Origin of the sequence: Pseudonocardia acidicola, assembly GCF_012911935.1 — a bacterium.
GTDB classification, from domain to species: domain Bacteria; phylum Actinomycetota; class Actinomycetes; order Mycobacteriales; family Pseudonocardiaceae; genus Pseudonocardia; species Pseudonocardia acidicola.
Window position 1 is genome coordinate 1 of record NZ_JAAXLA010000031.1, and the last position, 57671, is coordinate 57671.

51 protein-coding genes are annotated in these 57671 nt (G+C 73.7%); 17 read left to right on the top strand and 34 right to left on the bottom strand.

The features are described from left to right. Both HF526_RS17360 and HF526_RS17365 read right to left on the bottom strand, forming a co-directional pair. Positions 1–1284, bottom strand: a 1284-nt coding sequence (locus HF526_RS17360) for a thymidine phosphorylase (protein ID WP_169382511.1), incomplete at its 3' end; no start/stop codon positions are given. A gap of 57 nt (positions 1285–1341) precedes the next feature. Continuing rightward, positions 1342–1731 carry a cytidine deaminase gene (locus HF526_RS17365; RefSeq protein ID WP_169382512.1) on the bottom strand — a complete coding sequence of 130 codons (390 nt, stop codon included), beginning with the start codon at positions 1729–1731 and terminating at the stop codon, positions 1342–1344. Positions 1732–1929: 198 nt separating this feature from the next. Between HF526_RS17365 and HF526_RS17370 the strand changes: the two genes are divergently transcribed. After that, on the top strand, positions 1930–2385 hold the full coding sequence (locus HF526_RS17370) for an SRPBCC family protein (protein WP_169382513.1): 456 nt from the start codon (positions 1930–1932) through the stop codon (positions 2383–2385). A 40-nt stretch (positions 2386–2425) separates the two neighbouring features. Further along, entirely contained in the window at positions 2426–3637 is a 1212-nt protein-coding gene (locus tag HF526_RS17375) for a serine hydrolase (RefSeq protein ID WP_169382514.1), read from the top strand. 26 nt (positions 3638–3663) lie between these two features. On the opposite strand, the gene yhjD is transcribed toward HF526_RS17375, so the two are convergent. The 4 genes from yhjD to HF526_RS17395 all read right to left on the bottom strand — a co-directional run bounded on the left by yhjD (position 3664) and on the right by HF526_RS17395 (position 9360). Continuing rightward, entirely contained in the window at positions 3664–4737 is a 1074-nt protein-coding gene (gene yhjD, locus HF526_RS17380) for an inner membrane protein YhjD (RefSeq protein ID WP_169382515.1), read from the bottom strand. A gap of 11 nt (positions 4738–4748) precedes the next feature. Further along, a complete protein-coding gene (gene trpS / locus HF526_RS17385; protein WP_169382516.1) occupies positions 4749–5810 on the bottom strand; it encodes a tryptophan--tRNA ligase in 1062 nt (353 codons plus the stop codon). Positions 5811–6040: 230 nt separating this feature from the next. Further along, positions 6041–6223, bottom strand: a complete 183-nt coding sequence (locus tag HF526_RS17390; protein WP_169382510.1) for a hypothetical protein — start codon at positions 6221–6223, stop codon at positions 6041–6043. Positions 6224–6765: 542 nt separating this feature from the next. Continuing rightward, positions 6766–9360: a bifunctional FO biosynthesis protein CofGH gene (locus HF526_RS17395; RefSeq protein WP_169382517.1), complete on the bottom strand. Its 2595-nt coding sequence runs from the start codon at positions 9358–9360 to the stop codon at positions 6766–6768. A 155-nt stretch (positions 9361–9515) separates the two neighbouring features. On the opposite strand from HF526_RS17395, the gene HF526_RS17400 reads away from it, so the two are divergent. Continuing rightward, a complete protein-coding gene (locus tag HF526_RS17400; RefSeq protein WP_169382518.1) occupies positions 9516–10412 on the top strand; it encodes a CE1 family esterase in 897 nt (298 codons plus the stop codon). A gap of 21 nt (positions 10413–10433) precedes the next feature. Here the strand turns inward: HF526_RS17400 and HF526_RS17405 are convergent, their stop codons facing one another. The 4 genes from HF526_RS17405 to HF526_RS35460 are packed head-to-tail and all read right to left on the bottom strand — an operon-like array spanning position 10434 to position 13117. Further along, positions 10434–10937: a YbaK/EbsC family protein gene (locus HF526_RS17405; protein ID WP_420821631.1), complete on the bottom strand. Its 504-nt coding sequence runs from the start codon at positions 10935–10937 to the stop codon at positions 10434–10436. A gap of 55 nt (positions 10938–10992) precedes the next feature. Further along, positions 10993–11895 carry a serine/threonine-protein kinase gene (locus HF526_RS17410; RefSeq protein WP_169382519.1) on the bottom strand — a complete coding sequence of 301 codons (903 nt, stop codon included), beginning with the start codon at positions 11893–11895 and terminating at the stop codon, positions 10993–10995. Next, positions 11892–12734, bottom strand: a complete 843-nt coding sequence (locus HF526_RS17415; protein ID WP_169382520.1) for an exodeoxyribonuclease III — start codon at positions 12732–12734, stop codon at positions 11892–11894. Before HF526_RS17415 ends, HF526_RS17410 begins: the two co-directional genes overlap by 4 nt. A gap of 44 nt (positions 12735–12778) precedes the next feature. Further along, positions 12779–13117 (bottom strand): SH3 domain-containing protein, encoded by a 339-nt coding sequence (locus tag HF526_RS35460; protein ID WP_169382521.1) that lies wholly within the window; start codon positions 13115–13117, stop codon positions 12779–12781. A gap of 222 nt (positions 13118–13339) precedes the next feature. Here HF526_RS35460 and HF526_RS17425 point away from each other — a divergent pair, with 222 nt between their 5' ends. After that, the gene (locus HF526_RS17425) at positions 13340–15568 is read left to right on the top strand and encodes an NADP-dependent isocitrate dehydrogenase (protein ID WP_169382522.1); all 2229 of its coding nucleotides are present in this window, start codon (positions 13340–13342) and stop codon (positions 15566–15568) included. 14 nt (positions 15569–15582) lie between these two features. Here the strand turns inward: HF526_RS17425 and HF526_RS17430 are convergent, their stop codons facing one another. Further along, positions 15583–16200, bottom strand: coding sequence for a carboxymuconolactone decarboxylase family protein (locus tag HF526_RS17430; protein ID WP_169382523.1), 618 nt, complete (start codon positions 16198–16200; stop codon positions 15583–15585). Between the two features lie 127 nt (positions 16201–16327). Here HF526_RS17430 and HF526_RS17435 point away from each other — a divergent pair, with 127 nt between their 5' ends. After that, the gene (locus tag HF526_RS17435) at positions 16328–17554 is read left to right on the top strand and encodes a CaiB/BaiF CoA transferase family protein (RefSeq protein ID WP_169382524.1); all 1227 of its coding nucleotides are present in this window, start codon (positions 16328–16330) and stop codon (positions 17552–17554) included. A 29-nt stretch (positions 17555–17583) separates the two neighbouring features. On the opposite strand, the gene HF526_RS17440 is transcribed toward HF526_RS17435, so the two are convergent. From HF526_RS17440 to HF526_RS17455, 4 genes are all read right to left on the bottom strand, one after another. Then, on the bottom strand, positions 17584–18243 hold the full coding sequence (locus tag HF526_RS17440; protein ID WP_169382525.1) for a TetR/AcrR family transcriptional regulator: 660 nt from the start codon (positions 18241–18243) through the stop codon (positions 17584–17586). A gap of 68 nt (positions 18244–18311) precedes the next feature. Next, entirely contained in the window at positions 18312–18620 is a 309-nt protein-coding gene (locus HF526_RS17445; RefSeq protein ID WP_169382526.1) for a DUF3017 domain-containing protein, read from the bottom strand. A gap of 28 nt (positions 18621–18648) precedes the next feature. Continuing rightward, complete coding sequence (locus HF526_RS17450) at positions 18649–19503, bottom strand: bifunctional methylenetetrahydrofolate dehydrogenase/methenyltetrahydrofolate cyclohydrolase (protein WP_169382527.1); 855 nt, start codon at positions 19501–19503, stop codon at positions 18649–18651. Between the two features lie 61 nt (positions 19504–19564). Then, positions 19565–20131 carry a pentapeptide repeat-containing protein gene (locus tag HF526_RS17455; protein ID WP_169382569.1) on the bottom strand — a complete coding sequence of 189 codons (567 nt, stop codon included), beginning with the start codon at positions 20129–20131 and terminating at the stop codon, positions 19565–19567. Positions 20132–20329: 198 nt separating this feature from the next. Here HF526_RS17455 and HF526_RS17460 point away from each other — a divergent pair, with 198 nt between their 5' ends. Next, positions 20330–20968 (top strand): acetate uptake transporter family protein, encoded by a 639-nt coding sequence (locus HF526_RS17460; protein WP_169382528.1) that lies wholly within the window; start codon positions 20330–20332, stop codon positions 20966–20968. A gap of 61 nt (positions 20969–21029) precedes the next feature. On the opposite strand, the gene HF526_RS17465 is transcribed toward HF526_RS17460, so the two are convergent. The 3 genes from HF526_RS17465 to HF526_RS17475 form a co-directional block, all read right to left on the bottom strand. Then, positions 21030–24371 carry an error-prone DNA polymerase gene (locus HF526_RS17465; protein ID WP_169382529.1) on the bottom strand — a complete coding sequence of 1114 codons (3342 nt, stop codon included), beginning with the start codon at positions 24369–24371 and terminating at the stop codon, positions 21030–21032. Positions 24372–24437: 66 nt separating this feature from the next. After that, entirely contained in the window at positions 24438–26288 is a 1851-nt protein-coding gene (locus tag HF526_RS17470) for a DNA polymerase Y family protein (protein ID WP_338051540.1), read from the bottom strand. Next, positions 26285–27073, bottom strand: coding sequence for a hypothetical protein (locus HF526_RS17475; protein WP_211177382.1), 789 nt, complete (start codon positions 27071–27073; stop codon positions 26285–26287). Before HF526_RS17475 ends, HF526_RS17470 begins: the two co-directional genes overlap by 4 nt. Positions 27074–27792: 719 nt before the next feature. Here HF526_RS17475 and HF526_RS17480 point away from each other — a divergent pair. Beyond that, complete coding sequence (locus HF526_RS17480) at positions 27793–29649, top strand: ABC transporter transmembrane domain-containing protein (RefSeq protein WP_169382530.1); 1857 nt, start codon at positions 27793–27795, stop codon at positions 29647–29649. Between the two features lie 198 nt (positions 29650–29847). Here HF526_RS17480 and purH read toward each other — a convergent pair whose 3' ends face one another. The 7 genes from purH to HF526_RS17515 form a co-directional block, all read right to left on the bottom strand. Next, entirely contained in the window at positions 29848–31413 is a 1566-nt protein-coding gene (purH, locus tag HF526_RS17485; RefSeq protein ID WP_169382531.1) for a bifunctional phosphoribosylaminoimidazolecarboxamide formyltransferase/IMP cyclohydrolase, read from the bottom strand. Then, the gene (gene purN, locus HF526_RS17490) at positions 31410–32057 is read right to left on the bottom strand and encodes a phosphoribosylglycinamide formyltransferase (protein ID WP_420821632.1); all 648 of its coding nucleotides are present in this window, start codon (positions 32055–32057) and stop codon (positions 31410–31412) included. The genes purH and purN overlap by 4 nt, the downstream gene beginning before the upstream one ends. 97 nt (positions 32058–32154) lie before the next feature. After that, positions 32155–33930 (bottom strand): cell division protein PerM, encoded by a 1776-nt coding sequence (locus HF526_RS17495; RefSeq protein WP_169382533.1) that lies wholly within the window; start codon positions 33928–33930, stop codon positions 32155–32157. 75 nt (positions 33931–34005) lie between these two features. Further along, on the bottom strand, positions 34006–34998 hold the full coding sequence (locus HF526_RS17500; protein WP_169382534.1) for a DUF5336 domain-containing protein: 993 nt from the start codon (positions 34996–34998) through the stop codon (positions 34006–34008). A 215-nt stretch (positions 34999–35213) separates the two neighbouring features. Continuing rightward, the gene (gene sucD, locus HF526_RS17505; RefSeq protein WP_169382535.1) at positions 35214–36101 is read right to left on the bottom strand and encodes a succinate--CoA ligase subunit alpha; all 888 of its coding nucleotides are present in this window, start codon (positions 36099–36101) and stop codon (positions 35214–35216) included. A gap of 2 nt (positions 36102–36103) precedes the next feature. After that, positions 36104–37273, bottom strand: coding sequence for an ADP-forming succinate--CoA ligase subunit beta (gene sucC / locus HF526_RS17510; RefSeq protein ID WP_169382536.1), 1170 nt, complete (start codon positions 37271–37273; stop codon positions 36104–36106). A gap of 177 nt (positions 37274–37450) precedes the next feature. Beyond that, complete coding sequence (locus HF526_RS17515) at positions 37451–37840, bottom strand: methylmalonyl-CoA mutase (protein ID WP_169382537.1); 390 nt, start codon at positions 37838–37840, stop codon at positions 37451–37453. Positions 37841–37926: 86 nt separating this feature from the next. Between HF526_RS17515 and HF526_RS17520 the strand changes: the two genes are divergently transcribed. Both HF526_RS17520 and HF526_RS17525 read left to right on the top strand, forming a co-directional pair. Next, the gene (locus HF526_RS17520; RefSeq protein ID WP_169382538.1) at positions 37927–38883 is read left to right on the top strand and encodes an esterase/lipase family protein; all 957 of its coding nucleotides are present in this window, start codon (positions 37927–37929) and stop codon (positions 38881–38883) included. Between the two features lie 201 nt (positions 38884–39084). Beyond that, the gene (locus HF526_RS17525) at positions 39085–39984 is read left to right on the top strand and encodes a M23 family metallopeptidase (protein ID WP_239028799.1); all 900 of its coding nucleotides are present in this window, start codon (positions 39085–39087) and stop codon (positions 39982–39984) included. Between the two features lie 12 nt (positions 39985–39996). Here the strand turns inward: HF526_RS17525 and pcrA are convergent, their stop codons facing one another. Continuing rightward, positions 39997–42348 (bottom strand): DNA helicase PcrA, encoded by a 2352-nt coding sequence (gene pcrA, locus HF526_RS17530; RefSeq protein WP_169382539.1) that lies wholly within the window; start codon positions 42346–42348, stop codon positions 39997–39999. A gap of 218 nt (positions 42349–42566) precedes the next feature. On the opposite strand from pcrA, the gene HF526_RS17535 reads away from it, so the two are divergent. From HF526_RS17535 to HF526_RS17550, 4 genes are all read left to right on the top strand, one after another. Beyond that, on the top strand, positions 42567–42881 hold the full coding sequence (locus tag HF526_RS17535; protein WP_169382540.1) for a chorismate mutase: 315 nt from the start codon (positions 42567–42569) through the stop codon (positions 42879–42881). Between the two features lie 52 nt (positions 42882–42933). After that, entirely contained in the window at positions 42934–43254 is a 321-nt protein-coding gene (locus HF526_RS17540) for a hypothetical protein (protein WP_169382541.1), read from the top strand. A 62-nt stretch (positions 43255–43316) separates the two neighbouring features. Continuing rightward, the gene (locus tag HF526_RS17545) at positions 43317–44060 is read left to right on the top strand and encodes a PIG-L deacetylase family protein (RefSeq protein WP_338051541.1); all 744 of its coding nucleotides are present in this window, start codon (positions 43317–43319) and stop codon (positions 44058–44060) included. Positions 44061–44195: 135 nt separating this feature from the next. Next, positions 44196–45263, top strand: coding sequence for a hypothetical protein (locus HF526_RS17550; protein ID WP_169382542.1), 1068 nt, complete (start codon positions 44196–44198; stop codon positions 45261–45263). Positions 45264–45294: 31 nt separating this feature from the next. Here HF526_RS17550 and HF526_RS17555 read toward each other — a convergent pair whose 3' ends face one another. Further along, positions 45295–45981 carry a response regulator gene (locus tag HF526_RS17555; RefSeq protein WP_169382543.1) on the bottom strand — a complete coding sequence of 229 codons (687 nt, stop codon included), beginning with the start codon at positions 45979–45981 and terminating at the stop codon, positions 45295–45297. Beyond that, a complete protein-coding gene (locus tag HF526_RS17560) occupies positions 45978–47348 on the bottom strand; it encodes a PspC domain-containing protein (RefSeq protein ID WP_169382544.1) in 1371 nt (456 codons plus the stop codon). Before HF526_RS17560 ends, HF526_RS17555 begins: the two co-directional genes overlap by 4 nt. A gap of 109 nt (positions 47349–47457) precedes the next feature. On the opposite strand from HF526_RS17560, the gene HF526_RS17565 reads away from it, so the two are divergent. After that, positions 47458–48813, top strand: a complete 1356-nt coding sequence (locus tag HF526_RS17565; RefSeq protein ID WP_169382545.1) for a PspC domain-containing protein — start codon at positions 47458–47460, stop codon at positions 48811–48813. Beyond that, positions 48806–49054, top strand: a complete 249-nt coding sequence (locus tag HF526_RS17570; RefSeq protein ID WP_169382546.1) for a hypothetical protein — start codon at positions 48806–48808, stop codon at positions 49052–49054. Before HF526_RS17565 ends, HF526_RS17570 begins: the two co-directional genes overlap by 8 nt. 166 nt (positions 49055–49220) lie before the next feature. Here HF526_RS17570 and HF526_RS17575 read toward each other — a convergent pair whose 3' ends face one another. Then, complete coding sequence (locus HF526_RS17575) at positions 49221–50153, bottom strand: methylenetetrahydrofolate reductase (protein WP_338051542.1); 933 nt, start codon at positions 50151–50153, stop codon at positions 49221–49223. Positions 50154–50186: 33 nt separating this feature from the next. Continuing rightward, positions 50187–51737, bottom strand: a complete 1551-nt coding sequence (guaA, locus tag HF526_RS17580) for a glutamine-hydrolyzing GMP synthase (protein WP_169382547.1) — start codon at positions 51735–51737, stop codon at positions 50187–50189. Positions 51738–51924: 187 nt separating this feature from the next. On the opposite strand from guaA, the gene HF526_RS17585 reads away from it, so the two are divergent. Then, entirely contained in the window at positions 51925–52374 is a 450-nt protein-coding gene (locus HF526_RS17585; protein WP_169382548.1) for a DUF5666 domain-containing protein, read from the top strand. A 188-nt stretch (positions 52375–52562) separates the two neighbouring features. Here HF526_RS17585 and HF526_RS17590 read toward each other — a convergent pair whose 3' ends face one another. Both HF526_RS17590 and guaB read right to left on the bottom strand, forming a co-directional pair. Further along, on the bottom strand, positions 52563–53690 hold the full coding sequence (locus HF526_RS17590; RefSeq protein ID WP_169382549.1) for a GuaB3 family IMP dehydrogenase-related protein: 1128 nt from the start codon (positions 53688–53690) through the stop codon (positions 52563–52565). A 32-nt stretch (positions 53691–53722) separates the two neighbouring features. Continuing rightward, the gene (gene guaB, locus HF526_RS17595) at positions 53723–55228 is read right to left on the bottom strand and encodes an IMP dehydrogenase (protein ID WP_169382550.1); all 1506 of its coding nucleotides are present in this window, start codon (positions 55226–55228) and stop codon (positions 53723–53725) included. 214 nt (positions 55229–55442) lie between these two features. Between guaB and HF526_RS17600 the strand changes: the two genes are divergently transcribed. Then, entirely contained in the window at positions 55443–55820 is a 378-nt protein-coding gene (locus HF526_RS17600; protein WP_338051543.1) for a DUF5319 domain-containing protein, read from the top strand. Positions 55821–55906: 86 nt separating this feature from the next. Here the strand turns inward: HF526_RS17600 and HF526_RS17605 are convergent, their stop codons facing one another. Next, positions 55907–56953: an anti-sigma-D factor RsdA gene (locus tag HF526_RS17605; protein ID WP_169382551.1), complete on the bottom strand. Its 1047-nt coding sequence runs from the start codon at positions 56951–56953 to the stop codon at positions 55907–55909. Further along, positions 56954–57526, bottom strand: a complete 573-nt coding sequence (locus HF526_RS17610) for a sigma-70 family RNA polymerase sigma factor (protein WP_169382552.1) — start codon at positions 57524–57526, stop codon at positions 56954–56956. Between the last annotated feature and the right edge of the window lie 145 nt (positions 57527–57671).

The window sequence follows — 57671 nt, forward strand, 5'->3', positions numbered from 1 at the left end:
CCCTGACGCGGTCAGGATGAGCGGGGGGCGGGCGGCCGGGAGGCCGTCGGGGTCGTCCACCCGCAGGGCGTCCACGAGGGCGGCGCGGGCTCCCGGGATCGCGTCGGGGATGTCGGTGTGCAGTTCCAGCAGTGGCTGACCTGCCGTCACGGCCTCGCCGACGCCGACCAGCAGCCGCACGCCCGCCGCGGCCTGCACCGCGTCCTCCTTACGGGCCCGGCCGGCCCCGAGCCGCCACGCCGCGATGCCGACCGCCAGCGCGTCGCACCGCATCAGCACCCCGGAGCGCTCGGCGGGCACCGGCTCGACGTGCTTCGCCACCGGTAGTGGCGCGGACGGGTCGCCACCCTGAGCGGCGATCATCCGCTCCCACACCGGATACGCCGCTCCCGACGCCAGCACCCCGGCCGGGTCCACCTCGGAGAGCCCGGCCAGCGCCAGCATCTCCCGGGCGAGCGCGACGGTCAGTTCCACGACGTCGGCCGGGCCGCCCCCGCGCAGCACCTCGACCGCCTCCGCGACCTCCAGCGCGTTGCCCACCGCGCGCCCGAGCGGCACGGACATGTCGGTGAGCAGTGCCGTCGTCGCCAGCCCGTGCGCGGCGCCGATCTCGACCATCGTGCGGGCCAGTTCCGCGGCCCGGTCGCGCGTCTTCATGAACGCGCCGGAGCCGGCCTTGACGTCCAGCACCAGTCCGTCGGTGCCCTCGGCGATCTTCTTGCTCATGATCGAGCTAGCGATGAGCGGGATCGACTCCACGGTGCCGGTGACGTCGCGCAGCGCGTAGAGCTTGCGGTCGGCCGGCGCGAGGGTCGGCGTGGTCGCGCAGATGGCCGCCCCCACGTCGGCGAGCTGTGCGGCGATCTCCTCCACCGACAGTGCGGCGCGCCAGCCCGGGATGGACTCCAGCTTGTCCAGCGTCCCGCCGGTGTACCCGAGCCCGCGCCCGGACAGCTGCGGCACCGCCGCCCCGCATGCGGCCACCAGGGGCGCCAGCGGCAGCGTGATCTTGTCGCCGACGCCGCCGGTGGAGTGCTTGTCGACCAGTGGGCGGCCGACGTCGGGCAGCGACAACGTCTCGCCGGAGTCGATCATCGCCTGGGTCCACCGGGCGATCTCAGCGGTGTCCATGCCGTTGAGCAGGATCGCCATCGCGAGCGCCGCCATCTGCTCGTCGGCGACGTCGCCGCGGGCGTAGGCGGCGAGCACCCAGTCGATCTGCTCGTCGGTCAGCCGGCCGCCGTCCCGCTTGGCGGTGATCACCTCGACGGCGCTCGGGGCCATGCGTCCTCCTTCGTCCGCGTCGTGCGCGGCAATGGTCGCCGGAACGGCGTTATCCGCTCACGGGAGGTCTTCGGGCCCGAAGGCGTCCGGGAGGACGTCGGAGAGCGGGAGGATCCCGCGCGGGGTGTCCAGCAGGCAGCCGGGGCCACCGAACTCGTAGAGGATCTGCCGGCAGCGTCCGCACGGCATGAGCAGCTCGCCGGTCCCGGAGCGGCAGGCGACGGCGACGAACCGGCCGCCGCCGCTGAGCCGCAGCTGGCCCGCCATCGTGCACTCGGCGCACAGCCCGAGCCCGTAGGACGCGTTCTCCACGTTGCAGCCGGACACCACGCGCCCGTCATCACACACCGCGGCCGCTCCCACTTGCAGCCGCGAGTACGGCGCGTACGCCGACCCGGCCGCCGAGACCGCGGCCGCCCGCAACGCCGGCCAGTCGAGATCAGTCACCCTCGCCCCTTCGTAGTCCAGGCCGATCGCCGCGGCTGGTCGCAATCATCGCGACACCACCGCCGGTGCCGGCAGCGTGCCGGTCCGCAGGGCCCGCCGGCGTGTACCCGGCTCCGCTGAGTGATCACCCGGTCACCGAACGCGGATGGCGCGCAGGCAGGATGCGCTCGACAGCACGCGACAGCAAGGGAGATCGGCGTGGACGAGGCGAGCGTGACCATCGGGGTGCCGCCGGAGACCGTGTGGAATCTGGTCACCGACATCACGCGGATGGGCGAGTGGAGCCCGGAGAACACCGGCGGGAAGTGGACCGGGGGCGCGACCGGCCCGGCGGCCGGCGCGCGGTTCGTGGGGTCGAACGCGCACGGCTTCATCCGGTGGCGGACGCACTGCCGCGTCGTGGAGTGCGACCGGCCGGAGCGGTTCTCCTTCACCGTCGCGGAGAACGGGATGACCTGGGGCTGGCGGCTGGAGCCGGACGGTGACGGCACCAAGCTCACCCAGTGGCGCGACCGCACCACCCCGCCCAACGTCCTGGTGCGCGCGCTGGTCGCGACCGGGCTGCTCGGCAAGGACCGCGAACAGATGATGGTCGACGGCATGCGGCAGACCCTGGAGGCGATCAAGCGGCACGCCGAGGGCGCCCGCGTCTGAGGGGTCCCCAGGGAGCGGTCGGCGGCGTAATTTCGACAGCGTGTCCGGCCCGCGAGGTCTGCTCCGGCGTGCGGTGACGACCGCGGCGCTCGTGCTGCTGGCGCTGGCCGCGGCCGGCCCCGGCACCGCCGCCGCGGCACCCTCCTGTCCCGGGCAGGCGGCACCACCTCCGCCGGCCGCGCGGGAGGAGGTCGTGCCCGGGGCCGTACCCCCGCCGCCGCTGCCCGTACCGCCGGATCCGGTCGGTGGGCCGCTGCTCGGGGCCTGCGGGGACGTCCTGCCCCCCGGCGCACCGCCGCCCCCGGCCGTGACCGCGGCCGGGTGGGTGGTCGCCGATCCGGACACCGGGGCCGTGCTGGCCGCGCACGACCCGCACGGGCGGCAACGGCCGGCGTCGACCCTCAAGATCCTGACCACCCTGGTGGTGCTGCAGCGGCTCGGCCTGGACACCCCCGTCGCCGCCACCGCGGAGGACACCCGCATCGACGGCAGCAAGGCGGGCATCGGACCCGGCGGCAGCTACACCGTTCGGCAACTGCTGACGGGGCTGCTGCTCAACTCCGGCAACGACACCGCGAACGCGCTGGCCCGCGCACTCGGCGGGGTGCCGACGACGCTGGCCGCGATGAGCGAGACGGCGGCCCGGCTCGGCGCGCTCGACACCCGCCCGGCCACGCCGTCCGGGCTTGACGGTCCGGGCACGTCCTGCTCCGCCTACGACCTGGCGCTGTTCTTCCGGGCCGCGCTGCGGGACCCGACGTTCACCGAGCTCATCGGCACCCGGCAGGCGGACTTCCCCGGCTATCCCGGGCGTCCCGGATTCCGGATCTCCAGCGACAATCCGCTGCTGCGGAGCTACCCCGGCGCCATCGGCGGCAAGACCGGCTACACCGACGCGGCGCGGCACACGTTCGTCGGCGCGGCCCAGCGAGGTGGGCGGCGGCTGGTGGTGGCGATGGTGCGCGGAGAGCAACGACCGGTGGCGATGTGGAAGCAGGCCGCGGCGCTGCTCGACTACGGGTTCGCGCTGCCGGTCAGCGCGCCGCGCGTCGGCATGCTGGTGGACCCCGCACCCCGGTCCTTCGGTGCCGCGCCGACCACGCCCCCGGCGGCTGTGGTGGTGCAGCAACCACTCCTGGTGACCGGGGGCGCCCCGGTCGTCTCGGTCGCCGACGGGTTGCTCGCCGGGATGGTGGCGCTGGCCGTGGCCGGCGGGCTCGTGGCGCTCATCCAGCGGCGGGCGCGGAGCTGAGGCCGCGGAGCGTCCGGCGGCGGCGCCTACGACTGCTTGCGGCCACCCCACAGCCGCACGCCCAGGACCCCGGTCAGGACGCCGGCGCCGACCAGCCCGACCGCCGCGCCCGCACCCGGGCCGGAGTGCACCGTCACCTCCGGGCAGATCATCGCCGGCCCCGGAACCGGGGCCGGCTCCTCCTGCTCGTTCTCCTTCGCCGTCGCCGCCCACGCCGTCACGAACAGCAGGAACCGGGACGCGAAGAACGCGAAGATCAACAGACCGAGGATCGAACCGAACGCCGCGCCGGCCGGCGACTTCGTCACCGCGCCCAGGTAGAACGTCATGACCTGCTTGAGGATCTCGAAGCCGACCGCACCCAGCAGGGCGGCCTTGGCCGCGCTGCGCAGCGTCACCGGCTCGCGGGGCAGCCGGGCGATGACCCACAGGAAGACCAGCCAGTTCGCGGCGATGCCCAGCAGGAGACCGAACAGCGCGAGCATCGCCCGGGCCCAGCCCTGGTCGGCCAGTCCGACGAGCCGCAGGACCGTCGCGCCGAGCCCGCTGCCGATCGCGGTGATCCCGAACGACACCACGAGCGCAAGCCCCAGGCCGATGAGCGCGAGCAGGTCGAAGATCAGCTTCTTCACCGCGTTCGGCGGCTCGCTGCGCTGACCCCACTGCTCGGACAGTGCTTCCCGCAGATTGCTCATCCAGCCGATCCCCGAGTACAGCGCACCGAGCAGACCGAACGCGCCGACCGCACCCGCCTGGCTGATGGCCGTCTCGATGATGCCGTTCAGGGTCGTGCCCAGTTCACCGGGCACCGCACCGGTGATGGCGTGCTGCAACTCGGTGACCAGCTCGGGGCGCGACTGCAGCACGAACCCGGCCACCGCGAACGCGATCATCAGCAGCGGCACCAACGACAGCACGCTGAAGTAGGTGATCGCCGCCGCGTAGTGGTCGCCGTGGCTCTCGGTGTAGCGCTGGCCGGCCCGGACGACATGGTCCAACCAGGAGTAGCGGTCCCGTAGCTGCTCGAGCTTGGACTTGTTCTCGGCCGGCTCGGCCCCGTCCCGCGCGGGGGCCTCGACCGCGGTCGTCGGAGCAGCCATGGGGTGTCACCTCATGTCGTCGGCGGCAGGAACCCGATCCTCTCGTGAACGGCCTTCAGCGTCGAACCGGCAACCTCACCCGCACGGGTGGCACCGCGGGCAAGTACCCGATCGAGTTCGGCCGGGTCGTCCAGATAGTCGCGCACCCGCCGGCGCAGCGGGGAGACGAAATCGCTCACCACCTCGGCCAGATCCTTCTTCAGATCGCCGTAGCCCCGGCCTGCGTACTCGGCCTCCAGCTCGGAGATCTTCTTCCCGCTCAGCGCCGAGTAGATGGTGAGCAGGTTGGAGATGCCGGGCTTGGCCTCGACGTCGTAGCGGATCTCGCGTTCGGTGTCGGTGACCGCGGAGCGGATCTTCTTGGCCGAGACCTTCGGGTCGTCGAGCAGCTCCACGATCCCCGCGGGGCTGGACGCCGACTTGCTCATCTTCGCCGACGGCTCCTGCAGGTCCTGGATCTTCGCGGCGCCCGCCGGGATGTACGGCTCGGGGACGACGAAGGTCTTCCCGAACCGGGAGTTGAACCGCTGCGCGAGGTCGCGGGTCAGCTCGAGGTGCTGGCGCTGGTCCTCGCCGACGGGGACCCGGTCGGCCTGGTAGAGCAGGATGTCCGCGGCCTGCAGGACCGGGTAGGTGAACAGGCCGACAGTGGCGCGGTCGGTGCCCTGCTTGGAGGACTTGTCCTTGAACTGGGTCATCCGGCTGGCCTCACCGAACCCGGTCAGGCAACCCAGCACCCACGCCAGCTGGGCGTGCTCGGGCACGTGCGACTGGACGAACACCGTGCACCGGTCCGGGTCCAGGCCGAGCGCGAGCAGCTGGGCGGCGGCGTTGCGGGTGCGCGCCGCGAGCGTCTTCGGATCGTGCTCGACGGTGATCGCGTGCAGGTCCGGAATGAAGTAGAACGCGTCGTGGTCGTCCTGCAGGGCCACCCATTGCCGGATCGCGCCGAGGTAGTTGCCGAGGTGGAACGAGTCCGCGGTCGGCTGGATTCCGGAGAGCACCCGCAAGCGGCGGGCTGGCTCGATACTCGGCCCCGACAGGCGGGCCTCGGTGGCGTCGGTCCCGGTCATGGGCCCATTCTCCCAGCCTCGTCGAACGAGTTCCCGGGCACGGGCGGCGGCCCTGCTCACAGGGCGTCGCCGGCCATCCGGTGCGCTCCGGCCGTGCCACACTCCCCCAGCTCAGCGGCCTGGCGTGCTGACGGCCGCGGCACCGGGGCTCGTCGAGCGGATGCCGCCGGCGGAGTCCATGACCGCCATGGCGGAGCGGGCCGCCGCGGCTCGTCGCTCCCGTTCGACGATCAGTCCTCCCGCGCGGGCCCCGCCGGGGTCTCGTCGGCACTCGCCGCGTCCGGCGCCCGGTGCACCTGCACCACGCCGTTGTCGAGGTCGATGGGCCCGAGCCGCCACTGCTCGCCGTCGCCGGACTCTCCGGCCTCGTCACGGATCTTCGGCCCGGGGAACAGCTCACCGAGAACGCCCATGCGTCCACGGTACGGCTCCCTACGCCGGCCGGCTGCACGCTCACCGCGACGATCGAGGGCAATGACGATCTTCCGGGGCGTGATCGACCGCCGATGGCATCGCGCCGGTCGATCATCGGGGTAGGCGGTGTCGGGTCCGGACATCGGTTACGACAGCGAGGGGCCGCGCCACGGGGCGGACCGGCACCGTGCTGTCGCCACAACCTGCGCAACGCTGTCGCAGAAGCTGAGTGGGATCGCTGTCGAGGCGTCGATCTTCGGCGCCGTACCGGCCGCCGCGAGATTCGCCGCTGGTGCAGTTCAAGCCCGCGACACCCAGGGAGCCGGGTTCCGCCCCGTGGCCCGGTACCCGCGACGAGCTCGTCGAGCGCCTCGTCGAGGACGTCCGCGCGCTCGGCGACCTCCCCGGGTCGGGCCGGATCGCCTGGTTCCACCGAGCTGACCGCGCCATACCCCACGCCGTACCCACGCCGTACCCACGCCGTACCCACGCCGTACCCACGCCGTACCCACGCCGTACCCACGCCACGGAGGGGCGGAGGTCAGGCCGGGGTGAGGGGCAGCAGCCGGGGCGCCGCGCCCTCTGCCGGGACGAGGCGGGACACCGGGTCGCGGTAGGTGGTGCTGCGCTGGCGCACCGGGCGCCCGGCTGCGATCGCGATCGTCTCCAGTTCGGACACCGTGCGCGCCGAGCCGTTCTCCGAACCGGCCATCCGGCTGATCGTCTCCTCCATGAGCGTGCCGCCCATGTCGTCGGCACCGCCCTGCAGGATCCGCGCGGCCAGTTCGTCACCGAGCTTGACCCATGAGCACTGGACGTGGTCGATCCGGCCGTGCAGGGCGAGCCGGGCGAACGCGTGCACCGCGCGGTTGTCCCGCTCGGTGGGGCCCGGGCGGGCGATCCCGGCCAGGTAGATCGGCGCGTTGTGGTGCACGAACGGCAGCGGCACGAACTCGGTGAACCCGCCGGTCTCGTCCTGGATCGAGGCCAGCGTGCGCAGGTGGCCGAGCCAGTGCCGCGGCTCGTCGACGTGGCCGTACATCATCGTCGACGACGACGGGATGCCGAGCTTGTGCGCGGTCGAGACGACCTCGATCCACTGCGACGCCGGCAGCTTGCCCTTGGTCAGCACCCAGCGGACCTCGTCGTCGAGGATCTCCGCCGCGGTGCCGGGGATGGAGCCGAGCCCGGCGTCGCGCAGCTCGGTCAGCCATTCCTCGATCGACACCCCCGCCTTCGCCGAGGCGGACACGATCTCCATGGGCGAGAACGCGTGCACGTGCATGCCGGGCACTGCGGCCTTCACCGCGCGCACCAGGTCGGCGTAGAAGCTCACCGGCAGCTGCGGGTCGATGCCGCCCTGCATGCAGACCTCGGTGGCTCCGTCGCGCGCCGCCTCCACGGCCCGGGACGCGACCTCGTCGAGGGAGAGCCGGAACGCGTCGGCGTCGCGCTCGCGCTGGGCGAAGGCGCAGAACCGGCACCCGACGTAGCAGACGTTCGAGAAGTTGATGTTGCGGTTGATCACGTAGGTGACGTCGTCGCCGACGACGTCGGTGCGCACCGCGTCGGCGAGCCGGCACAGCTCCTCCAGCGCGGCGCCCTCGCAGGTCAGCACGGCCATCGCCGCGGCCTCGTTCGCCGGGTCGAGCAACGCCGCCGGGGCCGACGCGGCCAGCGCCAGCCCGGCCCGGACGTCGGAGGCGAGCCGCTGCGGGGCCGTCTGCTGCTGCGCGGCCAGCTCGGAGCGCAGCTCGTCCCAGTCGCCGTACACCGAGTCGAAGTCCCCGCGCCGGTCCGCGGTGCGCCCGGTCGTGTCGATCGAGGAGTTCAGGTCGACCCGGCCGGTGGAGGCGAATCCGCCGTCGGGCTCCTGCCACGGCCGGCCCTCGACGACCGCGTCCTCGTTCGCGAGCCCGGTCTGCGGGTCCGCCAGCGCCGCGACGTGCGCGTGCAGCCGGGTGTCGATCCACGGCGACCCGGCCAGCACGTACTTCGGGTACGCCGTCAGCCGCTCGCGCAGGGTGAACCCGGCGGCGGCGGACTGCGCGGCCAGCTCGTCGATCGCCGGCCACGGCCGCTCCGGGTTGACGTGGTCCGCGGTCACCGGCGAGACGCCGCCCCAGTCGTCGATGCCGGCGCGCAGCATCAGCGCGAACTCCTCACCGACGAGGTTCGGCGGGGCCTGCACACGCATCTTCGGGCCCAGGACGATCCGGGTCACCGCGATCGTGGCGGCCAGGTCCTCGAGGTCTGCGTCCGGGTCGTTGCGCATCGCGGTGTCCGGTTTGGCCCGGAAGTTCTGCACGATGACTTCCTGGACGTGCCCCGCCGCGCGCGCCGCCGAGCGGATCGCGAAGATCGACTCCGCGCGCTCGGTCCGGGTCTCGCCGATCCCGATGAGGATGCCGGTGGTGAACGGGACGCCGACCCGGCCGGCGTCGGTGAGGGCGCGCAACCGGACGGCGGGCTCCTTGTCCGGGCTGCCGTGGTGCGGGCCGCCGGGCTCGGACCAGAGCCGGGTCGCGGTGGTCTCCAGCATCATCCCCATGCTCGGCGCGACGGGCTTGAGCCGCGTGAGCTCCTCCCAGCTGAGCACGCCCGGGTTGAGGTGCGGCAGCAGGCCGGTCTCCTCCAGCACCGCGATCGCGCAGGCCCGGACGTAGTCCAGCGTCGAGTCGTAACCGCGCTCGTCCAGCCACTCCCGCGCCGCCGGCCAGCGGTCCTCGGGCCGGTCGCCGAGGGTGAACAGCGCCTCCTTGCAGCCGGCCGCCGCACCCGCCCGGGCGATCTCGAGCACCTCGTCGCGCTCCAGGAACGCCGCGGGCAGCTTGTGCGGGACGGTCGCGAAGGTGCAGTAGTGGCAGCGGTCCCGGCACAGCCGGGTCAGCGGGATGAACACCTTGCGCGAGTACGTGACGACGCCCGGGCGGCCCTCGGCCACCAGGCCCGCGTCACGCACCCGGGACGCTGCGGCGAGAAGCTCGTCGAGGTGTTCCCCGCGGGCGGCCAGCAGCACGGCCGCCTCGGTCACGTCCAGCACGGCCCCGTCCCGCACGCGCCGCAACGCCCGCCGCATCGCCGCCTCGGAAGGCGGGGTATCGGCCCAGACGGGATCGGGGAGAGCGTCGGTCATGGGATCACACTAGGTCGCCGCCCGGGCAGGGTCGACCAACACGGTCTCAACGCGTGGACGCCGCGCGAAACGGGGCCGGGTCCGCCGTGTCACGACCGGGTTGGTCCCGCAGGTCACGGCTCGACAGACCCCGACGGCCGGTGTCCACTCGGGCCATGCGCGCCCCAGTGATCAGTGTGGCTGCCATCACCATCCGGCTGCTGGCGGGCGCGGCACTGCTCGCCGGCTGCACCGCGACGCCCGCCCCCGAGGCCACGGCGCCGAGCGATCCGATCACCCGCACGGTCCGCACCCCGACAGCGGACGGCGAGCGCACGGCCACCGTCCATCACCCGGCATCGGCCGGGCCGGGCGCGCCGCTGGTCGTCGTGCTCCACGGCGCGGGCGGTAGCGCGGCCGGGGCCCGCAAGGACCTCCGCTTCGACGCGCTGGCCACGCGGGAGGGCTTCGTCGTCGCCCATCCCGACGGCGTCGCCGGCACCTGGAACGCCGGGAAATGCTGCGGCCAGGCCCGCAACCGGGGGGTCGACGACGTCGGCTACCTGCACGAACTGCGCGGACAGTTGATCACCGCGGACGCCGTCGACGGCCGCCGGGTGTACGCGGTCGGTTTCTCCAACGGAGCGATGATGTCCTATGCGTGGGCGTGCGGGCACCCCGGCGACCTGGCCGGGATCGGACCGGTGGCCGGCGCGCTGGTCGTCAGCTGCCCGGATCCGCCGGCGATCACCCTCGCCGCGGTGCAGGGCACCGCGGACGAGCGGGTCCCTGTCACCGGCGACCCCCGGCGGGGCTTCCCCGCCCTGGACGCGACGCTGGCGCCGTTCCTGGCCGCGGCCGGCTGCCCGGCCGACCCGGTCGTCACCGCGGCCGCACCGGCCACCGTCAGCGCCTGGACCTGCGCCGACGGCCACACCGTCACCCGCGACGTGATCGACGGCGCGCCGCACGCCTGGCCGGGAGCCGGGCGGGACAGCACCGGCACGACGGACGGCCCGCTGGACGCCACCGGCTTCCTGTGGACGCGGCTGCGGTCGGCGGCCGGCGGCTGACCGCCGGGATCGCCGGCCGGCTCAGGCCACCTCGGCCGGCTCCCCGCCGGTGACGGCGACCAGCTCGGCGAACGTCGTCGGGAACACCGCGTGCGGGATCCCGCCGGCCGCCCAGACCTGCGGGTAGCCCTCGAGCGCCCGGTCGACAAGGGCGCGCAGCGGCGCCGGATGCCCGACCGGGGCCACCCCGCCGATCCGCTGCCCGGTGGCCGCGTACACGAACTCCGCGCTCGCCCGCCGCACCCGCTGCGCGCCGACCAGCGCCGCGACCTTCGCCGTGTCCACCCGGTGGGCACCCGAGGTGAGCACCAGCAGCGGCGCCCCGTCGGCGTCGAAGACCAGCGAGTTGGCGATCTGGCCGACCTCGACCCCGAGCGCCGCCGCGGCCGCCGCCGCGGTGGCCACGGCGTCCGGCAGCACCCGCAGACCGGCCACGCTGGCCGGGTCGGCACCGCGCTCAGTGAGGGCGGCGATCACGAGCTGCACATTGCGGTGCGGGGCGGTCCCCTCGGTCGACCTGGTCACCGGCGCATTCGACCACACCCGGCCGGGCCCGGGCCTGCACGAATCCGGTCCCAGCTCACCCGGGTGGGCGAGGACGCGCCCACGGCCACCACGACAGCAGCCCGCGCCGCGGCCAGGACCCCGGCGGTGCCGCGGAGGGTTCGGTGGGCGCCCCGGCGACCGCGGCGTCCAGCAGCGCACCGGCCTGCTCACCGGTCAGCCGGTGCTGCGGCGACCGCACCAGCAGGCCGGTGATCACGTCCGCGAGCGGGCCGCGGCACGGGATCGGCGGCAGGTCGTCGTGGCCGACGGCATGCGCGGTCTCCGCGTTGGTCGCGCGCTCGAACGGCCCGACGCCCGCAACCGCGTAGAACAGCGTTGCGCCGAGCGCCCACAGGTCCGCGGCGGGCGCCGCCGGGGCACCGGCCAGCCGCTCCGGGGCCCGGTACCCGGGTGCTCCGACCAGGGTGGTGATGAGCTTCAGGTCCTCCACGGCACGGACGATGCCGAAGTCGGTCAGGGCGATCCGGCCGTCCGCGCCCAGCAGCACGGTGCCGGGCTGCACGTCGTCGTGCACGACGCCGCCGTCGTGGGCCCGGAGCAGCGCCGCCAGGACCGCCTGGCCGAGCCGGGCCGCCGCGGGCTCGTCCAGCGGGCCCTCGGCCGCGACCGTCTCGGTCAGCGACAGGGCCCCGACCAGCTCCATCACGACGTGGTCGACGTCGTTGTCGGTGACGATGTCGTGCACGGCCACGATGCCCGGAGCGCCGAGCCGGGTCGCGGCGCGCGCCTCCCGCAGCAGGCGTTTGCGGAACTGCGCGCGTTGCGGCGGGGTCAGCCCTTCGGGCAGCCGCAGCTCCTTGACCGCGACCTGCCGCCCGGTGACCCGGTCCTCGGCCCGCCAGACCACGCCCATCCGGCCGCGACCGACCTCACCGAGCACGACGTAACGGCCGCCGACGATCCTGCTCGGGATCATGACGGTGCCATCCGGTAGCGCACCGTCACCGGCGCGTGATCGGACCAGCGTTCACCATGGCTCGGCGCACGTTCCACGACGGCACTCTCGGCGCGGGCGGCCAGCCCGGGCGTGGCGACGTGGTAGTCGATGCGCCAGCCGGCGTCGTTGTCGAAGGCGCGACCGCGGTAGGACCACCACGAGTACGGGCCGTCGACACCGGGATGCAGTGCACGGACGACGTCGACGTAGCCGATCCGCGGGGAGAACACCTCGCCCAGCCATTCCCGCTCGTGGGGCAGGAACCCCGAGTTCTTGCGGTTGGCCTTCCAGTTCCGGATGTCGAGCTCGGTGTGCCCGATGTTCCAGTCCCCGCACACCAGCACCTCGCGGTCCTCGGCGGCCGCCTTCTCCCGGCGCTCGGCGAGATAGGGCGCGAAGGCGGCGAGGAACCGATCCTTCTCGTCCTGCTTGGGGGTGTCGGCGGTGCCGTTGGGCAGGTACAGCGAGGCGACGGTCAGCGCGTCGGTGCCGATCTGCAGGTCCACCTCGAGGTAGCGCCCGGACCCGGTGAACTCGGCCGCCTCCGCGGCGCCGAAGCCGATCCGCACCGCGTCCGGAGCGACCCGGGTGAGCACGCCGACGCCGTTGCGGCCCCGCGCGGTCTGGCACGGCGTGCAGGTCAGGTGCCAGCCGTCCCGGACCACCGCGTCGAGCAGGTCGGCGGGCAGCTCCTCGGGGCGGGCCCGGACCTCCTGCAGGCACACCACGTCGGCGTCGGTCGCCGCCAGCCAGGCGATGAACCCCTTGGGCCCGGCGGCCCTGATCCCGTTGACGTTGACCGAGCTGACCGTGAACACCTCCGCAGGTTCCCCCAGACTCGTTCGGGTCCGCGTACCGGGGGTCAGCAGCTGCTGCCGGCCCGGGGGACGAGGCTCTGGTCGAGGGCCCAGCGGCCGGTGCCGGCCAGCTGACGGAACCCGTTGGTGACGACCCGCTGGGCGTCGACCTGGTCGCCCTGCTTGAGGGTGTCCACCGGTGCGGACTCCGTACCCGGCGTGGGCCGGACGTTGAGCTGGGCGGCGGCGACGGTCATCACGCAGCCCGTCGAACCGGTCGCCGTGGCCCCGAAGGTGCCACGGTCGAGCAGTGCGAGCAGCGCGAGGACCACTCCGGCCACCAGCACGAAGGTCCATCCCTTGAACGTGGACGCTTCCAGATTCGGGACCTTGATCTTGGCCATGCGTGCACTCCAGCGGGGCGACGGGATCTTCACCGTAGCCCAGCGAGCGCCTCTCCCCCGGGTGAAACAACCGAGAGATCACCGGACCCGACACCGCGTCGCCCCGTACAAGACGGACACCGGACGCGCCCCGGCACCGGCAAGGGCTAGCGTGTCGGCCAGGGCGCATTGCGCTCCGCCGTCCAGTTCCGACCACGAGTCACAGGCAGGGCCGAAGCAACGATGAAGGTCATCTACACCTACACCGATGAGGCGCCGGCGCTGGCGACGCACTCACTCCTGCCGGTCATCGAGGCGTTCGCCGGCACGGCCGGGGTCGACGTCGAGACGCGCGACATCTCGCTCGCCGCCCGCATCCTCGCGCAGTTCCCGGACCGGCTGACCGACGCCCAGCGCGTGCCCGACTCGCTGGCCGAGCTCGGTGAGCTGGCGAAGACACCCGAGGCCAACATCATCAAGCTGCCCAACATCAGCGCCTCGATCCCGCAGCTCAAGGCCGCGATCGCGGAACTGCAGGGCGCCGGCTACGACATCCCGGACTACCCGGAGAACCCGCGGACCGACGAGGAGAAGGCCGCGCGCGCCGCCTATGACGCGGTCAAGGGCAGCGCGGTGAACCCGGTGCTGCGCGAGGGCAACTCCGACCGACGCGCGCCCGCCTCGGTGAAGGGCTTCGCCCGCAAGCACCCGCACTCGATGGGCAAGTGGTCCCACGAGTCCGCCTCGCACGTCGCCACGATGAGCGACGGGGACTTCCGGCACTCGGAGACCTCGGTCACCCTCGACCAGGACGCCGAGCTGCGGATCGAGCACGTGGCCGCCGACGGCACGGTGACCGTGCTCAAGCCGTCGCTGCCGGTGCTGGCCGGGGAGATCGTCGACGCCGCGGTCATGCGCCGGGCTGCCCTCGACGCGTTCCTCGCCGAGCAGATCGCCGACGCCAAGGCCCAGGGCGTGCTGTTCTCGGTGCACCTGAAGGCGACGATGATGAAGGTGTCCGACCCGATCTTGTTCGGGCACGCCGTGAAGCAGTACTTCGCCGACGTGTTCGCGCAGTACGGCGACGACCTCGCCTCCGTGGGCGCCGACCCGAACGACGGCCTGGCCAGCGTGCTCACCGCGCTGGAGAAGCTGCCCGTGGAGAAGCGCGAGGCGATCGAGAAGGCCGTCACCGCGACCTACGACAGCGGCCCGTCGCTGGCGATGGTCGATTCCGACCGCGGCATCACCAACCTGCACGTGCCCAGCGACGTGATCATCGACGCGTCGATGCCGGCCGCGATCCGGGCGTCCGGTCAGATGTGGAACGCCGCGGGCGAGCAGCAGGACACCAAGTTCGTCATCCCGGACTCGTCCTACGCCCCGCTCTACGCCGAGACGGTCGCGTTCTGCCGCGAGCACGGCGCGTTCGACCCGGCGACGATGGGCACCGTCCCGAACGTCGGCCTGATGGCGCAGAAGGCCGAGGAGTACGGCAGCCACGACAAGACCTTCGAGATCGCCGCGCCCGGCACCGTCCGGGTCGTCGACGCCGCGGGCACCGTGCTGCTGTCGCACGAGGTCGCCGAGGGCGACATCTGGCGCGCCTGCCAGACCAAGGACGCCCCGATCCGGAACTGGGTGCAGCTGGCCGTCTCCCGCGCCCGTGCCACCGGCTGGCCCGCGGTGTTCTGGCTCGACGAGACCCGCGGGCACGACGCCGAGGTGCTCGAGAAGGTCCGCGAGTACCTCGCCGAAGAGGACACCGACGGCCTGACCATCGAGATCCTGCCGGTCGCCGAGGCCACCCGGTACACCCTGGAGCGGGCCAAGCGCGGCGAGAACACGATCTCGGTCACCGGGAACGTGCTGCGCGACTACCTCACCGACCTGTTCCCGATCCTCGAGCTGGGCACCAGCGCGAAGATGCTCTCGATCGTCCCGCTGATGAACGGCGGCGGCCTGTACGAGACCGGGGCCGGCGGATCGGCGCCCAAGCACGTCCAGCAGCTGGTCAAGGAGAACCACCTGCGCTGGGACTCCCTCGGTGAGTTCCTCGCACTGGCCGTCTCGCTGGAGTTCCTCGCGGACAAGACCGGGAACCCGCGGGCGGCGGTGCTGGGCAAGGCGCTCGACGACGCCACCGGGAAGCTGCTGGAGAACGGCAAGTCCCCGTCGCGTCGGGCCGGTGAGCTGGACAACCGGGGCAGCCACTTCTACCTGGCGCTGTACTGGGCCCAGGCGCTGGCCGCGCAGACCGACGACGCGGAGCTGGCGAAGATCTTCGCCCCGCTGGCGGAGCGGCTGGCGGCCGACGAGGAGACGATCCTCGGCGAGCTGAACGGCGTGCAGGGCCGGCCGGTCGAGCTGGGCGGCTACTACTACGTCGACCGGGCGAAGACCGACGAGGTCATGCGCCCGAGCCCGACCTTCAACGCCGTGATTGGGCGCTTCGCGCCCGTGCGCGGATAACGCTGTTCCGGCGACTATTTCCGCGCACGAGCCGCCGGAGGCGGTGACACGCGGAAGACCCGCAGCTGCAGGGCGAGCAGGCCGTAGTAGCCGACGAGGGTCACCAGCTCGACGACGGCGGCCTCGTCGAGGACGGCGCGGACGGCGGCCCAGGACGCGTCGGTGAGGTCGCCGGTGTCGAGCAGCTCGCGGGTCGCCGCGACGACCGCCCGTTCGACCGAGTCGACGGGGCGCGGCTCGGCGCCGGTGCGGATCGCGTCCACCAGCTCGGCCTCGATCCCCAGACGGTCGGCGATGACGGCATGCGCGTACCACTCGTAGGCGCTGCGGTGGTGCGCGGCGACCAGCAGGACGGCCAGCTCCCGGGCCCGGCCGGGCAGCACACCGGAGTAGCGCAGCGCCGCACCGACCTGCTGCAGCACGCCCCCGACCTGCGGGGCGTGCAGCATCGCGTTGAAGGGGCCGGCCAGGCTGCCGTCGGCGGCGATCTCGATGCCGCCGGCGTTGCGCCCGCGGGCACCGGTGGTCAGCGCGTCGTAGACGGCCCGCTGCTCGGCGTCGAGCTGCTCGGGCCGCAGGGCCGGCAAGCGCTGGGTCTCGGCGTCCATCGCGACCTCCACAGGGCTCGACATCGATGTCAACCTAGGTCGCCCCGAGCTGATCCACAACGCCATCCGCACGCTGTCGACGCCCTCGACATGACACGGATGTCAGGTACTCTCGCCCGGCTGGATCCACCACCCAGGAGGCGACGAAGCCATGCCCGGAGGTCCGCTCGCCGGTGTCCGCGTCCTGGATGTGACCAGCACCTTCATGGGTCCGTACTGCACGTTGTTGATGGCCCAGATGGGCGCTGAGGTGCTCAAGGTCGAGCCCCCGGCCGGCGACCTCGTGCGCTACGTCGGCGACCGGCGCGGCACCGGGATGGGCCCGATCTTCCTCAACGCCAACCGTGGCAAGCGCAGCATCGTGCTCGACCTCGCCCACCCCGAGGGCCGCGACCTGCTCGGCCGGCTCGCCGCCGAGCACGACGTGTTCGTGCACAACGTGCGGCCGGCGGCGGAGAAGAAGCTGGCGATCAGCTACGCCGACATCGCGGCGATCAACCCGGCCGTCGTGTACTGCGCGCTCTACGGCTTCTCCTCGGCCGGGCCGTACCACGGCCAACCCGCCTATGACGACGTCATCCAGGCCGCCTCTGGGCTGGCCGCCGCGCAGGGCTCGACCGGGCCGCCGGAGTACGTGCGCACCGTCGTCGCGGACAAGGTCGCCGCGCTGATGGCCCTCGGCGCGATCAACGCCGCGCTCTACCACCGGGCGGCGACCGGCGTCGGGCAGGCCGTCGAGGTGCCGATGCTCGAGACCCTGGTCGGCTTCACGATGCTCGACCAGCAGGGTGGCTACGTCTACGACCCGCCCGCCGGGCCCACCGGCTACGCGCGCACCTCGTCGCCGCACCGCCGGCCCTACCGCACCGCCGACGGCCACCTCAGCACGATGATCTATACCGACCAGCACTGGCGGTCGTTCTTCGGGCTGATCGGCCGTCCCGAGCTGGCCGACGACCCGCGCAACGCCACGATCACCGCGCGCACCGACCACATCGACGAGCTCTACGAACTGGTCGCCACCGAGCTCGCCACCCGAACCACCGAGCAGTGGCGGACGGCGCTGGAGCAGGCCGGCATCCCGGTGATGCCGGTGAACTCGCTGCCCGAGGTCTTCGACGATGCGCACATCGTCGCCGCGGAACTGTTCGAGCAGGTCGAGCACCCCACCGAGGGGATGCTGCGGCTGGCGCGGGCCGCCGTCGGGTTCTCCGCCTCCGGGCACGGGGAGGTCCGCCCCGGGCCGCGCCTCGGCGAGCACACCGAGGAGGTGCTCGCCGGCCTCGGCCTCGACGCCGCCGACATCACCCGCCTCACCACCGCCGGGGCCTGCGCCCCGCGCCGCGGCGGCGCGCCGCCGCCACCACCGGCGGACTGACCCGGTGGTACGCGACCTGAACACTGCCGTCAGGCCGGCAGGCCGAGGGAGCGGACCCAGAGGCGGGTCAGGGTCGTCGTGCCCAGCTCGTCGTCGAACGGCTCGCCCATCGCCAGCCAGTGGAAGCAGAAGTTGCTGACCATGGAGGCCAGCGCGGCGGCGGCGGTACGCGGGTCGAGGCTGCGATCGACCAGCCCGGCGGCCTGCAGCCGGCGGATGCTGCGCGCGATCCGGTCGACGTGGGCCCGGCGGTCCTCCACCCGGAACGCACGCACCTCGGGATCGATCGTCGCCGCCTGCTCGTAGAGCGCCATCATCCGCCGGTTGCGCCGGTAGGCCTGGATGAACGCCCGGTTCGACAGCTCCACCCGGCGCACGAAGTCGGTCGCGGCGTCGGGCCTGCCGCCGGCGTCGCCCAGCGGGACGGCCAGTGCGTCGTTGAGGTCGGCCCGGACCTCGGAGAGCACCGCGCGGAAGACCTCCCGGCGCGAGGAGAAGTAGGTGTAGAACGTGCCGTGCGAGACACCGGCAAGGGCGGCGATGTCGGCGACCCGGGCGTTGACGTAGCCGTCACGTTCGAAGACCTCGCGGGCCGAGGCCAGCAGCAGGGCCCGGGTCCGCCGGGCACGCACCCCCGTGCCGGAGCCGGCCGCCGGGCCCGGCGGCTTCGCGCTGTCCGTCGGGGCCATGCCGTCCTCGCGTGGTCGGAGCGGGGTTGCGGGAGGATACCCCAGATCAGACCTGACACCGACGTCAATCAGGGCCCGACGGTGAGCGACCCCCGGGTGATGGTGGCCGCGAGCGCCACCACAGCCAGGCCGAAGGCGCCGTAACAGAGGACGTCGATCACCCGGCTGCGGATGGCCAGCAGGCCGACCCGCTCCTGGGGCAGCACCATCCGCATCGCCGCCGCCACCAGCAACGACCCGCCGAGCAGCGCCGACCCCTCACGCCAGTGCTCGATCAGGACCCGGTACAGGCCCAGCGCGGCGATCAGCAGTACCAGGATCAGCGGCCCGTGCACGGACAATTGGTGGCGGAGATCGCGCTTTCCCGGCGCGGTCACTCCGGCAGGCTCCGTTCGGAATCGATGCTCACTCCGGCAGGCTCCGTTCGGCCGCCTCCACCACGTTGGTCAGCAGCATCGCCCGCGTCATCGGGCCGACCCCGCCCGGCATCGGCGCCAGCATCCCGGCCACCTCGGCCACCTCGGGGCTCACGTCGCCGACCAGCCCGCGGTCGGTGCGGGTGACGCCCACGTCCAGCACGGTCGCACCGGGCCGCACCATGTCGGGCGTGATCAGGTTCCGCACCCCGGCGGCGGCGACCACGATGTCGGCCCGGCGGACCTCCTCGGCGAGGTCCTTCGTGCCGGTGTGGGTCAGGGTCACCGTGGAGTTCTCACTTCGCCGGGTGAGCAGCAGCCCGAGCGGACGGCCCACCGTCACCCCGCGGCCCACCACGGTCACCCGCGCGCCGTCCAGCTCGACGCCGTAGCGCCGGCACAGCTCGACGATGCCGCGCGGCGTGCACGGCAGCGGCCCGGGCTCCCCGAGCACCAGCCGGCCCAGGTTCACCGGGTGCAGGCCGTCGGCGTCCTTGTCCGGGTCGACACGCTCCAGCAGGGCCCCCGTGTCGAGTCCCCTGGGCAGCGGCAGCTGCACGATGTAGCCGGTGACGGCCGGGTCGGCGTTGAGCTCGTCGATGACCCGCTCGACATCGGCCTGCGAGGCGTCGGCCGGCAGCTCGCGCTGGATCGAAGTGATGCCGACCTTCGCGCAGTCGCGGTGCTTGGCGCGGACGTAGGAGTGTGATCCGGGATCGTCGCCGACCAGTACTGTCCCCAGCCCCGGGGTCACCCCGGCCGCCGTCAACTTCTCCACCCGCACGGCCAGCTCGGCCAGCATGTCGTTGAGGGTGGCCTTGCCGTCCATCACCGTCGCAGTCACGGCCCCCATTGTCCCAGAACCGCCCGGGAGCCCGCGGGCTCGCTCCCGGCCACGGCGCAGGTCAGCCGATGCGCAAGCCGTGCGCGGCGGCGAACCGCAGCGCGGTCTCCGGGTCGACGGTCGCATCGGTCAGGCCAGCCTGCACCAGACCGTCGGCGTCGATGCGGACGCCGCGCAGGTCGGCGCCCTCCAACCGGGCACCGCGCATGCGGGCGCCGGTCAGGTCGCTGCCGCGCAGGTCGCAGCCCCGCAGGTCGGCCTCGACGAGGTTGGCCTCGCGCAGCCGCAGCCCGGACAGGTCGGTCTCGCGCAGGTCCGCCCGCCCGAGCGCGACGAGCGTGAGGTCGCAGTCGCTGAGCACCACCGGGCGCAGCCGGCTGTCGGTCAGCGTCGTGCCCAGCAGCGAGCAACCGCGGAACGCCGCGCCGACGAGCGTCGCCCGCCGCACGGTGCAGGTGCGCAGCGCCGTGCCGCGATGGGTCGACTCGCCCAGGTCGGCGCCGGTGAAGTCGCACTCGTCGAACGTGCAGCCCTCGGTGGTGAGCCCGTGCAGGTCGGCCTCGACGAACCGGCACCGGACGAACCGCCGCCGCGTCCAGACGACCGGCCCGGCTGACAGGTCCGACAGGTCGAGATCGGCGAATTCATCCTGGTCGTCCAGATCGTCGGCTTTCACAACACGCACGTCACGAGCTTGTCACGATGTGGGCAGGGGCCAAGATCCAGCCGATCGGAGAGGTCCGCAATCGGTGTGAGAGGGCGCACAATTCCACCCGACCGGCGTAGCAGCCGGGATGACCGCTCGACTCGACGAGGAGTTCAGCACATGAGTGTGGAGAGCGACGTCCAGCAGGCACCCGGCCTGTCCGAAGACGTGGCCGCGGTGCCGCAGGGGAATCCCGCGCTGCTGGGTCTGATCACCTTCCTGCCCGCAGGCATCACGCTGGGCCTGTGGTTCATCGGTTACCTCGACACCGCGACCCTGGCCGGCGGCATGGTGCCGATCGTGTCGTTGTCGGCCGGCTTGTTCCTGCTGGTCGCCTCGGTCTGGGCCGCACGGCTGGGGGCGAGCCCGGTCTCCGCGATCTTCGGGGTCTTCTCGGCCTTCTGGCTCAGCTTCGGCCTGCTGCTGATCGCGGCCACGAGCGGCTGGTGGGGCCTGACGAGCCCGGCGGCCGTCGCGAGCACCCAGCGGACCTACCTGCTGTCGTTCCTGATCGTCTTCGTGCTGCTCACCGTGATCACCCTGCGGCTGCCGCTGACGTTCACCGCGGGCTTCGTGCTCGTCGACATCACCTTCGCCCTCGCCTTCATCGGCGTGGCCTCGGGCAACACGGGCCTGTTCCCGATCGCCGGCATCACGACGTTCCTGTTCTGCGCCGTGTTCGCCTACATCCTGGCCGACGGAATGGGCCAGGACCTGGGCGGCAAGCCCATGCCGCTGGGCAACCCGCTGCAGCGCTGACGTCGCACGCATCCGGAGGCCTCGCCGCAGTTCGCGGCGAGGCCTCCACGCGCGGCGCCGATCAGCGGAAGTCGCGCGACCGCACCGGCACGGCCAGCGTGAGGCGCTGCAGCCGGTCGGCGACGAGGTTGAGCACGCCCTCCGGACTGCGCTCCAACCGGCCGCGGACCAGCAGCGCCGAACTGCCGGTCGCCACCGCCCGGTAGCGCGCCCACAGCCCCTCCGAGCAGGTGACGTTGAGCATCCCGCTCTCGTCCTCCAGGTTGAGGAACGTGACCCCGCCCGCGGTGGCCGGCCGCTGGCGGTGGGTGACCAGGCCACCGACCAGCACCCGGGCCGGGCCGCCCGCCCCGGCTCGCCGCCCCACCTCGTCCAGGCCGTCGATCCGCACCGCGCCGAGCTCGTCGAGCCGGGCGCGCAAGTGCTGGATGGGGTGGCTGTCCGGGGAGACCCCGGTGGCCCAGACATCGGCCACGGTCAGCTCCGCGTCGGTCATCCCCGGCAGGGCCGGCGCGTCCAACCCGACCGCCGTGCCGGGCAGATGGTCCGGCCGCACCGCCGCCACCACACCGGCCGCCCACAACGCCGAGCGGCGGTCCACCCCGAAGCAACCGAACGCCCCCGCGGTGGCCAGCGCCTCGGCCTGCGGCCCGGTCAGCCGCACCCGGTGAGCCAGGTCCGCCAGGTCCCGGTAGGGGCCGCCGCGGCCGCGCTCGGACTCGATCTCCGCGGCCAGCTCCTCGCCCACCGTGCGCACCTCGGCCAGGCCCAGCCGGATCGAGCGGCCACCCGCACTGCGCGGGTCGGGCTGCAGGATCGCCCCCGCACCGCCGAGGTTGACGTCCGGGCCGCGCACCAGCACCCCGTGCCGGCGGGCGTCGGCCACCAGCGACTGCGGGGAGTAGAAGCCCATCGGCTGGGAGTTCAGCAGCGCCGCGCAGAACGCCGCCGGGTAGTGGTGCTTGAACCAGGCGCTGTAGTAGACCAGCGACGCGAAGCTGATCGAGTGACTCTCCGGGAAGCCGAAGTTGGCGAAGGCCAGCATCTTGGTGAAGATCCCGTCGGCGACCTCCCCGGTGATCCCGTTGGCCGCCATACCGTCGAAGAAGCGGCCGCGCAGCCGCTCCATCTTCTGCGTCGAGCGCTTGGACCCCATGGCCCGGCGCAGCTCGTCGGCGTCGGCGGCGGAGAACCCCGCGACGTCGACGGCCACCTGCATGAGCTGCTCCTGGAACAGCGGGACCCCGAGGGTCTTGTCGAGCGCGCCCTTGAGCAGCGGATGGTCGTGCCGCCACTCCTCGAGGCCGTTGCGCCGCCGGATGTAGGGATGCACCGACCCGCCCTGGATGGGGCCGGGACGGATCAGCGCGACCTCCACCACGAGGTCGTAGAACACCCGCGGCTTGAGCCGGGGCAGCGTGGCCATCTGGGCCCGGGACTCCACCTGGAACACCCCGACCGAATCGGCCCGCCGCAACATGGCGTAGACCGCGTCGTCGATCGGCTGCAGCTCGTGCAGCTCGATCACCCGGTCATGGTGCTCGGCGACCAGGTCGATCATCTTGTGCAGCGCGGTGAGCATGCCCAGCCCGAGCAAGTCGAACTTGACCAGCCCGGCGGCCGCGCAGTCGTCCTTGTCCCACTGCACGACGGTGCGGTTCTCCATCCGGGCCCACTCCACCGGGACGACCTCGCAGACCGGCCGGTCGCAGATCACCATCCCGCCGGAGTGGATGCCGAGGTGGCGGGGGAAGCCGAGCAGCTGATCGGCCAGGGCCAGCACCGGCGCGGGCATCCCGGCCGGCGCGTTCCCGGACCCGTCGCCGCTGAGCCCGTGCCAGCGCTCGATCTGCTTGCTCCAGGCGTCCTGCTGTCCTGGTGAGTACCCCATCGCCTTCGCCATGTCCCGCACCGCCGAGCGCGGCCGGTAGGTGATCACGTTGGCCACCTGGGCGGCGCAGCCGCGGCCGTACCGGCCGTAGACGTACTGGATGGCCTCCTCGCGGCGGCCCGACTCGATGTCCAGGTCGATGTCGGGATAGCCGTCGCGGGCCGGGGACAGGAACCGTTCGAACAGCAATCCGTTGCCGACCGCGTCGACCTGCGTGATGCCCAGCGCGTAGCAGACCGCCGAGTTCGCCGCCGAACCCCGGCCCTGGCACAGGATGTCGGCCTTGCGACAGAACTCGACGATGTCGTGCACGATCAGGAAGTAGCCGGGGAAGTTCTTGGCCTCGATGATCGCCAGCTCGCGTTCCACGGTCTCGACGGCCTCGGGACACTCGGCGTGGCTGCCGTAGCGCCGCGCCACCCCCCGGTAGGTGAGCTCGCGCAGCCAGCTGGCCTCGGTGTGTCCCGCCGGCACGTCGAAGGGCGGCAGGTCGGGGGCCACCAGGTCGATCGTGAACGCGCACTCGGCGCCGAACGCGGCGGCCCGGGCCACCGCGCCCGGGTAGCGCGCGTCGAACCGGGCGGCCATCTCCGCGCCGCTGCGCAGGTGTGCCGTGCCGGCCGGGGGCAGCCAGCCGTCGGCCTCGTCGAGGCTGCGCCGGGCCCGGACCGCGGCCAGCGCGGTGGCCAGCGGGTAGCGGTCCGCAGTGGCGTAGTGCGCGGCCGTGGTGGCCACCGTCGGGAGACCCATCCCGGCGGCCAGCGCGGCGAGCGCGTCGTTGCGCTCGGTGTCGGTGGGCAGCGCATGGTGGGTGAGCTCGACGGCCACGTGGTCGCGGCCGAACCGGTCGACCAGGTCGCGCAGCGCGAGCGCGGCGGCGTCGGGCCCGCCACGGCGCAGCGCCTGCTGGACGGCGCCCTTGCGGCAGCCGGTGAGCGCCAGCACGTGGCCCGCGGTGTCGCCGACGATCTCGTCGAGGTCGTAGACCGGACGGCCCTTCTCCTGCCCGCGCAGCTGGGCGGTGCTGATCGTGCGGCACAGCGCCCGGTAGCCCGCGGGATCGCGGGCCAGCAGCAGCAGGTGGCTGCCCTCCGGATCGGGCACCCCGTTCTGCGGAGCGGTCAGCCCGAGGCTCAGCTCCGCGCCGAAGATCGTCTTCACGCCGAGCTCGGCGGCCGCCTCGGCGAACCGGACCACCCCGTACATGCCGTCGTGGTCGGTGAGCGCGATCGCCTCCAGACCGAGCCGGGCCGCCTGTTCGACCAGTTCCTCGGGATGGCCGGCGCCGTCGAGGAAGCTGAAATTGGAGTGACAGTGCAGCTCGGCGTAGGGCGTCCGGACGGGCGGGCCAGGCAGGTCGGGGGCCCGATAGGGCTCGCGCTTGCGCGACCAGGCCGGCCCGTCACCGCCGTCGGCCTCCGGGCCGCCGGTCAGGCTCGCACCGTCGCGCGCCCGGCCGGAGAGCACCGCCTCCAGCTCCGACCAGCTGACATCCGGATTGTTGAAGCCCACGGATCGAACCATAGTCGAACACATGTTCGAACACGGTGGATCTGTCCACAGGCCGGGAGGGAGACATCAGTCGTAGATCCCCATCACCCACCACCCCCCGGTCCGGCCGAGCAGCAGGAACGCGACGCCGTCGTCGAGCAGCACCTGCAGCCGCGCGCCGCCGCCGGTGCCCGGCACCCACCACCGTTGCCGGAGCGGCCACGGGCCGGCCCAGCCCACCACCGTCACGAACGGCCCGCCGTCCACGGCGATCCGGTACGGGGGCGCACCGAGCAGGTCGCAGGCGATGGGCACCACCGGCAGCCCGGCGACGTCGAGCAACTCGGCGCGCAGCGGCTCCGGCGGCACGATCGCGGGGGACGGCGCGGGAAGCCGGCCCGGCCAGACCGGCACCGGATCCCGGATCGCCGCGCGGGCACCGCGGACCGGGCGGCTGCGCCGGGTGGCCGGCCCGCGCCGGGCGGCGCCCGGCGTGATCGTCGAGCCGGAGGGTGCGGCTCCCGGTTCCGGGGTGGCGCTCCCGGCCGGGCCGGGCGTGGGCGTCCGGCCGGGATCCGGCACGAAGCCCGGCGCCGGAGAGACCGTTTCGGGCGCCACGGCCGGGCCGGACGGCCCCGCCGAGAGCCCGGACGGCACCGACGGCGGCATCCCGGCCGGGGCCGCCGCGGAGGCGACGGCGCCGCGGTCGTCCCCCCAGGGCACCAGGAGCACCCGCTCCCCCGGATCCCGCCCGCCGGCCAGCACCGCGGTGACCACCGCGTCCGGCCCGAGCAGCGCCTGCACCCGCACCAGTGCGCGGCCGGCCCGCTCGCCGGCCTCCCCGACCTCGCCCCACAACCCCAGTTGCAGCGCCCCTGCGGTGACCGTCTCCTCCGGGGTCAGCCGCAGCCGGACCACCGCGCCGGACCCGCCCCGGGTGAGCCAGGCGTCGAGCTGCCAGCGGACCCGGTCGACCGTGCCGGACGGCGTCAGCGGCTCGGCGCAACGCCAGATCCGCAGCAGCTCCTCCCCCTCCGCCGTCCACGCCGCGACCCCCAGCCGGGTGCAGGACAGCCCGTGCCCGGCGAGCACCCGGTGCAACCGCTCGGCCAGCCCGCGGGCGGCGAACGCGGCGGCGTCGACCCGGTCGACCGGCGGGTCGAGCTCGATCTCGACGGCCAGTTCCTCGGGCGGGTGCCGCCGCACCGGCGGCCGCGGATCCAGCCCGCGGGCCAGCCGGTGGGCCAGCACCGCGTCGGCGCCGAACCGGGACGCGACGTCGGCCGCCTCCAGCGCACCGAACGCACCGAGGCTGCGCAGCCCGAGCTGGCGCAGCAGGCTGACCAGCTCGGACCGGTCGACCTCCGGCTCACGGTCGAGCTCGTCGACCCCCAGCGGCGCCAGGAACTCGGGGGTGGCGCCGGGCGGGACGCTCACCGCGCGCCGGGCCGCCAGCACGGCGGCGAACAGCCCGTCGGCCAGCCCGATCTGACACTCCACGCCGGTGCGCGCCGCCACCTGGTCGGCCAGCCGTTCCGCGGCCTGCAACTCCCCGCCGAAGTACCCCACCGGCCCCTGGGCCGCCAACGCCACCAGGCCGGGCCGCACCACCTCGACGCCCGGAGCCAGCTCCTCCACCGCGGACACCACCGGCTCGAACAGCCGCGCGTCGCGGTCGGCGTCGCGGGCGAGTACCGCCAGGTCGGGGCAACGGGCCTGCGCCTCCCGACGGCGCAACCCGCGGCGCACCCCCTGGGCGCGCGCCGTCGCCGAGCAGGCCAGCACCCGGTTGGCCGCGACCACGGCCGCCGGCCGGTGCGCCGGCACGTGCTCGGCCAGCGCGGCCGCCGTCACCGGCCAGTCCGGGGACCACACGGCGAGCACCCGGGCGGGCCCGGGCTCCGCCGCAGCACTCCCCGGCTGCTGCGGCCCGCTCACATCGCCGTCCGGGCCGCGACCCCCGACGGCCGGGCCGGGCGCTCGGCCGGTTCCGCGCCGACGTCACCGACGGTTCCCCCGCCCGAGCCGATCACGCCGGGCCCGCCCGCGCCGGGGCCACCGCCGGGCGCGGGCAGCAGCATCCCCGTGCTGCGCCCGGCCGGGGCGATCCCTCGGCCACGCAGCCGCACCCGGACCCGGCGGGAGCACAACCGCCCGCCGCCACCACCGACCAGGCCCTGCCACTGCGTACGCGTGCAGCCCAGTTCGACGTCCGCCCCGGACCACGGCCCCAGGGCCAGCAGCACCGCCCCACGCTGACGGGCCCGGGCCATCAACCGCTGCCGGTCCGCGGCGGACACCCCCGCCCGTTCCACCCCGGCCACGGCGACCAGGTCGAGCCCGTCGAGCAGCGCCGCGGTGACCGCCACCAGGTCGCGGCCCGGGCGCGGCACCAGGGCCAGCCGTTCGAGCCGGATCCCGGCCTCGGCCGCGGCCACCAGGCCCAGCCCGGGCCGGCCGACCACCCCCGCCCAGGCCCCGCCGGCCGAGGCTTCGGCGAGCAGGGCGAACAGCAGCGAGGTGGCCCCGGGCCCCGCCGAGACCGACACCGTCGAGCCGCGCCGCAGCCCACCGGCAGGCAGCAGCCGGGCGAGCGGCCCGGCCACCGGGAGCAACCGCCCGTCGGCGCCCGGGGACGCCACCGGCCGCACGGTCTCCGACCGGTTCTCCATGCGGCGGAGCAGCCCCCGGGCCATCTCCAGCCGGCTCGCCGCCTCGACCACCGCTCATGCCTCCCGGCGCACGTCGGGACCGCCGCGGGGAAGTCGGCGCATTCGAACTGATGTTCGGACTATAGGGCTCGGCGGGGACCCCCTCAAGTCGCTCCCGAATGACGGGACCGGCCGGGCGGACCTGCGGCCGACTCCCATGCGCGCAGTGGCCGCTGGCTCACCCGGCGTCGAATCCCGAGCCGGGACACCCCGCCGTTCAGCCGTATCCGATGGTCTCCGTGGAACTGGCCGGCGGCGCGGTCATCGCGGTCGCCGAGACACCGCGTAGCCCTCCTACAACAAGGACACGTCGCGGACAGCGGATACATATTTATCGTCCCTAGTTTTCTTCTTGCAGGCCGATCCAAACGGTCGGCAGCAACCTCGAAGGAGATAAAAGAGATGTCGAAGTTCCGTCCGCTCCCGCCCCGCCGCCCCGTCGAGCCGAAGCGCGACGACAAGCGCTGCGACAAGCGCAAGGACCGTCGCTGATCAGGCACTTTCCCGCCTGACGGCATCGCCTGGGGCACGGGAGACGGCCGGGGTCCGCTACCGAGCGGGCCCCGGCCTCCTGCCGCGACGATGATTCCGAGCACTCCCGAGATCAATTCTCCACGCTCTCAGGAATGAGAGAGAAATGCCGGCGCCCAGCCGGGGCCGACACCTGCGCTGTGGAAATCGTACGGAAACAGAAGGACGATCCAGATGACCACCCCGACGGGACGGCTCCGGTGACGCTCACGCCGGCCGGGCGGTCCGGCCCGATCGTCGGCACCACCCGTGCGGCCACCCTGGTCCTGCGCCGGTTCTGGCCGCTGGCCCGGCCGGACCGGGCCACCCTCGCCGCAGCGACCCTGCTGCTCGTCCTGGCCGCGGCGGCCGACACCGTGGCCGTCCGGATGTTCTCCGACATCGTCGACGGCGCCGTCTCCGACGGCAGCCTGAACGCCTACTGGGGCCCGGCCGCGCTGTGGCTGGCGACCGCCGTGGCCGGCGGGGTGGCCACGTTCGCCGGGTCCTACCTGACGGCCCGGGCGGCGGAGAACTTCCTGCTCCGGCTCCGTGACCAGGCCTTCGGGCACCTGCAGCGGCTCAGCCCGGACTTCTTCGCGCACCACCCGCTCGGCGACCTCGTGTCCCGGCTCACCGGCGACATCGAGGTGATCGAGGAACTGGTCTCGTCGGGGGTCGTGCAGGTGCTCGCCTCGGTGACCACGGTGCTGTTCTTCGCCGGGGCCGCCTTCTTCATCCGCTGGGACCTCGCGCTGGCCATCCTGGTGCTGCTCCCCCTGCTGCTCATCGCGACCCGCCGGTTCTCCGCACGCATCCGCACGCTCTCGCAGAGCGAACGGGAGACCAACGGCACGATCAGCACCGTCGTCGAGGAGGGCATCGCCAACGTCGCGCTGATCCAGGCCTACGGCACCGAGCGCCGGGAGGCCGACCGGTTGCACCTCGAAGGCCGGCGCTGGCTGCACGCCCGGTTGGCCCAGACCCGCTTGGCCGCCCTCTACGCGCCGCTCACCGACCTGTTCGAGACGATCGGCATTCTCGCCGTGCTCGGGGTCGGGGCCTGGGAGATCTCGGCGCACCGGCTCACGATCGGCGGGCTGGTCGGCTTCGCCACCTACCTCGGATTCCTCTACGGGCCGCTGCACCGGCTCGGCGACCTGATGCTCAGCGTGACGGCGGCACGGGCCGCCGGCGACCGGCTCTCCGAGATCCTCGACGCGGTGCCCGCGGTGGCCGACCACCCGGCGGCGCTCACCGGGCCGGCCAGGTCCGGGCTGGTCGAGTTCGACCGGGTGGTCTTCGGTTATCCGGGCGCCGAGGGGCCCAGCCTGCGCGGTGTCTCGCTGCGCGCCGAGCCCGGGCGGCTGCTGCTGGTCACGGGTCCGAGCGGGGCGGGCAAGTCGACGCTGGCGCGGCTGCTGCTGCGCTTCTACGACCCGCACGCCGGGCGGATCACCCTCGACGGCGCCGACCTGCGCGACATCAGCCTGGCGGCGCTGCGCACCAGCGTGACCCTGCTGCCGCAGGAGACCGCAGTGCTCGACGGGACGGTCGCCGACAACATCGCCTACGGCAGCCCGGGGGCCCCGCCGGCGGCGATCCGGGCCGCCGCCCGCGCCGTCGGCGCCGACGAGTTCATCTGCCGGCTGCCCCAGGGGTACCTCACCCCGCTGGGGCACCGCGGCCCGCAACTGTCCGGTGGTCAGCGGCAGCGCATCGCGTTCGCGCGCGCCGTGCTGCGCGGTGCGCCGGTGCTGGTCCTCGACGAGCCGACGACCGGGCTCGACGCCGCCTCGGTCGCCGCTCTCGCACCGGCACTGCGCTCGCTCGCGCGGGGCCGGACCACCATCGTGATCACCCACGACCTGGCGCTGGCACCGATGGCCGACCGGATCGCCGTACTCGACCGCGGCACGGTGATCGAGCACGGCACCCACGCGCAGCTGCTCGCCGCCGGCGGGCTCTACCGCAGGCTGTTCCAGGGCGGCGGGCAGGGCACCGCACCGAGCCCCTGGCGGAGCGCCGTCGAGGACACCGCGCGGCACGCCCAGCCCGAGCGGGCGGGCGCGCGATGATCCGGATCGCCGCCGGGACCACGGGCACCTGCGCAACGACCGGACGGGTGCACAGGACCACCTCGGCGATCACGATCGGCAGCTCTCCCGGCCCGCGGCGCCGCTCCCCGCCACGCCGGACGTGGACTACGTCCGGGTCCGGCGGCGGGGGCATGAGGCCCGGTCCCCGGCGACGGAGCGCGCCGGGGACCGCCGCGCTCAGTGCGCGAAGTGCCGCGTGCCCGTCAGGTACAGCGGGATGCCCGCGGCGGCGGCCGCCGCCGTCACCTCGGCGTCGCGGACCGACCCACCGGGCTGGACGACGGCACGCACGCCGGCCGCCAGCAGCACCTCGAGCCCGTCGGGGAACGGGAAGAACGCATCCGAGGCGGCCACCGAACCGCGGGCCCGGTCGCCGGCCCGGGCGACCGCGAGCCGCGCCGCGTCCACCCGGTTGACCTGGCCCATGCCGACCCCGACGGCGGCACCGTCGCTGGCGAGCAGGATCGCGTTGGACTTCACCGAGCGGCAGGCCCGCCACGCGAACGCGAGATCGGCCAGCACGTCGTCGGAGACGGGCTCGCCGGTCGCCAGCGTCCACGTCACCGGGTCGTCGCCCGCGGCGTCGATCGCGTCGCGCTGCTGCAGCAGCACCCCGCCGCCGATCGGCCGCATCTCGGCCCCGCCGCGCACCACCTCGCCCGGCAGCCGCAGCAGCCGGACGTTCTTCTTGCGGGTGAGGATCTCCAGCGCGCCGGGCGCGTAGGACGGCGCGAGCACCACCTCGGTGAAGATGTCGGCGACCTGCTCGGCCATCGCCTCGGTGACCTCGCGGTTGGCCGCGATCACCCCGCCGAACGCGCTGAGCGGGTCGGTCGCGTGCGCCTTGCGGTGCGCCTCGGCGATGTCCCCCGCGGCGCTGATCGCGATCCCGCACGGGTTCGCGTGCTTGATCACCGCGACGGTCGCGACGTCGCCGTGGTCGTGCGCGGCGCGCCAGGCGGCGTCGGCGTCGACGTAGTTGTTGTAGGACATCTCCTTGCCGTGCAACTGCTCGGCGTTCGCCAGGCCACCCGACCCGCTGGTGTAGAGCGCCGCGGCCTGGTGCGGGTTCTCCCCGTAGCGCAGGGTGGCCTGCCGCTGCCAGGTCCCGCCGAACCACTCCGGGAACGGCCCGTTCGCCCCGGCCGCCAGCACGTCGCCCATCCAGGAGGCGACGGCGACGTCGTAGGTCGCGGTGTGCCGGAACGCCTCGGCCGCGAGCCGGCGCCGGTCGGCGAGGGTGAAGCCGCCGGACTTGATCTGCTCGAGCACCCACTCGTAGTGCACCGGGTCGACGACGACGGCGACGCTGTCGTGATTCTTGGCCGACGCCCGGACCATCGCAGGGCCGCCGATGTCGATCTGCTCGACGCACTCGGCGGGGCTCGCGCCCGAGGCGACGGTCTCGGTGAACGGGTAGAGGTTCGACACCAGCATGTCGAACGGCGCGATGCCGAGGTGCTCGAGCTGGCTCAGGTGCTCGGGCTTGCGGGTGTCGGCGAGCAGACCGGCGTGCACCCGCGGGTGCAGGGTCTTGACCCGGCCGTCCAGGCACTCCGGGAAGCCCGTCAGCTCCTCGACCGGGGTGACCGGCACGCCCGCGTCGGCGATCCGCTGCGCGGTCGACCCGGTGGAGACGATCTCGACACCGAGCGCGTGCAGCCCGGTCGCCAGGTCCAGCAGCCCGGCCTTGTCGTAGACGCTGATCAGCGCCCGGCGTACCGGCCTGCACTCGCTGCTCACGGGATGTCCACCTCTCGTCCACTCACGCCGGCACCCCTGCGGGCCAGCGCATCGACGGTGCCCACGAGCAACCGCCGCTCTTCGATCTTGATACGTTCGTGCAGCTCGGCCTCGGTGTCGCCGGGCCACACCCGGACGGCCTCCTGCGCCAGGATGGGCCCGGTGTCGACGCCCGCGTCGACCAGATGCACCGACGCGCCGGTGACCTTCACCCCGTGCGCCAGCGCGTCGCGCACCGGGTGCGCCCCGGGAAAGGCGGGCAGCAGCGCCGGATGCGTGTTGATCACCGGGCAGCCGGTCCCGGCCAGGAAGCCCGGGCCCAGGATCTTCATGAAGCCCGCGCTGACCACCAGATCCGGGCGGTGCCCGACGACGGCGGCGGTGAGGGCGGCGTCCCAGGTGGCACGGTCCGGATGATCGGCCGTGCGCACGACGAACGCGGGGACGCCCGCACGCTCCGCCCGCGCCAGGCCCTCGATGCCGGTGCGGTCGGCTCCGACCGCGACCACATCGGCGGGGTAGCCGGGCTCCGCGGCGGCGTCCAGCAGTGCCTGCAGCAGCGTGCCCGAGCCGGAGACGAGGACCACCACGCGGCACGGAACGGGGAGCTCGACCCGGTGGGGACTGCTCGACAACGCAGGCAAGCACGCTCCTTGTTCAGCTGGTGATACCTCCAGGGTAGGCCGCGTCCTGCGTCACAGCATGGGGGCCGTCCCCTTCGAGGCCCACCGGGTGCTCCGGTCAGCGGGGGTCGCCGGAGGGGGCGCCGCCGGCGGCCTCGGGCTCACCCTGCTCGGCGGTCCGCTCCGCAGCGGCGGCCTGACGGGCCCGCAGCGCGACCAGCTCGGCAACCGTGCGCGGCCGGGGCTCGGGCTCCTCCGCCGGCTCCGGGCGCCCCCCGGCGGCGCGGCCGCGGTCCTCCGTCTCACCCTCGGGGTCCGGCTCCTCGTCGGGCTCGGACCCGTGGTCCGGGCCGGGCCGGGAGTCCGGTCCGGAGCCGGGCTCGGCCTCGGCGCGCAACCGGGAGTCCTGGCCGGCGTCCGGGTCGTCCTCGCCGGCGGCCCGCTCCTCGGCGACGTCCTGCTCGTACCCGTCGTCGACGTCGTCGCGGCGGTCGTCCTCGGCGGTCCGGTCCTCGGCCTGCTCGTCCTCTGCGGCCTCCGCGTAGTCCTCCGGGTAGCCCTGCTCGTAGACCTGCTCGTAGCCCTGCTCGTAGCCCTCCTCGTACCCGTGAGCATCGTCATAGGGCTCGTAGGGCTGCTCCTCGTAGACCTCCTCCGCGGCCGGGACCGGCACACCGTCGCCCGACCGCTGGAACGCGGCGATCAGCAGCGCCGGGCCGCCGATCCACAGCAGCACCGCCGGGACGACCAGCTGCACCGGGAGCCGGACGGGATCGAAGGGCCCGGCGGCGAGCCGGCCGCCCGCCAGCACCGCGAGGAGCCCGACCGCGACCGCCGCCAGCCCGGTCGCCACGGCGGCCGCCCGCAGCCGCGACACCGCGGCCGCACCGGGACCCAGCGCGCGCCGGCACGTCACGCCGACCAGGACACCGACGGCCAGCGGCAGCAGGAACACCGCGATCGCCCAGGACGGCGGCTTCCCCCCGGGCAGCGCGGCCAGCAGCGGGAAGGACAGCGACGGGCCGGGCGAGACCCCGAACGGTGACGCCGCGGCGGCCCCGACGGCCACCCCCGGGCCCAGCGCCCAGCACAGCCCGGCGGTCACGGCGTTGGGCAGATAGGCCAGGGCGAGCAGCGTGACGCCCAGCGCGGCACCGAACCCGGCCGCGAGCTGCTGGTACGCCTGGTGCACCGCGACGGCGTGCAGCACCAGCCCGGCGAGCAGCAGCAGCCCGCCGACAAGGAGCAGCCCGATGGTCCCGACCAGCGTTCCGCGCAGGCCGGCCCACCCCCAGGCCGGCACCCGCACCCGCCACTCGGCCGGCAGCCCGCAGGTCCGCAGCAGGCCCGCCCCGGTCGCCGCGCCCGCGACCAGGCCCGCGCCGACCATCGCCGCCCACGGCGCCGCGACCACCGCCGCGGCCCGCGGCAGCAGCGCGCTGCCGAGCACCGCGACCGCGGCGTGCGCCCCGGCCTGGGTGGCCAGCACCGCCCCGGCGTCGGTCCGCAGCCGCCCGCCCAACCGGCGCACCGACCAGCCCGCGCCCGTCATGACGACGGCGAACAGCGCGATGGTCGGCAGCATCGGCAGCACGCTCAGCGGCTGCCCCTCCAGCATCAGCGGGATCTGGTGGGCGGCCAGCCACAGCGGGATCGCCGCGGCGAACGCGCCGTCCACGGACATCCCGCCACCCGCGGTGAGCACCACCAGGACTGCGGCCGGGACGAGCATCGCGTAACTGACCAGCACGGTGCCCATCGCCCCGGCCAGCAACACCCGCAGCCGGTCCAGGCCTTCGACGGACGTGCCCGTGGCGGGGTCGTGGTCGACGGCGGACGCCGGGGTGTGCTCGGGGTCGGCCGACCGGTCTGGAGCGGAGAGGGCGCGGCTCACCCCGTCAGCGTCGCAAAGCGGGGCGCCGGGGCGGGGCAGGCACGCCGCAGCGGCTCGTTCTCACCCGCCGCGGTGTCACGCGGAGCGGTCGTCCCCCCTCTGCTGGGAGATGATCCGGGTCTGCTCGCTCTCCTTGGGCCGCCCGGGCTCCGCCCCGGCGTCGCCCTGCGATACGCCGTACGGGTTCGGCTGCCCGGCCGGCGGGGTTCCCGGGCCACCGGGTGCACCGTCCGCCGGGGGCGGGCCGCCGGCGGCCAGGGTCTGCGTGGGCACGGCGTTGGAAGCCACGTTGCCGTACCACGGGGCGTCGGCCTGCTCAGCGGCCGCGGGCGGCTTCGCGGCACCCGGCTGCCCGGACTCGGCGCCCTGTCCGGGCGCACCCGCCCCCGACGGCTGACTGAAGCCGTAGCCGCCCTGCGGGGCGTAACCGCCGAAGCCGCCCTGCGCCCCGTACCCGGGCTGCTGCTGGCCGTACCCCGGCTGCTGCGCGCCGTAGCCGGGCTGCTGGCCGTAACCGTAGGGCTGCTGGCCGCCGAACCCCGGCTGCTGGCCGTAGCCCCCCTGCCGGCCGTAGCCGGGCTGCTGGCCGTAGCCGTAGGGCTGCTGGGCGCCGAAGCCCTTCGGCGCACCGGCCGGTCGCGGTGCCGGCTGCTTGAGCACGCCCGCGTCGAACAGCAACGCCCCGACCAGCGCGCCGGCCTCCAGGAACCCCAGGACGAGGATGACGACCGTCACCGCGGAGACGGTCCCGGCCCCGGCGGCGATGCCCTGGAGCAGGAGCAGGAAGCCGAGCAGACCGGCCACCGCTCCCGGCAACAGCAGCCGGCCCGCCTTCGGGAGCAGCACCGCGCCGCCGAGCAGACCACCGGCCAGCAGCAGGACGCTGATCAGCGAACCCACGATGGCCGGGTCGAAGAAGCTGAGCAGGTAGATCACCAGGGCGAGCCCGCCGCCGGCGAGCACGAGCAGCCGGGCCGGGCCGGGACCCAGCCGGGGCTCGGGTGCGGCCTTCTCGGCGGCCTTCTCGGCGGCGGCCTTGTCGGCCTGTGTCTCGGCGGGTTGAGTCATCGAGTACTCCCTCGTCACCACGGGAATGTGGCGTCGGACGGGTTAGCCGGGCGCGGGGAACGCTAACCCATCGGACTGAACTGGCTGCGGCCGACGCAGCGCCGGCCGGACGGGCCCGCGGAGCCCGCACACACGAAACGCGCGGGGGGCGGCCGCCGGTTCCCCGGCCGCCGCACACCCCGCGCGTCGCTGTCCTACTCGCGTGTTACCGCAGCTCAGAGACTCCTGATGATCTCGCGCATGAGCTCCGCGGTCTCGCTCGGCGTCTTGCCGACCTTGACCCCGGCGGCCTCGAGGGCCTCCTTCTTGGCCTGCGCGGTGCCGGCCGAGCCGGACACGATGGCACCGGCGTGGCCCATCGTCTTGCCCTCCGGCGCGGTGAACCCGGCCACGTAGCCGACGACCGGCTTGGTCACGTTGGCCTTGATGAAGTCCGCGGCCCGCTCCTCGGCGTCGCCGCCGATCTCGCCGATCATCACGATCGCCGCGGTCTCCGGGTCGGCCTCGAAGGCCTCCAGCGCGTCGATGTGCGTGGTGCCGATGACGGGGTCACCGCCGATGCCGATCGCGGTGGAGAAGCCGATCTCACGCAGCTCGTACATCATCTGGTAGGTCAGCGTGCCCGACTTCGACACCAGACCGATCTTGCCGGGGCCGGCGATGTCGGCCGGGATGATGCCGGCGTTCGACTTGCCGGGGCTGATGATGCCGGGGCAGTTCGGGCCGATGATGCGCGTCTTGTTGCCCTTGGCGACCGCGTGCGCCCAGAAGTAGGCGGAGTCGTGCACCGGGATGCCCTCGGTGATGACGACGGCCAGCCCGATCTCGGCGTCGATGGCCTCGATCACGGCGTCCTTGGCGAACTTCGGCGGCACGAAGACGACGCTGACGTCGGCGCCGGTCTCCTTCATGGCCTCCTCGACGGTGCCGAACACCGTGAGGTCCTTGCCACCGATGGTCACGGTCTGGCCGGCCTTGCGCGCGTTCACGCCGCCGACGATGTTCGTCCCGGCCGCGAGCATCTTGGCGGTGTGCTTGGTGCCCTCACCGCCGGTGATGCCCTGGACGATGACCTTGCTGTTCTCGTTGAGGAAGATCGACATGCTCAGGCTCCTGCCGCGGCCAGCTCGGCGGCCTTGTCGGCCGCGTTGTCCATCGTGTCCACCTGGGTGACCAGCGGGTGGTTCGCCTCGTTCAGGATCCGGCGGCCCTCCTCGACGTTGTTGCCGTCGAGCCGGACCACCAGCGGCTTGGTCGCGCCGTCGCCCAGGATCTTCAGCGCCTCGACGATGCCGTTGGCCACCGCGTCGCACGCGGTGATGCCGCCGAACACGTTGACGAACACGCTCTTGACGTCCGGGTCGCCCAGGATGACGTCCAGGCCGGCCGCCATGACCTCGGCCGACGCGCCGCCGCCGATGTCGAGGAAGTTGGCCGGCTTGACCCCGCCGTGCTTCTCGCCCGCGTAGGCGACGACGTCCAGCGTCGACATGACCAGGCCCGCGCCGTTGCCGATGATCCCGACCTCACCGTCGAGCTTGACGTAGTTGAGGTGCTTGGCCTTGGCCTTGGCCTCGAGCGGGTCCTCGGTGCGCTGGTCGACCAGGTCGGCGTGCCCCGGGTGCCGGAAGCCGGCGTTGTCGTCCAGCGTGACCTTGCCGTCCAGGGCGATGATCTTGTCCTGGGGGTCGCGCACCAGCGGGTTGACCTCGACCAGCGTGGCGTCCTCGGCCACGAAGGTCTCCCACAGCTTCACGATCACGTCGGCGGCCTCGTCGGCCACCGCGGCCGGGATCTTCGCCTGGGCGACGATCTCGGCGGCCTTCGCCTTGTCGACACCGGCGATCGGGTCGACCGGCACCTTCGCCAGCGCCTCGGGGCGCTCGACGGCCAGCTGCTCGATCTCCATGCCGCCCTCGGCCGAGGCCATCGCGAGGAAGGTCCGGTTCGACCGGTCGAGCAGGAACGAGAAGTAGTACTCCTCGGCGATGTCGCTGGCCTCGGTGACCAGCACCCGGTGCACGGTGTGCCCCTTGATGTCCAGCCCGAGGATGGCCTCGGCCTTCTCCCTGGCCTCGTCGGGGTTGTTGGCCAGCTTGACGCCGCCGGCCTTACCGCGGCCACCGGTCTTGACCTGAGCCTTCACCACGACGGCGGTGCCCAGCTCGGCGGCGGCCGCGGCGGCGGCGTCCGCCGTCTCGACCGTCTTGCCCGGAAGCACCGGGACTCCGTGTGCGGCGAAGAGGTCCTTCGCCTGGTACTCGTACAGGTCCACTCGGATCTCCTGCCCACTTCGCTGAACCAGCGGGCGGGTTGCCGTGCGAGATCCGCACCCGGCTCCGGCGCCGCCCGCAGGGCTGACCGTGCTACCGACGATGGACCCTAGCGACGCCGCTCGCACATGCTCTGACCTGCCCCGGTGACACCAATCACGCTTCGGTGCGACGCCCCGTCACGGGGCAGTGGCGCGCGCCACTGCGGCGCGCAACTCGTCGAGGATCCCCGGGCCCGCGTCCGCACCGGCGACGACCACCGCGACGTCCGCGGCGTCCCGCTCGGCGAGCAGCCGCCGCACCGCGGACGCGGCGTCAGGGGCGCCTTCGGGGAAGCCGATGGCACCGGCGTCCTCCTGCAGCGCGGTCCGCACGATCTGGTCGGGTGTCGGGCCGGCCGCGGTGAGTACGACCTCCATCCCGCCGTCGCGCAGCGTGCGGGCGAGCGCCATCGCGGCGCGGGTGTCGCTCTCCGCGTCGCCCGGGGTGACGAGAACCACCCGCAACCGCTCGCCCACCGCGCACCTCCGCACCCCGGCCGATCCCGCGGCCGAAAGGGTGATCTTCACGACCGACCACCGCCTGGACCTGCGAAAAGTAACGGATCGGGAACGCGGAGCGGGCGAGTCCGCCGAATGTGGCTTACCTTCCGTTCATGGCGCTGGTCCGCTCCGGGCTGACCCGCCTGGCCGCGGCGGCCGGCGGGGCGCAGGCGCTTGCCAGCGAACTCGGGCGCGCCACCGGTTACGCACTGCGCACGTTCGGCGCGCCGGCCGGGGTGCGCGGGCTGACCGTCGAGGGTGCCTGGCTGGCCGCCCACGTCGCCTCCTACCCGCTGGGCCTGATCCGCGAGACGATCGAGGACCGGGCCGTCTACCGGACCGACGCGCTACCTCCCGTGCAGCGCAGCCTCGTCGTGGCCGACGTGCAGGCCGCCGGCACGCCGATCCTGCTGGTGCACGGCATCATGGACAACCGGTCGGTGTTCACCGTCTTCCGGCGGGCACTGCGCCGGCGCGGCTTCGGTGTCGTGCACGCGGTCAACTACAGCATCCTCACCGGCGACCTGCGGACCGCCGCCCACGAGTTGCGCACCCACGTCGAACGCCTGCGCGAGCTGACCGGCGCGGAGAAGGTGCACATCGTCGGCCACTCGCTGGGGGGCATGATCGCCCGCTACTACGTGCAGCGGCTGGACGGGTCGGCCACGGTGGACACCCTGGTCACGCTCGGTAGCCCGCACACCGGGACCGCGACGGCGTACCTGATGCCGACCCCGCTGGCCCGTCAGCTGCGGCCGGGCTCCGACGTGCTGGCCGAGCTGGCCGAACCGGCACCCGACTGCAGCACGCGGTTCTTGGTGGTCTGGAGCCGGATGGACCAGATGATCCTGCCCCAGGGGAATGCTCGGCTGATCCATCCGGACCTGCACATCGAGGAACTCGAGCTGCGTGATGTGGGTCACCTCTCGCTGCCGATCGACCCGCGTTCGGTGCACTGGGTAGCCACCGCGCTCGCCCGGACGCAGGCCGGAGAGCACCCGCTCGGGCACCGGTATCAGCACCTCAGCCGGGTTCCGGACACGCTGCGTGAGGAATCGTCCCCGGCGTAGGACCCGGATCGAGTCTGTGCATCGACACGCCGCCGCCGGATTTGCCTGCCGGCCGCGAACCCCGCTACGTTCGCGCGGTCCGTGTCACAAACCGGTCACGGCGGGTAGCAGGACCGACCCCGATCGGCTCTGCGGGTTCCCCACCCACCACCGCCGCACGGGTGCCGCGGACCGCCACATCGCTGTCGAGAAGGGCAGGTCTTGGCGCGCCACCGCTCCCCGAGCAGCGCCGAACCGGTCCCCGACCACGGTGCGCCGACCGGCGTACTCGACGTCCGGGGGACATACCGGCTCCCGGCGCCACCCTCCGCGTCACTGCGCGGACGTGCGACGGTCGCCGCCGTCGCCACCGGCGCGATGGTGGCGGCAGGCCAGTCGCTGGTGTCCCTGCACGCGCCCAACCCGGTCCAGGACGCGTACGCCAAGCTCGCCGCGAACGCGATGGTGCCGGTCACCGACGTCGTCAACGCCTCGTCCGCAGGGCCCACCGCGCTGCCCGCGATCGGCGGCGACCAGCTCGCACCCGACTCGCTCGCCCCTGCCGCTCTCGATCCGCAGTCCGAGGTCGACGTGCAGAACCTCACCAAGGCCGTGGACATCGGGGCGCAGCTGGCCAAGAAGGCCTCGGTGCTGCAGCAGGCACTCGCCGGCGGCGCGCCGGAGGCCGCCCTGGTCGGCGGCGCCGCCTACGTGCTGCCCACCGTGGGACGTTTCACGTCGGGCTTCGGCGGCCGGTGGGGGGTCTTCCACTACGGCATCGACCTGGCCAACGCCATCGGCACCCCGATCTACGCGGTGACCGACGGTGTGGTCGAGGAGTCGGGGCCGGCCAGCGGCTTCGGCATGTGGGTGGTGCTCAAGCACCCGGACGGCACGCACAGCGTCTACGGGCACATCAACCGATCCCTGGTCACCGTCGGCCAGAAGGTCAAGGCGGGCCAGGAGATCGCCGAGATGGGCAACCGCGGCCAGTCCACCGGCCCGCACCTGCACTTCGAGATCTGGGCCCCCGACGGCACCAAGATCAATCCGCTGCCCTGGCTGGCCGCGCACGGAATCAAGATCGATACGGCCGGGGCGGGCAACGGGCCGGGCGACTGACGCCGCGGGCGGTTACAGCTTCTGCAGCGGGACCCCGCCGATCAGCATCAACCGCACCGTGCCGGCACTGCCGAAATCGATGGTCACCGTGGCCCGCTGGCCGACGCCGTCGGCCGCGACGACCGTGCCGAGGCCGTACTTGTCGTGGTTGACCCGGTCGCCGACCTCGAGGCTGATCGTCGCGGACAGGGTGCGCTCGGGGACCTTCCAGTCGCCGCGGTCGCCGCGACCCGCACCGGTCGTGCGGCGGCCGAAGCCGAACCGGCCGACCGGCGCCGAGCGCTCCGGCTCCGAGCGCCGCCAGTCGACGAGCTCGGCGGGCACCTCGTCGAGGAACCGCGACGCGGGATTGGTGCTGGGTTGCCCGAACGCCGAGCGCACGATCGCCCGGGACAGGTACAGCCGCCGCATCGCCCGGGTGATGCCGACGTAGGCCAGCCGGCGCTCCTCGGCCAGCTCGGCCGGGTCGCCCAGCGCCCGCAGGTGCGGGAACACCCCGTCCTCCCAGCCGGTGACGAACACGACCGGAAACTCCAGGCCCTTGGCCGTGTGCAGGGTCATCAGGGTGACCATGCCCTCGTCGTTGTCCGGGATGGAGTCGGCGTCGGCGACCAGCGCCACCCGCTCCAGGAACGCCGCCAGCGAGCCGGGCGCCGGGGCCCCGGCCGCCACGTCCTCGTCGACCTCCTCGAGGTCTGCCACCGCCGCGTCGCCGGCGAACTCCCGGGCGACGGTGACGAGCTCGGCCAGGTTCTCCAGCCGGGAGCCGTCCTGCGGGTCGTCGCTCGCCTCGAGCTCGGCGGTGTAGCCGGTGCGGGCGTACACCGACTCGAGGATCTCCGCGGTCTCCTCGCCGCGCTCCACCAGCTCGCCCAGCTCGTCCAGCAGCCGGACGAACGCGGCGATGTTGCGCTGCGAGCGGGTGGCCAGTGCGGGCACCCGCTGCGGCTGCTCGGCCGCGATCCGCAGCGCCGCGGCGAAGGAGATCCGTTCCCGCTCGGCGAACTCGGCCACCAGCGACTCCGCGCGGTCGCCGATGCCCCGCTTGGGCACGTTGAGGATCCGGCGCAGGCTGACCGTGTCCTCCGGGTTGGACAGCACCCGTAGGTAGGCCAGCGCGTCGCGGATCTCCCGACGCTCGTAGAACCGGACCCCGCCGACGACCTTGTACGGCAGCCCGACCCGCAGGAACACGTCCTCGAAGACCCGCGACTGGGCGTTGGTGCGGTAGAACACGGCGATGTCGGAGTTGCGGACCTCGCCGGTGTCGACCAGCCGGTCGATCTCTCCGGCGACGAACGCGGCCTCGTCGTGCTCGTTGTCGGCGACGAAGCCGACCAGCTTCTCGCCGTCGCCCTCCTCCGACCACAGCCGCTTGTCGCGGCGGTCGGGGTTGCGCGCGATCACCGCGTTGGCCGCGGACAGGATCGTCTGGGTGGAGCGGTAGTTCTGCTCGAGCAGGATGGTCCGCGCGTCCGGGAAGTCCTGCTCGAACTCGATGATGTTGCGGATGCTCGCGCCGCGGAACGCGTAGATCGACTGGTCGGAGTCGCCGACCACGCACAGCTGCGCGGGCGCGGCTCCCCCGACGGCGGGCGCGACCAGCTCGCGGACCAGCACGTACTGCGCATGGTTGGTGTCCTGGTACTCGTCGACCAGGACGTGGCGGAACCGCCGCCGGTAGTACTCGGCGACCGCGGGCAGCCGCTGCAGCAGCGACACCGTCTCCATGATCAGGTCGTCGAAGTCGAACGCGTTGGCCTGCCGCAGCCGGGACTGGTAGCTGGCGTAGACCTCGGCCACCTTGCGTTCGAAGTCGTTGCCCGCCCGCGCGGCCGCGTCCTCGGCGGTGAGCAGCTCGTTCTTCAGGTTCGAGATCTGCGCGGCCAGCCCACGGGCCGGGTAGCGCTTCGGGTCGAGCTCCAGATCGCGCGCGACCAGGCCGACCAGGCGCCGGGTGTCGTCGGCGTCGTAGACCGAGAAGGCCGAGCGCACCCCGAGGTGCTTGGCCTCCCGGCGCAGGATCCGGACGCACATCGAGTGGAACGTCGAGACCCACATCGCGTTCGCCCGCCGGCCGACCAGCGCGTCGACCCGGTCCTTCATCTCGGCCGCGGCCTTGTTCGTGAAGGTGATGGACATGATCTCGCCGGGATGCACGTTCCGCTCGGCGAGCAGGTAGGCGATCCGGTGGGTGAGCACGCGGGTCTTCCCCGAGCCCGCACCGGCCATGATCAGCAACGGCGAGCCGGAGTGGACCACGGCCTCCCGCTGCTGCGGGTTCAGTCCGTCCAGCAGTGCCGCACCGCGAGCGGAGGCGGGACGCACCGGGTTGTGGGAGGGGAGTTCGAACAACGCACTCATCGTGACGAACACGGTACCGGCGCAGCCCGACGATGCGATTCCCGACGGCGGTGTGGCACACTCATGGCGTGCCAACGCAGCGCCGGCGATTTTTCTACGGGTACCGGATTCCGGTTCCCGTGGTCGCCTGACGCACCCACCACGAACGCCCCGGAGTCCGACGGACCCGGGGCGTTTCCGCGTCACGGGCACGAGCGAACCGGGCACAGGAGGAGATCATGTCCGTGACCAGTGAGCAGACCCCCGAGGCCGGCCCCGGCACCGAGTCGGCCGGCACCCTGCCGACCGCGGCCGAGATCGACGAGCTCCGCAGGGAGATCGACCAGCTGGACGCCGACATCCTGCGGCTGATCCAGCGGCGGACCGAGGTGTCCAAGCGCATCGGCGCCGCCCGGATGGCCGCGGGCGGGCCGCGCATCGTCTACAACCGCGAGATGGCCGTGCTCGCCCGGTTCCGCCCGCTGGGCGCCGAGGGCCGCGTACTGGGCATGCTGCTGCTCCGACTGGGTCGCGGCCGGCTCGGCGGGCACTGATCTTCAGCTGCGCTTACGGCGCGGCAGGCCCCACCCGTGGCACTCTGTGGCCATGGGCACCGTAGTCGGGATCGTCGCGGCAGTGGTGGCGCTGATCGGCCTGCTGGCCGCGCTGGGCCACGTCGGATACCTGGCCATGCTGAACTCGGCGGCCAAGCAGCGCGGGGCGGCGGGTGAACCGATCGCGGACTACGTCAAGAGCCGCTGGATGGTGGCCGGCGGCTCCACGGCGGTGGCCGCGCTGGGCCTGCTGCTGACCGCGAGCAGCGGGGTGGGCACCGACATCCTCGGGATGCTGCTGGGCGCCGGCGGCGGGCTGGTCGGCTACCAGGCGCTGAACTCGACCCGGGCGCGCTACCGCAGCCAGCCCTGACGACGGCCGGTGACGGCGCCGCTGATCACGCGCGGCGCCCGGTCCGGTCGTAGGGTGCGGCGGTGTCCACCGCTGCACCCCCACCGCGCCTGCGTGACGACGTCGAGCGCGCCCTGGTCGTCACCGCCCATCCCGACGACGTCGACTTCGGGGCGGCCGGGACCGTCGCCGGCTGGGTGAAGGCCGGCATCCAGGTCGCCTACTGCATCTGCACCTCCGGCGACGCCGGCGGCTTCGACGACACCCCGCGCGCGCAGATGGGGCCGCTGCGGGAGGCCGAGCAGCGCACCGCGGCGGCCGAGCTCGGCGTCGAGGACGTCACGTTCCTCGGCCACCCCGATGGGCGGCTGGTCCCGAGCATCGAGCTGCGCCGCGACATCAGCCGGGAGATCCGCAGGTTCCGCCCGCAGCGGGTGCTCACCCAGTCCCCGGAGATCTGGTGGCGCCGGATCGGGGCCTCGCACCCCGACCATCGCGCGACCGGCGAGGCGGCGCTGGCCGCGGTCTACCCCGACGCCCGCAACCCGTTCGCGCATCCGGAGCTGCTGGCCGCCGACGGTCTCGACGCGTGGACCGTGCACGAGATGTGGCTCATGGCCGCACCGGACGAACGGGTGAACCACGCGGTCGACATCACCGACACCTTCGACCGCAAGCTCGCCGCGCTGCGCGCGCACGTCTCGCAGACCGCCCAGCTGGGAGACCTGGACGCGCGGCTGCGCCCCTGGCACACCTATTGGGCCAGGAAGTTCGGATTTCCCGAGGGACGGCTCGCCGAAGCCTTCCAGGTCGTCTCCGTCGGTTAGCGGTCGATGAGCTTCGACGAACGGAAATACGCTGAACGGGTGACCGTCGACGAGCGGATGAATGACACTTGGTGAACGAATCGGGTTCCGGTAGACATTTTTGGGTCACCTGACCCCGAGGGAGGATGTCGAGCCGTGGTCCCGATCGTGCATCGTGGTGGTACCGCGTCGGCGGGCATCGTCACCGTCGCCGAGCTGTTGAGCCGCAACGTTCCGGCTCCCCGGCCCGCTCCCGATGACGACCTCCCCGCGCCCCGCACGGTCATCTCGGTCGGCAGCCTGCTCCGCCGCGAGGGTCGCGCCCCGCACGCCCTGGACCGCCCGGTGCAGCCCCGCACCGGCCGGCTCACCGGCGAGGAGGAGGCCGCTCCGCGGCGCTCGGTGACCACCCGGCGGGTCGCAGCCGCAGCCGGCACGTTGCTGGCCGCCGGCTCCGTGCTCGGCGCGGCCGTGCTGACCGACGCCTCCTCCGGCAGTTCCAGCGCGCAGGAAGCACTCGACGGGAGCTACCCGGGGACGAACGGCCCCGGTGCCGCCGCACTGCCCGGCTCGACCACGGTCGGTGGCGCCCACGCCCTGGACAGCGGCACCGCCGCGCCCGTCAACTGGATGGCCGTCGCCTTCCCCAGCGCGCTCCCCGCCGGCGCGGCGACGGCACCGGCAGCCGGCGTCCCGGGCATCGTCCCCGGGGCGACCGTCACGCCTGTCGCGGGTTCGCCCGGCGCGGGGTCTGCGCCCTCCGCGCCCTCCGCGCCCGTCAGCTCCCCCGGCGCCGGCACCGCCCCGAGCAGTTCCGGCGGCAGCGCCCCGGCGCCGAGCGGCCCGGGCATCGTCTCCAACGTCGCCGGCGCGGTGAACGACGTCGCGCAGGGCGTCGCCCAGGCCTCCCCGCCGCCACTGCAGCGGACGGTCAGCTCCCTGGGCGACACCGTCGGCGAGACCGGCAACAACCTCGGCAACACCATGGACGCCGGGGTGGACACCGTGCAGAAGCTGGCCGCGCCGGTCACCAAGCCGGTCACCGGCCTGCTGGCCCCGCCGACCTCGGCGGCCCCGGCGGCCTCGCCGCGCAGCGCCCCCGCCCCGGAGCCGGTGCTGACCACCGTCACCGACGGCGTCGGTGACGTGGCCCAGGGCACGGGCACCACGGTCGGCGGCGCGGCCGGCGGGCTCACCCGGACCGTCGGCGGCCTGCTCGGCTGAGCCGGGCCCGCCCTGCCACCGGCGTCCGTCGTCAGACCAGGCGGCGGTCCGACGCCCAGCGCGACAGCTCGTAGCGGTTCGACAGCTGCGTCTTGCGCAGCACGCTCGACACGTGCGTCTCGACCGTCTTCACCGAGATGAACAGCTCTCCGGCGATCTCCTTGTACGCGTAGCCGCGGGCCAGCAGGCGCAGCACGTCGCGCTCCCGGCGGGTCAGCAGGTCGAGCTCGGGGTCGCCGGGAGGGGCGGCGCCGGGACGGTCGGAGAACGCGTCGAGCACGAACCCGGCCAACCGGGGGGAGAACACCGCGTCGCCGGCGTGCACCCGGCGGACCGCGTCGGCCAGGTCCCGCCCGGAGATCGTCTTGGTGACGTAGCCGCGGGCCCCGGCCCGGATCACGGCGATCACGTCCTCGGCGGCGTCGGACACGCTCAGCGCCAGGAAGACCACATCGGGCAGCTCCGGGCGGATCTGGCGCAGCACCTCGGCGCCGCCACCGTCGGGCATGTGCACGTCGAGCAGCACGACGTCGGGGCGCAGGTGCCGGATCGCGGCCACCGCCTCGTCGACCGAGCCGGCCTCGCCGACCACGGTGACGTCCGGGACGCCGCGGTCGAGTTCGGCGCGCACTCCCGAGCGGAACAACCCGTGGTCGTCGACGAGGAAGACCCGGATCATCCCCGGCTCGGTCCCGGTGCCGGCCTCCGGATCGGTCATGACGCGGCCCCTTCTCGATCGTCTCCGGGCCCTCGGTCCGCGGCCGGGTGTTGCGCGCTGTCCGTCCTCGCTGCGGGCTCCGGGCCCTCGGCCCGGTCCCGGGCGGCCGGCTCGGTGCGCATCGACAGGTGCACCTCGGTGCCCTCCCCCGCCGTGCTGCGCAGCCGGGCCGCGCCGCCGTGCCGCTCCATCCTGCCGCGGATCGAGTCGGCCAGGCCGTGCCGGTCGTCCGGGACCGCATCGGGGTCGAACCCGACCCCGCGGTCGCGGACGAACACGTGCACCTCGTCCGGCTCGACCTCCACGTACACGCTGATCTCGCTCACCCCGGCGTGCTTGGCCGCGTTCACCATCGCCTCGCGGGCGGCGAGCACCAGCGCACGCAGCCCGTCGTCGAGCGGGCGGTCGCAGCCGACGAGCACCGGGCTGACGGTGAGCGCGTAGGTGTCCTCGACCTCGGCGGCGGCCGCGGTCAGCGCCTCGGTCAGCCCGGCGTCCAGCGCCGGGTCGCGGGACGCGCCGCCGGAGCGGCCGTAGCCGGTCGGGCCGTAGAGCCAGTGCCGCAGCTCGCGTTCCTGGCCGCGGGCGAGCCGCAGCACCTCACGGGGCTGGTCGGACTGCCGCTGGATCAACGCGAGGGTCTGCAGCACCGAGTCGTGCAGATGCGCGGCGATCTCGGCCCGCTCGGCCGCGACGATCCGCTCCCGGCGCTCCTCGCCGAGATCGCGCACCAGCCGCAGCCACCACGGCACCGTCAGCACCGCGACACCGACCAGGGTGGCCAGCACCGACAGCACGCCGAACTGGATCTGGCCCAGGTTCAGGTTGCCGAGCAGGAAGACCACGATCCCGGCGGTGACGAACAGCGCGCCGGCCACCACGCGCAGCAGCGCGGCCCGCCCACCCCCGGCCACCCCGGTGACCCCGGAGCGGGCGCCGGCGGCCCAGCGACGACGCTGCGACTCGTCGGCCTCCCGCCAGACCACGGCGGCGCCCACCGCGGCGACCCCGAGCGGCCCGACGATCCAGCCGATCACCGCGTTGCCCAGTGCGGCCGCGGCCAGCCCGACGCCGAGCCCGAGCGCGGCCAGGCCCAGCGCCTGCTGGCGCTCGCTGCGCGGCACCGAGCGGGCGACGTCGGCGCTCTCCTGCCGGACGAACACCCACAGCAGCCCGTAGGCCAGCACGCCGGCCCCGTTGGCCGCGGCCAGGATGACGAACGCCGAGCGCACCCACAGCACGTCGACGCCGAGGTGGTCGGCGACGCCGCCGGCGACCCCGGCGACCAGCCGTCCGGACCGGCGACGGGCCAGCGGCTCCCGGGTCGTCGGGACCTGGGCGCCCGGGCCGGCGACGGGTGAGCTCACGCCCCCATCGTCACACGGACGGGAAGCCCTGCCATCGGGGCCGACCTCGGGGGCGGATCAGGGGCTTCCCTGATGGTCTCCGTGATCCGCGGCCGACAGGCTGGTGCCCATGAACGGGACGGACGTGCAGACGACACTGCGCGAGATGTGGGAGACACGCCCGGCGCGCCCCCGGCACGACCGGATGGTGGCCGGCGTCGCCGCGGCCATCGCTCGGCGGTACGACATCGACCCGGTGCTGGTCCGGATCGGTTTCGTGGTGGCCGCCTTCTACGGGATCGGGGCCGCGCTCTACATCGCGGGCTGGGTGCTGCTGCCGGGCGCCCACCAGGACGACCCGACCGACGGCGCCGGGGCCGGCGGTGGCGGTGCCCCCGGCACCCGCCGTTCGCCCAACCCCGTTCTGCTGCTCGGCCTGGTGGGCGCCGCGATCATCGGCAGCGGCACGTTCTTCGGCCACCGAAGCGGGATCATCCTGCCGGGCCTGGCGGTGGCCTTCCTGCTGTTCCTGCTGCACCGCAGCCGGGGCCAGCGCGGAATCGCGGGCCCGGGGAACGCAGCGGCGGGCGGCGGCCCGGCCGAGCAACCCACCGCGCCCGTCGCGCGAGCGGCCGGCACCCCCGCCGGGCCCGCTGCGGCCGGGTCCGCTGCCGCGGACAACGCGGCCGGGCCGGTCTCGGAGCAGCTCGCAGAGCAGCCGACCGAGCAGGTCCGGGCCACCCCACCCGCGTGGGACCCGCTGGGCGCCGCCCCGTTCGCCTGGGACCTGCCCGAGCCGTCGCCCCCAGCACCGCCGCCCACCCCGCCGGCCCCGCGCCGGTCCCGGGTGACCATGGTGACGCTCGCGCTGGCCCTGCTCACCGGCGGCGTCGCCGGCAGCCTGCTCCTGCTCGGCTACGGCGTCACCGCGGTGCCTGCGATGCTCGGGACCGTCCTGGCCGTTCTCGGGACCGGTCTGGTGGTCGGGTCCTTCACCCGCGGCGGTCGCGGGCTGATCCCGATCGCGCTGCTCATGTGCGTGCTGACCTGGGCCGCGGTGTCGATCCCGGCGTCGGCCCTGCGCAGCGACTGGGGCGGCGGGGTCGGTGAGCTGCAGGCCGCCCCGACCGCCACGACAGCGGTGGCCCCGCAGTACCGGCGCGGTGTGGGTTCGATCTACCTCGACCTGCGCAATCTGGACCTGAATGCCCCGCCCGGCACCGACGCCGCAGCGGCCGGTCCGGTGCGCACGCAGCTGTCGGTGGGGATGGGCCGCATCGTGGTGTGGATACCGCAGACCGCCGATCTGACCCTGCACGGATCGGCCGGGCTGGGCAGCGTGGACTACGGCAGCCGGCACAGTGGCGGGCCCGGGGCGACGGTGAACATCGAGAACGACCCCGGCACCGACAGCGTCCTGTCCGGCCGGCCGGTCGTGCTCGACATCGAGGCGGGCATGGGGAGTGTGGAGGTGCGACGTGGCTGAGTTCGGGGAACGGACCGTGACCGGTCCGACGGGAACGACCGAACGCCCGGCCCGGCGCCGGATGCCCGACCCGCTGACCCTGCTCGTCGGGCTGTTCAGCCTCGCCGTGGCCGGCTCCGCGTTCGTCGGCCGGATGCCCGCGATGACCATGTTCGACCCGCGCTGGCTGCTCGCCGGCGGCGCGGTGGTGTTCGGGGTGCTGCTGCTGGTCGGCAGCCTGCGCAACCGCCAGGACCGCTGACACCGATCGTCGCGGCGCGGCGGGCCGCCGGTGGTGGTGGGGAGCACCAGCGGCGGCGGGGTCGCCCGGGCGGTGCCGTCGACGGGGGGTCGGCGCACCGAGGGGGACGGGCGACCACAGGGAGGCACGGGGCACGCGACGGGCCCCGTGCCTTCCCTGGTCCGGTTCAGGCGGGATGCTCGGCGCGGGTGAGCCCCGCGGCGTCGAGGATCTCCGGGACACCGCGCTCGTCGCCCACCACCATGACGTGCACCCCGGCGACGCCGGGCATCTCGCGCAGCGCCTGCACGGTCTCGACGCAGGCCCGCATGCCCTCCGCGGCGACCCGGTCGGCCTGGACGCCGCGCAACCGCCGCTCGAGCGTCTCCGGGATGACCACCCCGGGGATGCCGGCCATGAATTCCAGCGCCCGCAGCGACCGGATGGGTCCCACCCCGGCGAGGATGCCGCAACGCTCGTCGAGGCCGCGGTCGCGGACCTGGGCCATCCACCCGCCGAACGCGTCGACATCGAAGACGAACTGGGTCTGGATGAACTCGGCGCCGCCGGCGACCTTCTGCGCGAGCCGGTCCGGCGTGCCGACGGGGTTGTCCACGGCGCCGAGCAGGAACTGCGGCGGCGGATCGATCGCACGCCCGGAGAGCAGCCGGCCCTCGTCGCGCAGGGTGCGGGCGGTGGTCATCAGCCCGTTCGAGTCGAGGTCGAACACGGGCGTCGCGTCGGCGTGGTCGCCCTGCTCCGGGCGGTCGCCGGTCATCAGCACGAGGTTCGGGATGCCCATCGCGCCGGCGGCGAGCAGATCGGACTGCAACGCGATCCGGTTGCGGTCCCGGCAGGTCATCTGCATGACCGGTTCGACACCCTCGGCGAGCGCGATCAGGCTGCCCGCGAAGCTGGACACCCGGACGGTGGCGCCCTGGTTGTCGGTCACGTTGACCGCGTCCACCCATCCGCGCAGCACCCCGGCCGCGCGCCGGAGCGGGGTCGTGTCCGCGCCGCGCGGCGGGCCGATCTCGGCGGTGACGGCGAACCGGCCGGTGCGCAGGGCGTCGGCCAGCCGGCCGGGGATCTCCGGCGCGATCGCCGTCGGGGTGCTCACCGCAACATCATGCAGGGTCGTGCGGCGCAGCCCCTACTCCCACTCGATGGTGCCCGGCGGCTTGCTGGTCACGTCCAGCACGACCCGGTTCACCTCGGCCACCTCGTTGGTGATCCGGGTGGAGATGCGCTCGAGCACGTCGTAGGGCAGCCGGGTCCAGTCCGCGGTCATCGCGTCCTCGCTCGACACCGGACGCAGCACGACCGGGTGGCCGTAGGTGCGGCCGTCGCCCTGCACGCCGACGCTGCGCACGTCGGCCAGCAGCACGACCGGGCACTGCCAGATCGAGCGGTCCAGCCCGGCGGCGGTGAGTTCCTCGCGGGCGATCGCGTCGGCGGCGCGCAGCGTCTCCAGCCGGTCGGCGGTGACCTCACCGATGATCCGGATACCCAGCCCGGGCCCGGGGAACGGTTGGCGCGCCACGATCGTCTCGGGCAGCCCGAGCTCGGTCCCGACCCGGCGCACCTCGTCCTTGAACAGCGCGCGCAGCGGCTCGACGAGGTCGAACTCGAGGTCGTCGGGCAGCCCCCCGACGTTGTGGTGGCTCTTGATCGTCGCGGTGCCGGAGCCGCCGCCGGACTCCACGACGTCAGGGTAGAGGGTGCCCTGCACCAGGAAGCCGACGTGCTCGGCCTCCGCGACCTCGGCCGTCGCGGCCTCGAACACCCGGATGAACTCGCGGCCGATGATCTTGCGCTTCTGCTCCGGGTCGGTCACCCCGGCCAGCGCGTCGAGGAACCGGTCGCGAGCGTCGACGGTGTGCAGCTTGGCTCCGGTCGCGGCCACGAAATCGCGCTCGACCTGGGCCCGCTCGCCGGCCCGCAGCAGCCCGTGGTCGACGAACACGCAGGTCAACCGGTCGCCGATGGCCCGCTGGACGAGCGCCGCGGCGACCGCGGAGTCGACGCCGCCGGACAGCCCGCACACCGCGTGACCGTCACCGACCTGCTCCCGGATCGCGGCCACGGTGTCGTCGATGATCGACGCGGTGGTCCAGCCCGGGGTGATGCCCGCGACCTCGTGCAGGAACCGGCGCAGCACCTCCTGGCCGTGCGGGGAGTGCCCGACCTCGGGGTGGTACTGCACGCCGGCCAGCCGCCGCTCGAGATCCTCGAACGCGGCCACCCCGACCCGGTCCGACGCGGCGGTGACGGTGAAGCCCTCCGGGGCGCTCACGACGCTGTCGCCGTGGCTCATCCACACCGGATGCCGGGACGGCAGCCCCTCGTGCAGGGTGCCGGCGTCCTCGCCGACGATCAGTTCGGTGCGCCCGTACTCGCGGGTGCCGTCGGGGGCCACCTCGCCGCCGAGCGCGAGCGCCATGGCCTGGAACCCGTAGCACAGGCCCAGCACCGGGATCCCGGATGTGAACAGTTCCGGGTCGACGCGGGGCGCGCCGTCGGCGTACACGCTGGCGGGCCCGCCGGAGAGGATCAGCGCGGCGGGCTTGCGGGCGACGATGTCGGCCACCGGGGTGTCGGCGGGCACGATCTCGGAGTAGACCTGCGCCTCACGCACCCGGCGGGCGATGAGCTGGGCGTACTGCGCCCCGTAGTCGACGACGAGGACGGTGGGCGGCTGCACGTCTGCCAATTTACTGGTCCGCGGCGCGGAACCGGCCGCCCCGGGGCGTGATCTCGCCCCCGTCGGGGATGCCGGGTTCTCTCAGCATCCGCTCAGTGCAGGCACAGCTACGCAGGCAAGAGTCATCGCGCCAGACGCGGCCGGACCGGGGGGACCGGGCGCACTCCGACACCAGCAGGAGATGTTCGTGAAGTCGACCCTGTCCACCCCCACCCGGCGCGCGGCCGTGCGGTCCGGGGCCGCCGTGCTCGCCGCCACCGCGGTCGTGTTGCTCTCCGCCGGCTGTTCCGGCAGCTCGGCCACCGCCGCGGCCCCGAGCTCGGCGTCGCAGCCGGCCCCGGGCCACCGCGGCGGCCAAGGAATCTTCGGCCGTGTCACCGCCGAGAACGGATCGACCTGGACCGTGGTGAACCCGAAGGGCACCCAGTTCACGGTGGACCTCACGCCACAGACGGCGTTCGGCACCGCGAAGGCCCCGGCCACCGCGCAGCAGTTCCCCGTGGGCAGCAACGTGCGGGTGAGCGGGACCCGCAACGGCGACACGGTGACCGCCACCCGCATCGACGACATGCGCGCACCGGGTCGGGGCGCAGCACCGTCCGGCGCGCCGGCGCCGACGACCACCAGCAGCACCTGATCCGAACCACCTGCGGGGACCGTCCCCGCAGGCCGAAGCGCCGAGCAGGCCCTGAGCCGCCCCTGCGGCTCAGGGCCTGCTCGCCCCCGGTCCCGGCCGGCCGAACGCTGCGTCACGGCATGCGACTGCTCGTCCCGACCGCCACATCGCGGAGTTCGGCGTCGGGCGGCAGCCAGGCCGGGGCCGGGTCAGCCGCGGACGGTCAGCCCCACCCGCTGGAACTCCTTGAGGTCGGAGTACCCCGTCTTCGCCATCGCCCGGCGCAGTGCCCCGAACAGGTCGACGGTGCCGTAGGGGCTGTCGGAGGGGCCGTAGAGCACGGTCTTCACGTCCCGCTCGCTCCGCGCGAACCCGGTGACCTCCGACCGGGGCAGCGACGGGTGCGCCGCCGCCGAGGTCCAGTACAGCCCACCGCCCGGCGACTCGGCCGCGTCGGCCAACTGCTCGCCCAGCATCACCGCGTCGGCGCCGCAGGCGATCGCCTTGGCCATGTCACCGGAGCCGTCCATGCCGCCGTCGGCGATCACGTGCACGTACCGGCCGCCGGTCTCGTCGAGGTAGTCCCGGCGGGCGGCGGCGGCGTCGATGATCGCGGTGGCCATCGGCACCCCGATGCCGAGCACCGAGTCGGTCGTCGTGGCCGACGACTGCCCGTACCCGACGATCACGCCGGCGGCGCCGGTGCGCATCAGGTGGATCGCGGTGCGGTAGTCGCCCACCCCGCCGGCCACCACCGGGACGTCGAGCCCTGCGATGAAGTCCTTGAGGTTGAGCGGCTCCCCGGCGGACACGTGCTCGGCCGAGATGATCGTGCCCTGCACGAACAGGATCTCCACACCGGCGGCGAGCAGCGTCGGGGTGAGCTCGCGGGCACGCTGCGGGCTGACCCGGGCGGCCACGGTGACGCCGGCCTCCCGGACCGTCCGCAGCGCCTCGGCGAGCAGGTCGGGCTGGATCGGGGCGGCGTGCAGCTCCTGCAGGGTGCGCACGGCGTCCGCCGGGTCCTCCCCCTCGGTCGCCGCCTCGAGCACCCGCTGCAACGCACCCTCGGCGTCGGCGTGCCGGGCCCACAGCCCTTCGGCGTTGAGCACGCCCAGCCCGCCGAGCTGGCCGATCCGCACCGCGCTGGCCGGCGAGACGATCGCGTCCGTCGGATGGGTCACGAGTGGGATCTCGAACCGGTAGGCGTCGAGCTGCCAGGCGGTCGAGACCTCCTTCGAACTCCGCGTCCGCCGCGACGGCACGATCTCGACCTGATGCAGGTCGTAGCTGCGGCGGGCGGTCCGGCCCATCCCGATCTCCACGAGGTCACGCACGGGATGACAGCGTAGATGCTGGAAGTTCGCGCTCAGCGTGCGGCGTAGTTGGGCGCCTCGACGGTCATCGTGATGTCGTGCGGGTGGCTCTCCTTCAGCCCCGCGGCGGTGATCCGCACGAGCTGGGCCCGTTGCAGCTCGGGGATGGTCTGGGCGCCCGCGTAGCCCATCCCGGAGCGCAGACCCCCGACGAGCTGGTGCACGACCTGGGCGAGCGGGCCGCGGAACGGGATCCGCCCCTCGATGCCCTCGGGGACCAGCTTGTCCTCGCTGAGCACGTCGTCCTGGGCGTAGCGGTCCTTGGAGTAGGACTTGCCGCCACCCCGCGACCGCATCGCCCCGAGCGACCCCATCCCGCGGTAGGTCTTGTACTGCTTGCCCCCGACGAAGATCAGCTCGCCCGGGGACTCCGCGGTGCCGGCCAGCAGGCTGCCCAGCATCACCGAGCTCGCCCCGGCCGCGATCGCCTTGGAGATGTCACCGGAGTACTGGATGCCGCCGTCACCGATCACCGGGACGCCGGCCGCGGCGCACGCCTGCGCCGCCTCGTGGATCGCGGTGATCTGCGGCGCGCCGACCCCGGCGACCACCCGCGTCGTACAGATCGAGCCCGGCCCGACCCCGACCTTCACCGCGTCCGCGCCCGCATCGACCAGCGCCTGCGCGCCGGCCCGGGTGGCCACGTTGCCGCCGACGACGTCCACCGATTCGCCGACCTCGGCGCGCAGCTTGGCGACCGTCTCCAGCACCCGGCGGGAGTGCCCGTGCGCGGTGTCGACCATCAGCACGTCGACACCCGCCTCGACCAGGCCCATCGCCCGGGCGTAGGCGTCCTCGCCGACCCCGACCGCCGCGGCCACGACGAGCCGGCCGTCCGGGTCCTTGGTGGCCAGCGGGTACTTCTCGGTCTTGTTGAAGTCCTTGATCGTGATCAGGCCGCGCAGGATGCCGTCGCCGTCGATGATCGGCAGCTTCTCCAGCTTGTGCCGGCGCAGCAGCCCGAGCGCGGCCTCCGCCGTGACCCCGACCCGCGCGGTGACCAGCGGGGTCTTCGTCATGACCTCGTGCACCGGCCGGTTGTGGTCGACCTCGAAGCGCATGTCCCGGTTCGTGATGATCCCGACCAGGCGCCCGTCGGCGTCCGCGACCGGCACCCCGGAGATCCGGTACTTCGCGCAGAGCGCGTCGACCTCGGCCAGCGTGGCGTCCGGGGAGCAGGTCACCGGGTCGGTCACCATGCCCGCCTCGGAGCGCTTCACGACCTCGACCTGCGCGGCCTGCTCCTCCGGGGACAAGTTGCGGTGCAGCACCCCGAGGCCGCCGGCACGCGCCATCGCGATGGCCATCCGGGCCTCGGTGACGGTGTCCATCGGCGACGACACGAGTGGCACCTGCAGCCGGACGCGCCGGCTCAGCTGGGTACCGGTGTCCGCTGCGCTCGGCACCACGTCCGACTCCGCCGGCAACAGCAGCACGTCGTCGAACGTCAGGCCCAGCATGGCGAACTTCGGCGGTAGTCCGGCGGTCTCGCTGGTCATGCTGGCCTTCAGCCCCTCACCGATCCGAGCAGGTCCGGCGGCGCGGCATGCCGCCTGCGACCATCGTATCGGGGCCCGACGCCGCAGCGCCGCCGCGCGGACGAGGCACCGCCCACACTCGCCGGACGGCGCCGCGTCGCCCGGATCACGAAACCGCGAGCTCGGACAGCGGCCAATCGGGAAGACGCCCGTCCGGCGGAGTACCGTGTACCGCGTGTCATCGGACGCACTGCCGCCAGACCCGTTCGCCGGAGATCCCCATGATCCGGCCCTGTCGCTCGACGTGCCCGAGGGCGAGGAGCCGGACGCGCTGAGCGAGCAGGAGCGCGACGAGGTGGTGGCCGATCTCGCGGATCTCGCCGTCTACCAGGCCCTGTTGGAGGGGCGCGGGGTACGCGGCATCGTGGTCGACTGCGGCGACTGCGGCGAGCAGCACTTCCACGAGTGGAGCCTGCTGCGCGCCAGCCTGCAGCAACTGCTGGAGGAGGGCCAGATGCGCCCGCACGAGCCGGCCTTCGATCCCGACCCCGCGAACTACGTGACCTGGGAGTACTGCCGCGGGTACGCCGACGCCGTCCTGTCCGACGGCTGAGCCACCTCGCCGGCCCGACCGCACGACCGCAACGGCCCCCGGGTCTCCCGCCTCGAGCGGGGTTCCGGGGGCCGTTTCGTGTGCGCTCAGCTGGTCGCGGCGGCCGAGGACATCCTGCCGTGGTGCCTGGGCATCGCGGTGGAGTGCGTGGCGGTACCCGAACTCGGCTGCACGCCCTGCCCGGACGGGGACGTCGGGTCCGGCGTGCCCTCGGTGGTCGGCTTCGGCGGGGTCGTGCTCTCCGAGGGCGCAGCCGGCGTGGTGGACGACGGGGGCGGCACGACCGGTAGCGGCGTGGACGGCGTGCTCGGCGAGCTGCTCGGCGACGTGGACTCCGGCGACGTCGAACCCGGCGTCGGACCCGCCGTGGTGGTACCGGGCGCAGGCGTCCCGCTCTTGAGCGGGGCGTTGGGGTCCGCAGGCGTGTTCGGCGGGGTCTCCGACAGCTTTGCGGCGAGGAACTGCTGCTGCTGCTCGAGCTGCGGGGCGCCGTCCTCGGGCCGGACCACGGTCAGCAGCGGGGCTGCGGCGGCCAGTTCCTGCGCCGCCTCCTGGGTCTTGCCCGCCGCCAGCGCGTTGCGCACCGCATCCAGCCTGGTCTGCACCGTGGCCGCCGCCTCGACGGACTGCGCCCGCTGGCTGTACAGCACCTTCGACACCCCCCACAGGGTGTCGCCCGGCTGCGCGCTGTGGGCGCCGACGGACACGCCGGCGAACGCGAGCACGATCAGCGCAGCGGCGCCCGCCAGCGGCACCAGGTGCCGGGCACGCCGGCCTGCGGGGCGGGCGGCCGCGGTGACGGTGGCGACCGCGGTGTCGGTGTCGACGAGCTCGGGGATCGGCTCGGCGTCGACCTCGGCCTTCCACGCGGCGAGCATCGCGACCACGCGGTCGTCGTCGTCGTAGCCGTCGATGCCGGGTGCGGAGACGGCCATGCCGGCCGCCAGCGCACTGATCAGCTCGTCGTCCGCCTGTACCGCGACCAGGTCGATGGGTTCCTCGACCGACTGGTCGACCGGAACCGGGCGGGCCCGCATGCCGGCGGGGTGCGAGCCGTTGTTGCCGTTGGTGCGAGGCTCGTCCCAGTTCCCGAAGGGGTTCCCGGCAGAGTCACGCCTGTGTCCATCACGCACTCAGACCACCTCCTCCTCGGGCATGGACTTGCGGAGCCGGGCGAGCGCCCGGTGCTGAGCCACCCGGACCGCGCCGGGCGTCGAACCGACCGCCTCCGCGGTCTCCTCGGCGGACAGCCCCACGATGACGCGCAGCACGAGGATCTCCCGCTGCTTGTCGGGGAGTTGGTCGAGCAGCCGGCCCATCCGGCCGGAGAGTTCGACACGGAGCGCGCGCTGTTCGGGCCCGTCGGCGGACTCCACCGAGTCCGGGACCTCGGCGACCGGTTCGGACCGGTTGCGGGTCGCAGCCCGATGCGCGTCGATCACCTTGTGAGACGCGATGCCGTAGACGAACGCGAGGAAGGGCCGCCCCTGGACCCGGTAGCCGGGCAAGGCCGTCAACACGGCCAAACACACCTCCTGCGCGACGTCGTCCGCTGACACGGACGATCGGTCCACCCGACCGAGCCGCGCACGGCAGTAGCGCACGACGAGCGGCCGGATGATGGCCAGCACACGTTCGACCGCTCGGCGGTCACCCGCCATCGCAGATGCCACCAGCTCGTCGAGAACGTCTGTCGTCTCACTCATCGCACAGAGTTGTCCGGGCGTTACGCAGCATGTTGGTCATCATCCGTTCGTGAGGCCGACCACAGAGCGTGTCGAATCGTGCCCTCAATGCGGAACACCGTAGCGAAGGGCGCTCGGCACAGAAGGACCCGCTCCTCACAGGAGG

What these genes read in the sequence shown, in the direction of transcription:
- yhjD (WP_169382515.1), bottom strand. Translation starts at nt 4,737, where the DNA reads ATGGCTGCTCCGACGACCGCGGTCGAGGCCCCCGCGCGGGACGGGGCC.
- trpS (WP_169382516.1), bottom strand. Translation starts at nt 5,810, where the DNA reads ATGACCGGGACCGACGCCACCGAGGCCCGCCTGTCGGGGCCGAGTATC.
- HF526_RS17390 (WP_169382510.1), bottom strand. Translation starts at nt 6,223, where the DNA reads ATGGGCGTTCTCGGTGAGCTGTTCCCCGGGCCGAAGATCCGTGACGAG.
- HF526_RS17395 (WP_169382517.1), bottom strand. Translation starts at nt 9,360, where the DNA reads ATGACCGACGCTCTCCCCGATCCCGTCTGGGCCGATACCCCGCCTTCC.
- HF526_RS17400 (WP_169382518.1), top strand. Translation starts at nt 9,516, where the DNA reads ATGCGCGCCCCAGTGATCAGTGTGGCTGCCATCACCATCCGGCTGCTG.
- HF526_RS17410 (WP_169382519.1), bottom strand. Translation starts at nt 11,895, where the DNA reads ATGATCCCGAGCAGGATCGTCGGCGGCCGTTACGTCGTGCTCGGTGAG.
- HF526_RS35460 (WP_169382521.1), bottom strand. Translation starts at nt 13,117, where the DNA reads ATGGCCAAGATCAAGGTCCCGAATCTGGAAGCGTCCACGTTCAAGGGA.
- HF526_RS17425 (WP_169382522.1), top strand. Translation starts at nt 13,340, where the DNA reads ATGAAGGTCATCTACACCTACACCGATGAGGCGCCGGCGCTGGCGACG.
- HF526_RS17430 (WP_169382523.1), bottom strand. Translation starts at nt 16,200, where the DNA reads ATGTCGAGCCCTGTGGAGGTCGCGATGGACGCCGAGACCCAGCGCTTG.
- HF526_RS17435 (WP_169382524.1), top strand. Translation starts at nt 16,328, where the DNA reads ATGCCCGGAGGTCCGCTCGCCGGTGTCCGCGTCCTGGATGTGACCAGC.
- HF526_RS17440 (WP_169382525.1), bottom strand. Translation starts at nt 18,243, where the DNA reads ATGGCCCCGACGGACAGCGCGAAGCCGCCGGGCCCGGCGGCCGGCTCC.
- HF526_RS17460 (WP_169382528.1), top strand. Translation starts at nt 20,330, where the DNA reads ATGAGTGTGGAGAGCGACGTCCAGCAGGCACCCGGCCTGTCCGAAGAC.
- HF526_RS17500 (WP_169382534.1), bottom strand. Translation starts at nt 34,998, where the DNA reads ATGACTCAACCCGCCGAGACACAGGCCGACAAGGCCGCCGCCGAGAAG.
- sucD (WP_169382535.1), bottom strand. Translation starts at nt 36,101, where the DNA reads ATGTCGATCTTCCTCAACGAGAACAGCAAGGTCATCGTCCAGGGCATC.
- HF526_RS17520 (WP_169382538.1), top strand. Translation starts at nt 37,927, where the DNA reads ATGGCGCTGGTCCGCTCCGGGCTGACCCGCCTGGCCGCGGCGGCCGGC.
- pcrA (WP_169382539.1), bottom strand. Translation starts at nt 42,348, where the DNA reads ATGAGTGCGTTGTTCGAACTCCCCTCCCACAACCCGGTGCGTCCCGCC.
- HF526_RS17535 (WP_169382540.1), top strand. Translation starts at nt 42,567, where the DNA reads ATGTCCGTGACCAGTGAGCAGACCCCCGAGGCCGGCCCCGGCACCGAG.
- HF526_RS17540 (WP_169382541.1), top strand. Translation starts at nt 42,934, where the DNA reads ATGGGCACCGTAGTCGGGATCGTCGCGGCAGTGGTGGCGCTGATCGGC.
- HF526_RS17555 (WP_169382543.1), bottom strand. Translation starts at nt 45,981, where the DNA reads ATGACCGATCCGGAGGCCGGCACCGGGACCGAGCCGGGGATGATCCGG.
- HF526_RS17565 (WP_169382545.1), top strand. Translation starts at nt 47,458, where the DNA reads ATGAACGGGACGGACGTGCAGACGACACTGCGCGAGATGTGGGAGACA.
- guaB (WP_169382550.1), bottom strand. Translation starts at nt 55,228, where the DNA reads ATGACCAGCGAGACCGCCGGACTACCGCCGAAGTTCGCCATGCTGGGC.
- HF526_RS17610 (WP_169382552.1), bottom strand. Translation starts at nt 57,526, where the DNA reads ATGAGTGAGACGACAGACGTTCTCGACGAGCTGGTGGCATCTGCGATG.